This is a genomic window from Segatella albensis DSM 11370 = JCM 12258 (assembly GCF_000426565.1).
In the GTDB taxonomy this organism is placed as follows: domain Bacteria; phylum Bacteroidota; class Bacteroidia; order Bacteroidales; family Bacteroidaceae; genus Prevotella; species Prevotella albensis.
In genome coordinates this window covers 1-57,671 of sequence record NZ_AUFP01000009.1, presented here as the reverse complement: position 1 = coordinate 57,671, position 57,671 = coordinate 1, and the positions used below count along the sequence as shown (strand labels likewise).

Genomic DNA, 57,671 nt, shown 5'->3' with positions numbered 1-57,671 from the left:
GTAGAGGAGGTTTGTAATGAGGTTTCTTCAGAGGGTAACATCGTTGTTGCTGCTAATTACAACTGCCCTGGTCAGCTTGTTATTTCTGGTAATTCTGATGCTATCAATAAGGCTTGTGAGGCTTTGAAGGCTGCTGGCGCTAAGCGTGCTCTGCCTTTGAAGGTTGGTGGCGCTTTTCACTCTCCATTGATGCAGCCTGCAAAGGATGAACTTCAGGCAGCTATTGAAAAGACTACTTTCAATGCTCCTAAGTGCCCTGTATATCAGAATGTTGACGCTAAGGCTCATACTGATGCTGCTGAAATCAAGGCTAATTTGATCGCTCAGCTTACAAGCTCTGTTCGCTGGACTGCTAGTGTACAGAATATGATCGCTGCTGGTGCTGATGAGTTTGTAGAGTGTGGCCCAGGTAAGGCATTGCGCGGTATGATCGGTCGTATCGACAAGACCGTAAACGCACATGGTATTGATGAGTAATAAAATTACTATATATCAAGTACTTCCGAGACTTTTCGGCAATCGTGTTACTTCTTGTAAGAAGTTCGGAACGATTGCCGAAAATGGTTGTGGGAAGTTTGCTAATTTTGATGAACATACTCTGAAAGGTATCCATGATATGGGCTTTAGTCATATTTGGTATACGGGTGTGATTCGTCATGCGACGCAGACTGACTATTCTTCTTATGGTATTCCTTCACAACATAGTGAAATCGTGAAGGGAAAAGCTGGATCGCCTTATGCTATAACAGATTATTATGATGTTGATCCTGACTTAGCCCTATGCGTGGAGCATCGTATGGAAGAATGGCTTTCGCTGATAGAGCGTACTCATCGTGAAGGTATGAAAGTGATTATCGATTTTATTCCTAATCATGTGGCCCGTGAGTATCACTCTATTTGTAAACCTAAGAATGTGAGAGACTTAGGTGAGGATGATAATCCTAATATGAATTTCTCAACAGACAATAATTTTTATTATTGTTGGGGGCTGCCTTTGGATCTTTCGGATGTGAATGTAGATGGTGTGAGTTATCAAGAATCTCCTGCCAAGGCGACAGGTAATGATAGATTTACAAATCGTCCGGGACAGAATGATTGGTATGAGACTGTAAAACTCAACTATGGCATAGACTATTGTGATGCCGGAGGCAGAAGTGATCATTTTGACCCAATTCCTGATACTTGGAAAAAGATGACTGATATTCTTTTGTTCTGGGCAGGGAAAGGTGTTGATGGATTTCGATGCGATATGGCAGAGATGGTGCCATCGGCTTTTTGGAACTATGCTACAAAGAAAGTAAGAAAGGAATATCCTCATATCATCTTTATTGGTGAAGTTTATGATACGAACCAATATCGTACATATGTGTCTTCTGGTTTTGACTATTTGTATGACAAAGTGGGCATGTATGATTGCGTGAAAGATGTGATTTGCGGTAATCGTCCAGCATCAAGTATCACCAATGAATGGCAATCGACAGATGATATCCGTGACCATATGCTTTATTTTCTAGAGAATCACGATGAACTGCGTATAGCAAGTGATTTCTTTGCCGGTGATGGAGAAAAGGCTATTCCTGGTGTTTTGGTGAGTGCCCTTTTACGTGGTAATCCATTTATGCTTTACAGTGGACAGGAGTTTGGTGAGCGTGGAATGGATGAAGAAGGATTCAGCGGATGTGATGGGCGTACTACCATCTTTGATTATTGGTCACCGAAAACACTGACCAACGCATATCATGATAGTTGTGATATGACAGAGAAGGAGAGACGCTTGAATCTTGCATATCGTAAGATTTTGCATATTGCAACAACAGAAAAAGCAATAGGGCAGGGTGCGTGCTTTGATTTAATGTATGTCAATCCTTTAACAGAATACTTTAATCCCCGTTATCATTTTGCTTTTCTTAGGAAGAAGGATGACGAAGTTTTACTTATCGTTTCCAATTTTAGTGGAACTCCAGCAGATGTGAAAGTGTTGATTCCAAGTCATGCTTTTGATTATTTGGGTATTCCTGAAAGTTCGGTGAAGGCCGTTGATTTGCTTACAGAGGAGTCTATACTTGTTGAATTGAGGAAGGATGTTTTTTTCCCAATGCACTTAGAACCATATAGTGGATGTGTCTATAAATTCAGAGTAACAGATGGCAAATAACAATTTTGTGCTGAACGAGCATCATAAAGAAGAGTTTCCTCCGGCTCACACAGCGGAGCATCTGCTGAATCAGTTAATGATTCGTATGTTTGGTTGTGAGCGTAGTCGTAATGCGCATATTGAGCGTAAGAAAAGTAAAATAAGTTATATTATAGATCATAAACCTTCCCGACAAGAAGAAAAGCAAATCGAGGTAGAGATGAACCGCTTGATAGAATCTGATATGGAGGTGAAATATGAGTTTGTAGATCGTGACCATGTGCCTTCTGATGTCAGTTTAGATCGCTTGCCTGATGATGCCAGTGAGATGCTTCGGATTGTTCGGATAGGCGATTATGATGCTTGTCCATGTATAGGAAAACACGTACGTTCAACTTCCCAGATTGGAAAATTTGAACTTCTTGGTACAAATTGGGATGAGCAGGAACATAGTTTTAGAATTCGATTTAAAGTGATTCCTTAATCTTAGGAATATATATAATAAAAAACTGTATTAGCCTTTACGCTAATACAGTTTTTTTTCATTTTGTTTCCTGTTCTTCTTTCATGTCCATAAACTCTCCATTAGAATCATAGAATTCATATTGAAGGAAAGCTAATTTCTGTGAAGGAATGATGTGTACACCAAATCCATATTTCACTTGCCATTTTCTCTTTAAGGATACTACTCCTTGATTAATAAAGGCAGCGACATAAGGATGAACATGGAGACTGAATTTCTTGACGCCAATCTTATTGACAAGTCGGTCAATCTTTCGCTCTAACTGATCTGTAAATAATATACTGGACTTGATCTTTCCAGAACCATTACAGGTAGGACAAACTTCTTCTACATTAACGTCCATGGCAGGACGGACGCGCTGTCGAGTAATCTGCATGAGTCCAAATTTACTCAAAGGAAGAATGTTGTGTTTTGCTCTATCCTTTTGCATGTTCTTACACATGCGCTCATAAAGTAACTGGCGATCTTCGGCAAGATTCATATCGATGAAATCAACAACGATAATTCCTCCCATGTCTCGTAGGCGTAATTGTCTTGCTAACTCATCGGCAGCACCTAAGTTTACATCAAGTGCATTTGCTTCTTGTCCTTTCTCGCGAGTTCGGTTTCCACTATTTACATCAACTACATGTAAAGCCTCTGTATGTTCGATGATTAAGTAAGCACCATGTTGGTAGTTTACGGTTTTACCGAAACTGGATTTGATTTGCTTTGTGACATTGTAGTTGTCGAAAATAGGTACCTTACCAGTGTACATCTTCACTATGCCCGCCTTTTCAGGGGCTATTAGAGAAACATAGTGTTTAACCTCCTGTAAGACATCTTCGTCATTGACAAAGATATTTTCGTAAGAAGGGTTAAATAGGTCTCGCAATAAGGCAACAACTCTGCTTGTCTCTTCAAAAATCAGTTGTGGGCGTTGTTGTGTCTTCTGTACTGTGGTAATAGCCTTTTGCCATCGTTCGGTGAGAACTTTCATCTCGTTCTCTAACTCACCGATACGTTGACCTTCAGCAACAGTTCTTACGATAATACCACAGTTTTTAGGCTTGATATTTCTGATTAACTGTTTCAGGCGTGCCCTTTCTTCACCACTTTTAATTTTAGAAGATACAGAAACTTTATCCCCAAATGGGATAAGAACCAAGTATCGTCCTGCAAAGGATAATTCTCCTGTGAGGCGCGGTCCCTTGGTAGAAATCGGTTCTTTTACAATTTGCACCATTACTTCTTGTCCGACTTTCAGCACATTAGAAATGCTGCCTTCTTTGTCGAGATCAGCTTGGCGCGATGCTTTTGAGAAAGGATAAAGTTTTTTGCGATCACTCTGTACCTGTTTAAGATACTTTTGATACGAATTAAATTGACTTCCTAAGTCGAGATAGTGTAGAAAAGCGTCGCGTTCATAACCTAAATCCACGAAGCATGCATTAAGTCCTGGCATCAGTTTCTTAACTTTTGCGACGTAAATGTTGCCCACAGAGAAAGATGCTTGTCTTGGTTCGTTTTGGTATTCCACCAAACGCTTGTCTTCGAGCAAAGCTATTGAGATATCCTTCTTTTGGGCATCGATAATTAATTCGCTAGTCATTTCTTACCGTCTTTTTTAGAATGTGAATTTTAATTAAAAGGGGCATGTCAGCGAATCCAAGATTGGTTGACACACCCCGCAGTCTTAGAATAGACTGGAAACAAGTAAAAAATTACTTGCTCTTATGTCTGTTCTTGCGTAATCTTTTTTTACGCTTGTGAGTAGCCATCTTGTGGCCCTTCTTTTTCTTTCCGTTTGGCATGATTTTAAAATTTTAAAATATTATTGTTTTAATTCGTTAGTCTTCTTTCATCTCATCGATTAAACTCTTTGCAGGCTTGAAGCTTGGCAAATCGTGAGCGGCAATGGTGATAGTCGTATTCTTGGAAATATTTCTAGCCGTCTTTGCTGCTCTATGCTTAATGATGAAACTTCCAAAACCACGCAGGTAGATATTCTCCTTCTTAATCAAGTTACTTTTTACACTATCCATGAATGCTTCTACGACAGCGGTAACTTCTTTCTTTGACATTCCGGTAGCTGTTGATACCTCAGCTATAATATCTGCTTTCGTCATTTTTCCTCTTTTTGTATATTTTATCTTGATTCGGTTTGCAAAGATACAAGTTTTTATTGAGAAAAGAAAATGTTACTGGACTTTTTTTGATTATTTTTTGTTCTAACTATCTGAAAATCTTGAATTTATATATAATAAGGTGATTTTATCTATCTTTCTTTGGGGCTTTTCTCAAAATTTTATCCGTATTAGAAAACGAATTTCGACTATTTTTATTACCTTTGCAACATAAATAACTTTTGAGATGAAACAAACTAAGATTGTTGCTTCGATCAGCGACCGCCGCTGTGATCAGGATTTTATCCGTAAATTGTTTTTTGCTGGTATGAATGTCGTTCGTATGAATACGGCTCATGCTACAGAAGAGGGTATTAGAACGATTGTAAAAAACGTTAGAGCTGTGTCTTCTCATATTGGTATTATGATTGATACCAAAGGACCGGAAGTGCGCACCACTAATGTTGCTGAACCTATACATTATAAAATAGGTGATATAGTTAAAATCTTTGGTCGTCCTGAGATGGATACTTCTCACGACATCATCAATGTGAATTATCCAAATTTCTGTAGTGATGTTAAAGTTGGTGATGATATCCTCTTTGATGATGGTGAACTTGGTATGAAGGTCATTGAGAATAATGGTCCTATGATCGTTGCTCAAGTTCTGAACGAAGGAGTCTTAGGTGCTCATAAGAGTGTTAATGTTCCTGGAGAACACATATATCTTCCTGCTCTTACTGAAAAAGATAAAAGAAATATCCTGTTGGCTATTGAACTTGATATTGACTTCATAGCTCATTCGTTTGTTCGTTCTGCTGCAGATATCAAGGAAGTTCAGGATATTCTGGATGCTCATCATAGTGATATCAAGATTATCTCTAAGATTGAAAACCAGGAGGGTGTAGATAATATCGATGAGATTATTGATGCTTCTTATGGTATCATGGTTGCTCGTGGAGATTTAGGTATTGAGGTTCCTATTGAGAATATTCCTGGTATCCAGCGTCGTATTATCCGTAAGTGTATTCTTAAGAAGCGTCCTGTAATTGTTGCTACTCAGATGCTTCATACGATGATAAATAATCCTAGACCAACTCGTGCTGAGGTTACGGATATTGCTAATGCAATCTTCTATCGTACGGATGCTTTGATGCTTTCTGGAGAGACTGCAAGTGGTAAATATCCACTTGAGGCTGTACAGACAATGGCTCGCATCGCTGAGCAGGCAGAAAAAGATAAATTGCCTGAAAATGATTTTGACCCAACAGTTGGGCATGAATGTACGCAAAGAGAGTTCTTGGCACAGGCTGCCATAAATGCTACACGTCGCTTGGGCGTTGCTGGTATTATCACGGATAGTGAGACAGGACAAACTGCACGTGATTTGGCTAGTTTCCGTGGACCGATGCCTGTACTCGCAATTTGTTATAATGAGAAAACACAGCGTTGGCTGAATCTTTCTTATGGTGTGATCCCTATCTATCAGAAAGAACAAATTTCAAGTCAGGATATGTTCTTCGCTGCAGTTCGCATGTTGCGTCAGAAGGGATATCTGAAAGATGAAGATAAGATTGCTTATTTGAGTGGTAGCTTTGGTGAAGGTGGTGGAACTACTTTCGTAGAAATTAATAAGGTGGAGAAAGTCTTCGATAGAAGCTATCAGTTTAATTTGCCTGGTAACAATCGACAGAAATAAATATAAATAAGGTGAATTGAAAGAATAACCCCGAAAGTTGAATATCATACAACTTTCGGGGTTTATGTTTAAAATCCAATTTAATGTTTTACTTCTGAATAGGGATTTTCTTTACTCGACGTTCATGGCGACCTCCTTCGAAAGAAGCAGTAAAGAATTCATCCATGATTGCTTCTGCTGCCTTATTGTCTATGAATCGTCCAGGAAGGACTAATACATTGGCATCATTATGTTGACGAATGAGTTGAGCAACATCTTTGTTCCATACTAAGCCTGCTCTTACACCCTGGTGCTTATTGAGAGTGATAGCCATGCCTTCTCCACTTCCACAAATACCGATACCAGGATATACCTCACCGCTCTCGATAGCCTCTGCTAATGGATGAGCAAAGTCTGGATAGTCGACACTCTCATCACTATACGTACCAAAGTCCTTTACTGCATATCCTTTTTTCTCAAGATATTCCAGAACGAACTGTTTTAATGGGAAACCTGCGTGATCGCAAGCAACACCGACTGTCTTTACTTCCATAGTCATATATATTTAAAAGTTATACAGGGAAAAGATTTACTCTTCCCTGTTTATAATAGTGCTAATATTTACTTAGCAAGGAATTCCTTTACCTGCTTGTATACATTCTCACCAGTGTAACCTAGTTTTTCATCGAGAACTTTGTATGGAGCAGAGAAACCAAAACTTGGCATACCATAGATCTTGCTGTTAGGGCCGATACCAACAAGTCCTTCAAGAGTTACAGGAAGACCAGCTGTCATACCGAACTTCTTAACGTTATAAGGGAGAACGCTTTCCTGGTATTCTGCACTTTGAGAACGGAAAAGACCCTCAGAAGGTGCACTTACAACGCGAACTTTGATGCCATCCTTGCGTAAAGCCTCGCATCCAGCCTCGAGAGTAGAAACCTCAGAACCACTGGCTACCAAGATTACATCAGGATTCTCATCAGAACCAGCAACAATATAAGCACCCTTTGCAGCCTGCTCATAATCGTTTCCTGCTGGTAATTTAGCAATACCCTGACGAGAAAGTATCAAAGCAGTTGGAGTATCTGTGTTCTCCATAGCAAGTTTCCAGCATGTTGTAGTCTCGTCTGCATCTGCAGGACGGAATACACGAACACTGTCCTTGCCTGCGTGGTTCTTTAATTTCTCCATCAAGCGGATCTGTGCTTCCTGTTCTACTGGCTCGTGAGTTGGTCCATCTTCACCTACTCTAAATGCATCATGAGTCCAGATGAACTTAACAGGAACCTGCATCAAGGCTGCAATACGAACTGCTGGCTTCATATAATCTGAGAATACGAAGAATGTACCCATTGCAGCAATGACACCTCCATGAAGCATCATACCGATACACATGTCTGCCATTGTCAACTCAGCAACACCTGCCTGGAAGAATGCACCACTGAAGTCGCCACGTACCATTGACTTGGTCTGTTTCAAGAAACCATCAGTCTTGTCAGAGTTAGAAAGGTCTGCAGAAGCACAAATCATATTTGGAACTTGCTTTGCGAGTTCTGATAAACATGCTGCTGATGCTGCACGTGTAGCAGAGCCTTCCTTCTGCTGAACCTTACTCCAGTCAACCTTTGGAGCTTTACCGCTGAACCATACATCCATCTGTGCAGCCTTTTCAGCGTTAGCTTTGCGCCATTCAGCTTCAGCTTTCTTACGCTCTGCGACGATTTTCTTTAATTCTTCTTTGCGATTAGCATAGAGTTCCTTAACATCATCGAAGATAACGAAAGGATTGGTAGGGTCACCACCAAGATTCTTGATAGTATTGTTATATGCTTCACCGCCAAGAGGAGCACCGTGAGTCTTCAGGTTATGCTCATAGCTAGAACCATCTTCTTTCAAAGCACCTTTACCCATTACGGTCTTACCGATGATAAGGGTAGGGCGTTCCTGCTCTTTCTGAGCGGTAGTTAAAGCCTCGCGAATCTGCTCAACATCATTACCGTTGATTTTCAATACGTTCCAGCCCCATGCTTCATATTTCTTCTCTGTATCCTCGGTCATGACAACACCACATTCTGTAGAAAGTTGGATATCATTAGAATCATAGAACATGATAAGGTTGTTCAGTCCTAAGTTTCCGGCAATACGACCAACACCCTGAGAAATCTCTTCCTCTACAGCACCATCACTGATGTATGCATAGATCTTGTGTTGCATCATTGTTGAACCGAGACGTGCCTCCAAGAACTTCTCTGCAACAGCAGCACCGGCTGCAATAGCATGACCTTGACCAAGAGGACCTGATGAGTTCTCAATACCGCGGTTTACATCGAGTTCTGGATGTCCAGGAGTTACAGAACCCCACTGACGGAACTGCTGAAGATCTTCGAGTGAGAAATAACCGCGAAGAGCCAAGCCTGCATAAAGCATTGGGCTCATATGACCTGGATCCAGGAAGAAACGGTCACGACCTGTCCATGTTGGATCCTCTGGATCGTATACTAAGAATTCAGAGAAAAGAACATTGATGAAATCGGCACCGCCCATAGCACCACCTGGGTGACCAGAATTAGCTTTTTCTACCATAGAAGCAGCAAGTATTCTAATATTATCTGCTGCGTGGTTCATTACTTTAATATCGTTCATCTTTAGTTATTATTGATTTACAAATATACTATTTTAAATTTAAAACAACGATTGATTTTGCAGGAATCTTAACTTCTACCTTGTTTTTCTTGATCTTTGCGCCTTTGAAGTTTTCTTCCTTTATCTTTTCTGGATGTTTGAAATCGTTGTAGTCTTTAATATCCTTAGAGGTAAGAATACTACCAGAAACCGTATTTTTGTTCGCACCATCAATGTTTATTTCTAACTTTTGAGCCTTATCAAGACTTGGGTTAGCAATAGAAATGATGATAGATCCGTCTTTCTGCTTTGCAGCTGATGTAGATACTGCAGGAATCATGCGATCCTTACCATTATTAAAATGGTCACCCTTGGTTACCATAGAGTCGCATTTGACATCCATAGGGAGATATGTTGCGTCTTGGAAACCTTTATACATCTTGAATACATAGTATGTAGGTGTGAGGACCATATGTCCCTTATCCTTGGTATCTGTAAGGATCATAGACTGAAGCACGTTTACTACCTGTGCTATGTTGGCCATACGAATACGGTCGGTGTGGCGCTGGAAAATATTCAAGGTCATAGCTGCTACCATCGCATCACGCATGGTGTTCTGCTGATATAGATGACCTTTTATTGTTCCTGGTTCTTCGTCCCACCAAGTACCCCATTCGTCAACGAGAAGACCTATTTTCTTCTTAGGGTCTTTAGCATCCATGATGTCACTATGCTTCTTGATGATGTCTTCGATTTCCAAACATTTTCCGATAGTCCAATAATACTCATTATTGTCAAAGACGGTTGCGGAACCCTTGCTACCATCCCAGCCTTTTACTGTATAGTAATGTAAAGACAATCCATTCATGCGATCACCGACATTGTTCATAAGAACCTTTGTCCAGTTGTAATCGTAATCACTGGCTCCTGAGGCAATCTTGTATAACTGGTGATTATCGTAGTTTCTGCAATAAGTAGAATAGCGACGATATAAATCTCCGTAATATTCAGGACGCATACTTCCTCCGCATCCCCAACTCTCGTTGCCGACACCTAGAAATTTAACGTTCCATGATTTTTCACGTCCATTCTTACGACGCAATTTCGCCATTGGAGTGTCACCATCACTGGTCATATATTCCACCCATTTGGCAAGTTCCTCTACAGAGCCACTTCCTACGTTACCACTAATATAAGGTTCTGCTCCAAGGATTTCACATAAGTTCAGGAATTCATGTGTACCGAAAGAATTGTCCTCGATAGTTCCTCCCCAGTTGTTGTTTTGCATCTTAGGCCGTTGATTGCGTGGACCAATACCGTCCATCCAATGATATTCATCAGCGAAACAACCTCCAGGCCATCTTAATACAGGAACTTTTAAATCTTTTAGAGCCTGAAGTACATCATTTCTGTAACCATTGGTGTTTGGTATCTTAGATTCAGGACCAACCCATAGACCGCCATATATACATGATCCAAGGTGCTCAGCGAACTGGCCATAAATCTCTTTGTAGATTTTGTTGGTTCCCTTGTTCGCATGAATTGTTACTGTGGCATCTTGAGCACTTACTGATAGTGCTGCAGCAATAGATAGAATTGTTGTAGATACGATTCTTTTTCTCATGTTGTTATTGTTTAATTATAATACGAATGGATGGGGAGATTACCCCCATCTTTTTCGTATTTAGGTTAGTAGTTTATGATTCTTTCTTGTATTTTACAGCTGCGGCCTCAATTCCCAAACCTGTTTTGTAGTTTTCTATATATTTATTGAAGCCTTCAACATCTTCAGGAGTTGGAGCAATCTCGACACCTGTATTGCCTGCAAATACGTTTTTATCAAGGAAGTTAGCCAGACTGTCTTTTTGATTATTGTTTACGAGATAAGAGGCCAACAGTGCGATACCCCATGCACCACCTTCTCCTGCTGTCTCCATTACAGAAATAGGAGAGTTGAGCGCTGCTGCAAGAATACGCTGACCTACACCTTTGGTCTTGAAGAGTCCACCATGTCCAGTTATGCGATCTACGTTTACATTTTCTTCCTTGAACAAGATATCGTTACCAATCTTTAGAACACCCACTGAGGCATATAGATTGGCACGCATAAAATTGGCAAGGTTGAACTTATCATTTGCAGAGCGGACGAAGAGAGGACGACCTTCTTCCAATCCTGTCACTGGCTCACCAGAGAAATAGTTGTATGCAATAAGTCCACCACAGTCTGCATCACCTTCTAAAGCATGATTGTAGAGCTTTCCGAATACCTCATTCATGTCAACAGGGACACCTAATAGCTTTTGATATTCCTTAAAGATGTTGACCCATGCGTTCAAATCTGATGTACAGTTGTTACAGTGAACCATAGCGACAGGACTACCATCAGGGGTTGTAACCATGTCAATCATCTGATATGGTTTTGACAATTTCTTTTCGAGTACAATCATAGAGAATGAAGAAGTACCGGCGGAAACGTTACCTGTACGTTGCTTTACGGCATTCGTAGCAACCATTCCTGTTCCTGCATCTCCCTCAGGAGGACATACTGGTGCTCCTGACTTCAGATGACCAGAAACGTCCAACTTTTTAGCACCTTCTTCGGTTAGACGACCTGCATCTTCTCCTGCAAGCAGAACCTTAGGTAGTATATCTAGCAAAGTCCATTGATATCCTTTTGATGCAATGAGTTGGTTAAACTTGTTGACCATCTTTTGATCGTAGTTCATGGTCTTGGAGTCAATAGGGAGCATACCAGAAGCATCTCCAATACCTAAGACTTTTTCGCCAGTAATCTGCCAATGTATGTATCCAGCCAAAGTAGTCAGATATTTGATAGTATTTACATGCTCCTCGTTATCGAGAATACACTGATACAGATGAGAAATACTCCAGCGCAAAGGAATATTAAAGTTGAACAACTTAGAAAGTTCTGCGGCAGCCTCCCCTGTATTGGTATTTCTCCATGTACGGAAAGGAGTTAGTATTTCTTCTTTATCGTTAAAGGCCATATATCCATGCATCATGGCACTAATGCCGATAGCCGCGAGGTTTTCGATTTCTGTATCATATTCTTTCTTTACGTTATTACGCAAATCAGAATAACAATCTTGCAATCCTTCCCAGATAGCTTCAATGCTATAAGTCCAAAGGCCATTGACGAGTTTGTTTTCCCATTCGTGACTACCTTGTGCGATAGGTTTGTTTTCAGAATCAATCAATACAGCTTTGATACGGGTAGAGCCAAACTCGATACCGAGGATGGCTTTACCGTTTTGTATGGTTTCTTTTGCGTTCATGATTTTATTTGATAGGTTTTTAGGTTTATTGTTTAGCGTAATGCCTTATTCAACATATAATATACCTCATTGAATTTAAGTTCTTTTCGGAATTCTTCATAATCAGTATCTTTGTTGATGATACATGCCTCGATGTCTGCAATTTCAGCAAAGTCGCGCCAGTATTCGTCGGTTAGTCCAAAGCTGAAGCAAGAGTGATGAGTACCACCAGCATTAATCCAACAGCCTACACCTACTTCGAAGGTTGGTTCTGGAACCCAGAGGGCTGATGCTACCGGTAATTTAGGCAATGGCTTAGACTTGATGAGGTTTACATCATTTGCGATGAGGCGGAATCGGTTACCCATATCAACGATAGTTGCTGTTACGCCATGACCTTGTTTACTTGTGAATACCAAGCGTGCGGTTTGACTTTTGCGATAGCCAATGCCAAGGAAGTGAACTTCAAGACGAGGCTTCTCCTCTGCGATGTCTGGATTGATCTCGAGCATGTGGGCTTCAAGAATAGAAGTATTCTCGCCATCAAAATTCAGGGTGTAATCCTCAAGGAATGAAGTTCCTCCATTTTCTATTCCCTGACTCATGAACCAAGTTGTACGATAGAGAGCAGCAGACTTCCAGTCACCTTCAGCACCGAATCCGATACCTTCGTGCATCAGTCGCTGTGAAGCCAAACCTGGAATCTGATCGAAACCATGTCCTGTTTCTTCAACATTTACATCACCTAAGTCATCAAAGTTGGTTGTAAATCCTTTGGCTCCGTATGCTTTCAGAACAGCACGAAGTGTAAGTTCTGCCTTTGCAGAATTCCAGATCTTCTTATACTCTTCTGTATCTTTTTCTTCGAGTTTTGCATCGTGAGTATATTCTTTGAAGTAAACCTTGACAAGATCATCGACATCAGAATCCTTGATTTTATCAAAGTATGAAAGAACTTCAGAGAAAGGACAGTAATCTACGTGATATCCGAGTACCTGCTCGAAAGCTACTTTGTCACCATCTGTTACCGCCACATTATTCATTTGGTCACCGAAACGAAGGATCAAACAGTCTTGTGCATCTGCCCATCCAGCGCAGACACGCTCCCAAACAGCGATATGTTTCTGAGTCTTTTCGTCTTTCCAATAACCGATAACAGTCTTTCTGTTCTTGCGTAGACGAGAAAGAATATGACCAAACTCACGATCACCATGAGCACTCTGGTTAAGATTCATGAAATCCATATCCATGGTGTCCCAAGGAATTTGCTGATTATATTGTGTATGAAGGTGGAGTAATGGTTTATGGAGAATCTGCATACCTTTTATCCACATCTTTGCAGGAGAGAAAGTATGCATCCATGTGATGACACCGATACATTTCTTGTCGTTATTAGCACGAGACATGACATCTGCGACTTCGTTAGAAGAGTTTGCTGTACCAGCGTAAACCACCTTGATAGGTAATATTCCAGAATTGTTCAGACCGTCAACCATTTCTTTAGAATGACCGTCAACTTGTTTCACAGCATCACCTCCATAAAGAAGTTGTGCTCCTGTTACGAACCAGACCTCAAAGTTATCAAAAGCTTTTACCATTGTTATTATGTTTTTAGTTATATCTTATATATATGAGCAATTATTTCTTTTTCTGACCATAGTAGGCATTAGGACCATGTTTGCGGCTGAAATGCTTTTCTATAAGTAAAGGATTCATTGTGGTTGCTGGATTCACACTGAATGAAACGAAAGCCATCTTTGCAACCTGTTCAGCTACGACAGCATGATATACTGCTTCGTCAGCATCCTTACCCCATGTGAAAGGTCCGTGATTCTTGACCAGAACGCCAGGAGTATGTACTGGGTTGATATTGTCTTTCTTGAATTTATCTACGATAACAACACCCGTGTTATACTCATATTCTGCCATTTGATCTTTTGTCATGTCATCTGTGCAAGGAATAGAGTCGTGGAAATAATCAGCATGTGTAGTTCCTATGTTAGGAATGTCCTTTCCTGCCTGTGCCCATGCCGTGGCATATGTAGAATGAGTGTGTACCACGCCACCTACTTCTGGGAAGTTACGATATATCACAAGATGGGTAGGTGTGTCTGAAGAAGGATTCAAGTCACCCTCAACGACCTTACCAGTATTCAAATCTACCACTACCATATCGGATACTTTCATGGTGTCATAGCTTACACCTGAAGGTTTGATTACTACTAAACCTTTTTCTCTGTCAATACCTGAAACATTACCCCAGGTAAAGAGTACTAGGTTATGCTTTACTAAGTCAAGATTAGCCTTAAAGACCTTTTCTTTTAATTCTTCCAGCATATCTTTTATTTATTTTAGATTGATATATTTAGGTTTTATTCTTTTCTATGTTGATATGAGTTTGATGAACCTATGGTTCTCAATTTCCTAGCTAAGCCTGCTCGTTGGTTAACTCGCCTTATCAAAGTTTGAAGCTAGGATCTTCTGCGTATATTCGTTTGTTGAAACGATAAAGAGCAGCTCCGCGTTTCGAAGTAACCTTATCTATAAGTTCAGTTTTTTCGATAAAGTCGATTTGTTTGATTCTCTTACGGAAATTTCTTTTGTCGATTTCCTCACCCAATACAGCTTCATATACATGTTGAAGTTGAGTTAGAGTGAAAAGCTCGGGAAGTAGATTAAAGCTAAGTGGCTCGGTATTGATTCGGCGACGAAGAAGATGAATAGCCTTGCTTACCATATCATTATGGTCAGAGTATAGTTGTGGCATATCTTCTAGGTTTACCCATTCCAATCCGTGCTGTTCGCGTAGTTTGTCGTCGTAGTCTTTTACATTAATCAAAGCACAGTATGCGATAGAGATTACTCGTTCTCCGGGATCTCGGTCTATAGCACCAAATGCTCCAACTTGTTTCATATAGAGTTTCTTTAGTCCTGTAAGTTTAAAGAGTACGCGATTAGCAGCATCTGTCAAACTTTCTTCTGCCTCTACAAATCCTCCGTAGAGTGACCACTCACCGCGTCCAGGATCCATACTTCTTTTACCGATCAGCAGTTTAAGTTTTCCTCCTTCGAAACCGAAGATGATGCAGTCCACTGATACTAAGAGTTTGGAATGTTCTCCATAAAAAGTTGCCATGTTATAATGCTTTTTGTTTTTTGTAATATACAGGGGCATAGACTGTTGCTAATGCCCCTGTTGATAGTATATGTTTACCAGAGTAATATGTACAGCAGAAGTACGATGGTGCAAATACCGATTGAACCATAAGTATATCCGCGTGTTGTTGAGAATAATTTCAAGTTGATTGGTAGAGCCTTAGTATCTTTGACTTTGTCTTTTGCATTGCTGTATAGCCAGATTGCACATTGACCTACCAAGACACCAAAGAAGAAGAATGCCTGGAATCCAATGTCGTTAAGATAAGCAAAGATACTAGAATCTGGGTTTGCATCAGGAGTCATAGCACCACCGATAGTGACGATAGCTGCAGCGATGATCATGATAACTCCTGCACCACCAAGAATTTTAGCCCAGCGAAGCATTCTTTCTTTGTCTTCAGCAGATACTTCTTCAGCAGATACGCTATTCTTGTCGAAGATAGAAACAATGACAAAGAATGTGATTAGGATAATGAAAATGTAACCTGCTCGGAACTGGAATGCTACATCAGGCATTACGACTTTAAAGAGTACTCCCATAGGAATAGTCAGTATCGCTGTCCATACTGCAGCAAGAGAAGATGCACGCTTCCAGAGTAGACCAAGTCCGAATACAGTGATGATACCAGGATAGATGAAACCAGAGTATTCCTGAATATACTGGAAAGCTTGGTCAAGACCACCAAGTAGTGGCTTAACAGCGATGAGTGCAATAATCAAAGCTGAGATACTAACAAGTCGACCGCAGTTTACCAAGTTTTTATCTGATGCAGTTTTGTTGATATACTTCTTGTAGATATCCATGGTGAATAGGGTAGAAGTACTGTTGAACATAGAAGCAAGAGAAGAGATGATAGCAGCAGCAAGAGCAGCGAAAGAAAGTCCCTTGATACCTGTTGGGGTGAAGTTGCGAATCAACCAAGGATATGCATCGTCAGAAACGTTTACATGACCGTGCAAGTCCATAGAAGTGAATGATTCTGGGGAACCTTTCAAGATATAGTAAGCGCAGATACCTGGGATGACAACGATGAATGGGATTAAGATTTTGAGGAAACCAGCGAAGATCAGACCCTTCTTTGCTTCATCAATACTCTTTGCTGCCAAACCTTTCTGGATGATATACTGGTTGAATCCCCAATAACCTAAGTTGGTCAACCATACACCGCCAACGACAGCGGCTATACCAGGAACATTAGCGAATGCTGAAGCATTATGGCTCTCCTGAATAATAAGGTGGAAGTGCGTATCTGTAAGGTTTGCTCCTGTCGTAAGATCTGTAAACATCTTGTTGAATGCACCAAAAGCATCTGTTCCTAGAGATACACCCATTTCTTTCAGGGCAACATATGCTGTGATCAAACCACCACCTACGAGGAAGGTTACCTGCATAACGTCCGTCCATGCCACAGATGCCAAACCACCATAGATAGAATAGATTCCGGCAATGACAAAAAGGAAAAGGATGATGAGCATTCTCACAGAGACCGTAAAGCCGCAAATGTCAACAGCTAATCCTTGTAGACCAAGAATCTGCTCAATAGCGAGAGCTCCTAACCATGCTACTGACGTCAGGTTGACAAAGACATAGAGGAAAAGCCATAGGATAGAGAATGCTAATCCTACACCATCATTGTATCTTTCGCGAAGAAATTGTGGAATGGTGAAAATCTTGCGATCTAGCATGATAGGTAATAAGAACTTACCGATAACGATCAATGTCACAGCAGCCATAACTTCATAAGCTGCGATGGCGATACCGTCGGCAAAACCTGTACCAGACATTCCGATAAACTGCTCGGCAGAAATGTTTGCTGCAATAAGTGATGCACCTACAGCCCACCAAGTAAGAGTGTTACCTGCCAAGAAGTAGTCGTTGGCAGTTTTTTCTTTTCCATCTTTGTTTCGACTTAGGAATAATCCTAAACCTACTAACAGAATAAGATAGAAAACGAGAATAAGCATATCAATGGGTTTGAAGCCACTGTTGCTTATTGCTTGCATAATACTGTTCATTTGTTATTTAGGTTTTAAGTTATAATTATATCAATATAGTGGATAGTTTTATTTTACTACGCTGAATTTGTATGCTAAATGAGAATAATACTTTTCTCCTGGTTTAAGATATGGGTTAGAAACTTCCCAGCCTTTTGTCTTTGCTGTATATTTAGTAGGAGAGTCTGGATATTTCTGACTTTCAAAGCATACACTTACGTGTTTTGGATATTTTATGCCATGTTTACATGGGATGCCAGTGCCTTGGAAGTTACCAGTATAAACTTGCATACCAGGTTCGTTCGTGAATACCTCGAGTTTGATGCCAGTCTTAGGTGAGTATAGGCTACATGCTACAGTCTTATCGGCAAGATTTCCCAATTTATAGGTGTTCAAACACCAGTTGTGATCGTAACCAGTTGCATTCTTTATCTGATCATAGTTAGGATCATATTTCTTAGCAATCTCAGTAGGAGTACGGAAATCCATAGGAGTTCCTTCTACGCTTTTGATTTCTCCTGTAGGAATATAGAATCGATCGCTTGGAGTAAAACTGTCAGCAAAGATATACATGACTTGATCGTAACCTTCCTTTGAAGGATCACCATTCAGATTGAAATATGAATGATTGGTCATGTTTACAACGGTTTCCTTGTCAGTTGTTGCTTGGAATACAATGTCAAGCGTATTGTTGCTCTTTACAGTATATGTGGCGGTTGCCTTTACTGTGCCAGGGAATCCATTCTCTCCATCCTTAGCGGTGATAGCAAAAACGACACTAGTATCATTCTTTGCTTGAACATCATATATTTGGTTTAGCCATCCTGTGGTACCTCCGCCATGTAGGCAGTTCATCGCATCGTTCTTCTTTAGTTTATACTCCTTACCAGCTACTGTGATCTTAGCATCTTTGATACGGTTTGCATATCGACCTACAGAAGAACCATAGTCAGATGGTGTCCTAAGAGTATCTGCATATTGATGGATATTGTCGTAACCCAAGACAACGTCTGTAGGCTTATTGTTCTTATCTGGTACAGAGATAGAAACCACACGACCACCATAGTTCGTGAGGCAAACTTCCATTCCGTTAGCGTTTTTCAAGGTGATTAGTTCGGTCTTCTTACCATTTATAGTAGAATCGAAATCTGCAGGATTTAATCCTGATACGGTAATTTGTGATTGCTGTGAACCACATGCGGAGAGTAGAACGGTTGCCATTCCTGCTCCTAAAATTGAACTTTTAAAGTGTTTCATACTTAAGTGATTATTAAGTTATATTTGATTTTTGGGTGTAAAATTACCATTTTTTATTTAAACTTGTATCATTCTGTATGATGTTTTTTTGCGCGAAGGTGTAAAATTAACACTTTTAAGCAATCAAAAAGCCTGCAATCAGATATGTAATCCAATTGCAGGCTTAATATTATTTGTTGTAATCTACTTTAGCAAACTTTATGAGAACCCTCACTGATCACTACTGGGTAGATCTCTGGTTCGTGACCATATTTGGCATTGAACTTCTCTTTTACATTAGCGATGAACTTCTCATAGATATCATCTTTTACGAGGTTTATTGTACATCCGCCAAAGCCACCGCCCATGATTCTACTACCAGTTACGCCATTTTCTTTAGCGATATCGTTAAGGAAGTCGAGCTCTTCGCAGCTTACTTCATACTCTTTACTAAGTCCATAATGTGTTTCATACATCTTCTGACCTACAGTTTCGTAGTCACCTTTTTCCAATGCATCGCAAACAGCAAGTACTCGGTCTTTCTCTCCAAGTACAAAGTGAGCACGTGTGTAATCTTCTTCACCAACTTCTTGACGTACTTCTTCAAGTTGCTCCCATGTGCAATCACGTAGAGTCTCGAATTTAGCTTCCGGATGTTTGGCAGCAATATGTCTTACAACATTTTCACAAGAGTTGCGACGATCATTATATGGAGAGCCCTTCAATTCATGTTTAACTTTAGAGTTAACGAGAACTAATTTGTAACCTTTAGGCTCAAATGGGAAATACTCAAATTCGCGACTGCGACAATCGAGGCGCATCAGTTTACCTTCTTTGCCGAATACTGATGCAAATTGATCCATAATACCACAGTTCACACCAATATATTTATGCTCTGTGGTTTGGCCAGCAAGAGTTAAATCCCATTTTGAAACCTTGTTGTCTCCGAATAGATCATTCAAAGCAAATGCAAAGCAACTTTCCAATGCTGCAGAAGAACTCATTCCCGCACCCAATGGAACATCACCATAGAATGCTGCATTAAATCCTTTTACAGGGACTCCAAGACCTTTCATTTCCTGGATGATACCATAGATATATCGTGCCCATGTAGCTTTTGGGCCCTCCGGATCATCTATTTTGAATTCTACTTTGTCTTTAAGGTCAATAGAATAAAGTATTACAGTGTCAAGACCATTAGGTCGAATTTCAGCCATGATGCCTTTGTCTACTGCACCAGGGAATACAAATCCACCATTATAGTCTGTGTGCTCGCCAATAAGATTGATGCGACCTGGTGACATATAAATATTACCAGTTTTACCATCAAAGTGTTTAATAAAGCGACTTCTTACTTTTTCGATATCCATAATTATTGAGGTTTTATTAGGTTATAATAGTAATAATAGAAAACCAGTAGAGTTAATCTACTGGTATATCTTTGTTTACATTCTTTGATCCAACCAATGCGTAGAAGCAGAGGTATGCAAGTGCAATAAATGGTACGATGTATGAGAACATGTAACCAATGTTATCTGCGATATAGTTCTGAACCAATGGTAAGATACCACCACCGACAACCATCATCATGAAGATGCCTGAAGCCTGTGCTACATATTTACCAAGGCCTTCTGTTGCGAGGTTGAATATACTAGACCACATAACAGAGGTACAAAGACCGCAAAGGACCAAGAATAATGCAGCGATAGGAACGGTTACAGTCTGGAAAGAAGAACCTGTGAATACCGGCATTGATACATGTGAAGTTTTGCCTAAGAGCATTGCTAGAAGAATGAATAACATTCCTGCAATTGTTGTGACAGTCATCATTACCTTACTAGAAACTTTATCAGCGATAAATCCAGCAATGAATCTGCCTACCAACATAAGTAACCAGTATGTTCCTGCTACAAAGCCTCCGATTGCGGCTGCATTCATTAAGCCTTCGCCACCACCATTCGTTGTTGTGTCACTGATGTAGAAATTCAAAGTTCCAGGAATACCTACCTCAACGCCAACGTATACAAAGATACCGATAACGCCAAGTACACAGTGACGGAAAGACCATGGACTATGTTCAAACACAGTTTCAGAAGTTGTCTTACCCATCTCTGGGTCAGCAATAGGGATAAAGAGAAGGATAAAGAAAGCACATGCGAAGACACCCATAGCGATGTAAAGTACTAAGTTTACGTCGATCATCTTTGTCTGTGCTGTTACAGTACCAATTAAAGAACCTACGAGCATAGGGGTAAGTGTACCAGAAAGTGAGTTTAGAGTACCGCCAATCATATTCAACTGATTACCTCGGTTACCACCACCTCCAAGCAAGTTAAGCATTGGGTTTACTACGGTGTTGAGCATACAAACAGCAAAACCAGATACAAAGGCTCCCAAGAGATATACCGAGAAACCGCTTACGCCTGGATTAAATTTACCGCTTAAGAACTGTATGAACACACCTACGAAACCTGTTGCTATACCGACAAGAGTAGTCTTCTTATAACCGATCTTTGTCAGCATCTTTCCTGCAGGAATACCCATAAATAGGTATGCTAAAAAGTTCATTGCATTACCGAGCATACCAATCATGTTAGCACTACCGCTATCTGCAAATACATTTTTCCAGATAACACCAATAGGTGCTGCTAAATTGGTTACGAACGAAATCATTGCATAGATAAACATCATCGTGATAATCGTGATGATGTTACCTTGTTGTTTATTAGAATTTTCCATTTTAGAATAGTTCTGTTATTTCCTAGGTTAGTTTTTTATGTTTAATCAACTACACCAAATTTGTAGATTGTTTTCTGTGTGTAAGTTTGACCAGGATACAATACTACAGATGGGAAGTAAGGGTGATTAGGGGTGTCAGGGAAGTGCTGTGCTTCCAAGCAGATTGCAGAGCGACGTGGGAATGTTGCTCCGAACTGGCCTGAGATACCACTCAGGAAGTTGCCTGTGTAAATCTGCAAACCTGGTTCTGTGGTATATACTTCCATAGTACGACCGCTTACAGGTTCTGTCACACGTGCTGCGAAAGAAAGTTCACCCTCTTCGTTTTTATTCAACACATAATTATGATCATATCCTTGACCGTTCTTCAATTGCTCGTTATCGGCATTGATATCCTGACCGATAGTTTTTGGAGTACGGAAATCAAATGGAGTACCTTCTACGAATCTGATCTCTCCTGTTGGAATAGAAACTTTATCGATAGGAAGATAATAGTCTGCGTTAACTTCAAGAAGTTGACTCTCTACGGAAGGAGTAGGGTTTGCGATACCAGAAAGAGAGAAGAACCCATGATGTGTAAGGTTCACGATAGTCTCCTTGTTGGTCGTTGCCTGATACTTGATAACGAGTTCATTGTCATCGTTGAAGATATAAGCTACCCAGATTTCCATTTCACCGGTAAATCCTTCTTCGCCATAAGAACTTACATATTTCAGGATCAGAGAATGGTCATTCATCTGTTGAGCGTCCCATACTTTAGTATGGAAACCAGTAGGACCTCCATGTAAGTGGTTAGGGCCATCGTTTGTCGCTAACTGATATTTCTTACCATGTAACTGGAACTGACCTTTGCAGATACGGTTACCGTAGCGACCGATCAATACAGAAAGGAAAGGTTCTGGAGAATTGATAACATCCTGAATGTTGTCATGTCCCTGAATTACATTTGCCATTTTACCATTTTTGTCTGGTACCATGATAGCAACAACTGCGCCACCATAATTGGTTATTGCAACCTCATTTCCCTGACTGTTACGAAGGATGTATAAATCGGTTTTTTTGCCATTTACTGTAGTCTGAAAGTCCTCACGTTTCAGACCACTGATGTTTTCCGTTTCAGTTGTGTTCATAATATATTAAATATATTCCTAAGTTTTTAGTTACTATAATACTACTGCAAAGTAACTAAAAATAACTCACAACTGCAAATTTTTTCTCCTCTAAATTTCCTATTTTTATTTTTTTAATGCTAAAAGGTCAGCGACGATATAGCTTGAACCACCCACGAAAATGAAATCTTCTTCATCAGCATCTGCCAATGCAGCTTTGTATGCAGCTTCTACCGTAGGGTATTGTTTTCCTGTAAGTTGATGTTTATCAGCTTCTTCTGCGACTTTCTCTACAGGAAATGCTCGTTTGGTAGAAGGTTGCGTCCAATAGAAGATGCCATCTTCCGGCAATAATTCCATTACACTATCGATATCTTTATCATCAACCATGCCGAAAACGATTCTTCGATGCTTGCATGACTGTGAGGCGATCTGTTTGCTAAGATATTGCCATCCTCCGACGTTGTGGCCAGTGTCACAAATCACTGTAGGACGATCTTGTAATTTCTGCCAACGTCCCATCAACCCCGTAGATTCGCATACGTTTGCGAAACCTTTTACGACACTTTCTGCATCACGGATAATCTTCTTATTATATAATTGTGTGGCAGCGCAGAGAATGGTATTCGTATTCTTATCCTGGTAGATACCACCAAGCTCTCCTTCTATTTCTCCGAAATATCTGGTCTTGTAGGTCCTTCCTCCCTTAGCGTTAGGTTTAGATGATAATAGGGCAGGGATATCTTCGGCAAAGACAATGGTACTATTCATCTTCTGAGCTTTCGCCTCGAAGATAACGCGAGTATCATCATTAGCCTCACCAATAACCACTGGTCTGTTATCTTTGATGATACCAGCTTTCTCATAGGCGATCTTAGGTAGAGTGTCGCCTAAGAATTGTGTGTGGTCGAAAGAGATATTTGTGATGATGCTTAAGATAGGGTTGATGATATTGGTGCAATCCAACCTTCCACCAAGGCCAACTTCGATGACGGCGATGTCGACCTTCTGTTCGGCAAAATATTTGAAGGCCATTGCTGTTGTCAGTTCGAAGAAAGAAGGATGAAGAGGTTCAAAGAAGTCTTTTTCCTTCTCCACGAAATCGATGACATATTTCTCGCTGATACATTCTCCGTTGATTTTTATACGTTCACGGAAGTCCACCAGATGAGGTGATGTGTAAAGTCCCACTTTGTACCCATCGGCTTGTAAGATACTTGCAAGTGTATGTGAGCAAGAACCTTTGCCATTGGTACCAGCTACATGTATGGATAAGAACTTTGTGTGAGGATGATCAAAATGTTCATCCAGAGCCAATGTGTTTGACAGTCCTTCTTTATATGCAGAAGCACCCACATGTTCGAAAACAGGGGTGCTATTGAATAGATAATTAACAGTTTCTTGATAATTCATTTAACTGAATAAATTCTTGATGTGTTCAAAAATACTCTTTTTGTCAGCATTACTAGACTTGAAGTTGTCGCTTTCTTTGAAAACTTCAACGGCTTCCTTCTCTTCCTTGGTAAGGGTCTTAGGGATATAAACACTAATGTTTACGATAATGTCGCCCGTACCACGTCCGTATCCCTGAACAGCAGGTAAACCTTTTCCGCGCAATCTTACCTGTTTGCCTGGTTGAGTTCCTGGTTCAATCTTCAGGCTTATCTTTTTTCCGGAGATGGTTGGTATATCAACCTCTCCACCTAAAATAGCTGTAGGAAGATCCAATAGTAATGTATAATACAAGTCTTGACCATTGCGGATGAAAGTGTCATTAGGTTCCTCCTTGATGAGCACCTGGATGTCACCATTGACGCCATTATGTCGTCCTGCGTTACCTTTACCAGGAACATTTACGACCATGCCTTCAGAGACACCTGCAGGGATGTTGATCTCGATGACCTCTTCGCCTTTTACCACGCCTTCGCCATTACAATAAGGACATTTGTCTTTGATGACAGTACCCTCACCATGACAGTTAGGACAAGTGGTCTGTGTTTGCATCATACCCAACATGGTACGTACGGTCTTGTAGACCACACCACTACCATTACATTGAGAACAAGTTTCCGGTTGAGCACCATCCTTAGCACCTGTTCCATGGCAATGCTCACAAGTAATATCCTTTTTAACCTTGAACTTTTTGGTTACGCCTTCTGCAATTTCCTGTAAGGTAAGTTTTACGGTCAATCGCAAGTCGTTGCCGCGATATTGAGGGCGACCACCGCCGCCACCAAAGCCGCCGAAACCACCAAAGCCAGAATGTCCACCGAAGATATCTCCGAACATAGAGAAGATATCATCCATATTCATGCCAGCTCCACCGCCGAAACCACCTTGTGGTCCATCGAAGCCAAACTGATCATATTGCTGACGCTTTTGTGGGTCGTGCAATACATCATAAGCTTCGGCAGCCTCTTTGAATTTCTCCTCAGCTTCCTTATTGTCAGGATTACGGTCAGGATGATATTTGATAGCCAACTTTCTGTAGGCTTTCTTTATTTCTGCATCCGAGGCATTCTTGTCGACACCAAGAACCTCATAATAATCTCTTTTTTGTGCCATTTGATAATTTCTGAATATCTTAAGAAAAGTATAGATTACTGGCCGACAGCAACTTTTGCGTGTCTAATTACCTTATCATTAAGCGTATAGCCAGTCTGCACACAGTCAATAACCTTGCCCTTTTTGTCGTCACCCATACCAGGAACCATAGCGATGGCCTCCATTTGGTCGGTATCAAAGTCCTTGTCCTGTGTATCAATTTTCTTTACGCCAAGACCTTCCAAAGTCTTTTGGAACTTCTTGAAGATCAGTTCCATACCTTTCTTTATAGCCTGAGGATCCTCGTTGTTGTCTGCAAGTGCGCGCTCAAAGTCATCAAGCACAGGAAGTACTGCAGTAATTGTTTTCTCACCGCCGTTAAGGATCAACTCTGCTTTTTCCTTCATGGTTCGCTTGCGATAATTGTCGAACTCGGCTACTGAGCGCAGATATTGGTCTTTCAGTTTGCTGATTTGTTCCTGAGCAGCCTCCAGAGGATCTTTCTCCTCTTCTTTTTCATTCTGCTGTTCCTCAGCATTTTCCTGATCGTCCTTTTCGTCTGCCTTTTTGTCAGTATTCTCTGCCTGGCTATTTTTTGCGGTTTCCTCCTGAGGAGCATTCAACTCCTCAGCAGTACCGTTCTCCATGTTTTTATCTTTATTTTCTGTCATAATCTAATAGTTGTTCATTAGGCACTATACAAACTTTGTGCCAAAAACACCTTTGAGTTATGCCAAGTTATACATCTTAGCTCTCTGTTCCTTCAGTTTCTCGTCGTAGATGTACTCATCGTAACTCATCAACTTATCGATAGTTCCAGAAGGAGTAAGTTCTATGATACGGTTGGCAACGGTCTCGATAAACTCGTGGTCGTGAGAACTGAAGAGAATGTTTCCCTTGAAAGTTACCAGATTGTTGTTGAAAGCCTGGATAGACTCCAAGTCAAGGTGGTTGGTAGGAGTATCGAGGATTAGACAGTTAGCGTTCTGCAACTGCATACGTGCGATCATACATCTCATCTTCTCACCACCGGAGAGCACGTTCACCTTCTTTTCAACCTCTTCCTGACGGAAAAGCATACGACCGAGATAAGCCTTCATCTGTACCTCGTTTCCAGGACCATATTGACTAAGCCATTCTACGAGGTCCTTATCAGAGTCGAAGAATTTCGTGTTGTCGAGTGGTAAATATGCTGTTGTGATAGTAACTCCCCATTTGTATGTACCGGCAGCAGCTTCTCGATTACCATTGATAATTTCGAAGAGCGCAGTCATAGCCTTTGGGTTATGAGAGAGGAATACCACCTTTTCACCTTTTTCTATATTGAAGTTTACGTTATCGAAGAGTACGGTTCCGTCATCATCGATAGCCTTCAGACCCTCCACTTCGAGAATTTGGTTTCCTGGTTCACGTTCCATCTGGAAGATGATACCTGGATATTTACGGCTTGAAGGTTTGATTTCCTCAACGTTCAACTTTTCAAGCATCTTCTTACGAGAAGTCGTCTGACGGCTCTTTGCTACGTTAGCAGAGAAACGGCGGATGAACTCCTCCAACTGTTTCTTCTTCTCTTCTGCCTTGATACGCTGGTTCTGAGCCTGACGCAAAGCAAGCTGTGAACTCTCATACCAGAAAGAATAGTTACCGGCGAACATGGTAACCTTGCCGAAGTCGATGTCGACAGTCATTGTTGATACAGCATCCAAGAAGTGACGGTCGTGACTAACTACCAATACTGTCTGTTCTACCTCTCCGAGGTATTCCTCAAGCCATTCTACGGTGTCGAGGTCCAAGTCGTTGGTAGGCTCATCGAGCAATAAGTTATCTGGATTACCGAAAAGAGCTTTTGCCAGCATGACACGAACCTTCTCATTGTTAGAAAGTTCAGACATCTGCTTGTTGTGCAAGTCTTCTTTGATACCAAGATTCTGTAATAGTTGGGCAGCATCAGATTCAGCTTCCCAGCCATTCATCTCTGCGAATTTTTCTTCAAGTTCAGCTGCACGGTTTCCGTCCTCCTCAGTCATTTCCTCTTTAGAGTAAAGAGCCTCACGCTCTTTCATGTTCTTCCAAAGAGGTTCGTGTCCCATCAGTACGGTATCGAGTACGCGGAACTCATCATATTTAAAGTGGTCCTGCTCCAAGACAGAGAGACGCTCACCCGGACCGAGCTCTACGCTTCCTTTGTTAGGCTCTAGTTCGCCTGAGATTGCGCGTAAAAGTGTAGACTTACCAGCACCGTTAGCACCGATAACGCCATAAATATTACCATGAGTAAATTTAAGATTTACATCTTTGTAAAGTACTCTTTTTCCGAATTGGATTGCAAGATTGGTTACTGTAATCATTTCTTCTAATACCTTATTATATAATAAATTGGCTGCAAAGGTATTAAAAAAAACTGAGAAAACCTAATAGTTCGAGTAAATTCATAAAAAAAATCCCGTCATCATTGTTCTGTTGGTGTCGGGATTCTTTCGGGATGCCTTCGGGTCAAAATACGTAAACGAGACTTACATTTGTAATCGCACGGTCGTATTTGTTGATGCAATTATAATAGGTTTCTGCGTTCAGATGTAGATCGCTCATAATGTTGAACTGCAATCCGGCACCTATATTCACGCCCACCTTGTCGTCGCCTAACGAACCATCCTTGATATCTTGGTTGAAAGATGTGATACATAGACCACCGATAGGATATAGCTTGAATCTTTCCGTGACATGGAAGATATAATGCAAGTTGGCGTTGACGTCCCATTCTTCGAGCTTGTTTTCGTTCTTAGGGTAGTAATTGGCGGCACCTTCTACGCGGAAATGGTTATCGATGTTGTATCGTCCAACAAGGCCCATACCCCATGTAGGTTCGCTGAATCCATAATTCAATTTCGCTCCAAGTTCTAATTTCCCGCTCTGTGCAAAAGCACTAGAACAACTCAGCATGATGCCGAGAGATAATAAAAGTTTCTTCATCTTCATTTATGTATTGATTATTTAGAAATAGATGTTGCAAATATAGGAATAATTTGCCATAATGCCAGAATAAAAAGAATAAGGCTTTATAATTTAAGTTAAAAACATGACCAATGGCTTGTAATGTCAAAATGATATTACCCTTATTGAAGTAGAAGTAACTTTGAATGCGTCATTTTATGCAGTTAACTTCGTATGCCTATGCAGTTAACTTCGTAGGGTGATTCTGTTAATTTCGTAAGCAGACGCAGTTAACTTCGTAAACGTATGCAGTTAACTTCGTAAAATGATTTGTTTTAATTTGTTTTGATTTTTAATTCGGAATAGAAATATTTTTGTAATTTTGCAACCATGAGAATGACGCAAAACAAAGATTACCATAAGCAGGGTGAGTATGCCCATTATTTTGTGGAAAAGCCGGCTCCATTACTGGAGTGGTTGCTTGATAACGTAAAGGGAGAGTCTAAGTCAAAGATTAAGGCTACCCTTAAAGGGCGCGGTATCAAGGTGAATGGCAAGACGATAACACGTTTTGATTACGAATTGAAACCAGGAATGAAAGTTGCTGTGTCTAAGACAAAGCGTAACAACACTTTCAAAAGTAAATATGTGAAGATCGTATATGAAGACCAGTGGTTGGTCATCGTAGAAAAGAATATCGGAATCCTCTCAATGGCAGCCGGACATTCAACGCTGAACGTAAAGACGGTTCTTGATGATTACTTTAATCAAAGCAAGCAACATTGTCAGGCTCATGTTGTTCATCGCCTTGATCGTGATACCTCAGGACTGATGATTTATGCGAAGGATAAGCGTACTGCCTTGTCTCTCGAGGAAGACTGGCATCATACGGTTTATGACCGGAGATATGTAGCTTTGGTTTCCGGTGAGATGGAAGAAGATGATGGCACGATAGAAAACTGGTTGAAAGATAACAGAAACTACGTTACTTATTCGTCACCTGTAGATAATGGAGGAAAATATGCCATTACCCATTTCCATGTGCTCGGTCGAACCACGCGACACACCTTGGTAGAATATAAGTTGGAGACAGGACGTAAAAATCAGATACGTGTCCATTCTGCCGATATGGGTCATCCTGTATGTGGGGATATCAAATATGGCAATGGCGATGACCCTTGTCACCGTCTATGTCTGCATGCCTATGTGCTCTGTTTTGTTCATCCGGTAACTCATGAACGAATGGAATTTGAAACACCTATTCCTACATCCTTTAGAAAGATTATGAAAGATGGAAAATAATTTCATGTATTATATATTTGCTCTTATCGTATTGGTAGTGGGTATCTTATTAGTGAAGAAGGTTACTACATGTCTCGTCAAGACGATTATAGGTGCTGTCGTAATTTCAATACTCATATTCCTCTATTGCGTATTGTCTTAGATGAAAAGCGTAATTGCTATAGATAGTTTCAAAGGTTGTCTGAGTAGTGACGAAGCCAACGGGATAGTTGCTCAGGCAATGGAGGCTAAGGGCTGGGATACCAAGAAAATTATGGTAAGTGATGGAGGTGAAGGTATGCTTGATGCTTTTGCTCATGCCATTGGTGCCCAGAAGGTGAAGATACATACCAAAGATGCCTTGATGCGGTCGGTGGATGCCTGTTATGGTGTGAAAGATGACATTGCCATCATTGAAGTGGCACAGGCCATCGGTCTGCCGATGATTCCTGTAGACCAACGTAATCCCTTGCGTGCAACAAGTTATGGAGCCGGATTGTTAATAGCAGACGCTATCCGACGTGGATGCCGTCATTTGATTATCGGTATTGGAGGTACTGCCACGAGCGATTGTGGCATCGGTATGCTGAAGGCTATGATTGAAAAATTCTCATTTGGCCGAACAGACAAACGATTCGACGACATAGCCTCGATATTCCAAGAGCATGCCATAGATATCACGATTGCGAGTGATGTGGATAATCCTTTACTTGGTGAAAAGGGTGCCGCCCGTGTGTTTGCTCCTCAGAAAGGAGCAACTCTGCATATGGTAGAACAACTTGAGCGCAGAGCCAAAACTTTCGCAGATATGTCGGCCAGACATATGGGTAGAGATTGCTCAAGTTGTCCAGGAGCAGGGGCTGCCGGTGGTATCGGTTATGCTTTGATGCAATTTATGAATGCCAAAATGATGAGTGGCGCAGAACTGTTGATGCAACTCATGCATATCGATGAAGAAATAAAAGATGCAGATGTCGTGATTACGGGCGAGGGTAGCGCGGATCGCCAGACATTGATGGGTAAATTACCCGCTGTTGTCTTACAACATGCCCGTAAGGTAGGGGTAAAATGCTGGTTGCTTGCCGGGAGAATACAAGATGAAGCTCTCTTGCATCATGCAGGATATGATAGCGTTGTCAATATCAATGATATCGGAGAAGAAAAAGAAAATCCTCTTGAGCCGGAAGTAGCCAAGAGGAATCTATATCATACAATCTCTCATCTGATATAGTCAGATGAGAGATTTTTTTATTGTCGCAGTGACCTTTATTCTTTCATGAGGTAAGCCTTGAATTGCGCAAAATCATTTGGCATGGCAATACTCTGTTTAGTGCCCTTCATGAAAGCAGCCAATCGCTCAGGAATCTTCACGTTGTCATTGATAATATCATCTACTTTTTCCTTAAACTTGGCAGGATGAGCAGTCTCCAGGAATATTCCAGTCTCACCAGGTCTCAATCCTTCTTTCAAGGCCCGATAGCCACAAGTGCCATGAGGGTCCAAGATATACCCCGTGGAAGCATAACATTGCTTCATTGTCTCGCGAATTTGTTCATCACTATAAGTAGCACCTGAAATGAGCGCAGTAATCTTGCTGTGGTCACCGCCAAAGAGATCATAGATACGTGCGAAGTTAGAAGGATCGCCCACATCCATGGCATTGGCTAATGTCTGGCGCGAAGGTTTTGGCTCATATTTACCAGTCTGCAGATATTTAAAGAAAATATCATTAGCATTGTTGGCTGCAATAAAGCGATGGATAGGAAGTCCTGTGAAATAACCAAATATGCCAGCACAGATATTTCCAAAGTTGCCAGAAGGTACGCAGACAACAATTTTGTCGGTGACACCCAACTTCTTGAGCTGTGCATAGGCATAGAAGTAATAGAAAGCCTGTGGCAGGAATCGGGCAACATTAATAGAGTTGGCCGAGGTCAACTTCATGTGTTGATTCAACTCTTCGTCCATAAAAGCATTCTTTACGAGTGCCTGACAATCATCAAAAACGCCATCCACCTCAAGAGCTGTGATATTGTTTCCCAGAGTAGTGAACTGACTTTCTTGGATTTTGCTGACCTTTCCCTTAGGATACAGCACGTAAACATGTATTCCGTCAACTCCAAGAAAACCATTGGCTACAGCAGAACCTGTGTCACCTGAAGTAGCGACCAAAACGTTGATCTTGTTGAGCCCCTCTTTTTTGACAAAATATTGTAATAGTCGAGCCATGAAACGTGCCCCTACATCCTTGAAAGCCAAAGTAGGACCGTGGAATAATTCCAGAGAATAGATATTTTCTTCTACCTTGACAGCGGGGACATCGAATGCAAGCGTGTCGTAGACGATCTTTTTCAGAGACTCTGCGTCAACATCTTCGCCAAAGAAGCAGTCGGCCACGCGATAAGCAATTTCCTGAAAGCTCATATTCTCGATGTTATCAAAAAAATCCTGAGGGAGTTTCTTGATCTGTTCAGGCATATAGAGACCTTTGTCTGGTGCAAGTCCTTTTACGACAGCTTCGTGGAGAGATGCCAAAGGAGCCTTCTTGTTGGTACTGTAATATTTCATATTAATCGATTTTCATAAAAGTGTTCATAAACTCCTGTAATTGCAAAAGGCCATAAGCCCCTCTTACACAACTAACTTCATTATAGCTTTCTACGCTGTCGGCTTCGATACCCGGATACCAGATAAGAAAAGGAACAGCCTCCTTTACGTGAGTACGAATCTCTACGGGAGTAGGGTGGTCGGGTAAGATGGCGATGCAGACCGGTTCATCCCATGTTGACACCTCTTTATATATAGGTTCTACAATACGATGATCCAGATACTGGATGGCCTTGACTTTCAATTCGAGATCTCCATCATGCCCAGCTTCGTCTGTAGCTTCGAGGTGCAGATAAACGAAATCCTGATGTCGAAGAGCCTCGATAGCAGCTTGTGCTTTACCCTCATAGTTGGTATCGGCAAGTCCGGTGGCTCCAGGAACCTTGATGATATCGAGTCCGGCATAGTGCCCAATGCCTCTGATCAAATCAACTGCAGAGATGCAAGAGCCCGACTTTACCTGCGGATACAACTGCATCAGTGTTTGCATGTTCGGGCGATAACCTCCGCTCCATGGCCATATACTGTTGGCTGGTCGCTCACCATGAGCAATCTTTTTCTGATTGAATGGATGCTCAGAGAGTAATTCTTGAGATTTCAGAATAAGATAATTGAGAATATCAGCAGTCTCCTGAGCAGTCATGCGTAATTTCCCCGTAGGTTGACCGTTACGACCAATGACAGGTTCGTGCACATTCTCCCATCCCTCTTCAGGTTTTACGAGTAAAGGTTTCCATTCCTCATTAGGGTGATCATGAGGAGGAGCACATACCACATGTTTGCTGGCATATTTGATAACCAACAGATGACGATATTGGATACCGGTAATAAAACGGATTTGATCGTCACCGAGTTTCTCATTAAGATACTTGATGAGAATGTCGCCATTTTCCGTACTTAAGTTTCCTCCATTATGGGTAAGAATCTTTCCATCTTCCAGTGTGATGATATTGCATCGGATGGCCATATCTTCGGGTGCCATCTCGTAACCGATAGACGCAGCTTCAAGAGGACCTCGTCCTTCGTATACCTGATTCAGATCGTAACCCATGATGGCCGTGTTTGCCACCTCAGATCCAGGTAAGAAGCCATCTGGAACAGTGATGAGTCGTCCCGTCTTTCCTTGGCGTGCCAACATATCCATATAAGGAGTATTGGCATATTGCAACAAAGTCTTGCCCCCCAGTTTCTCTATTGGGTGGTCGGCCATGCCATCACCTAAAATAATAATATGTTTCATACGCTCTGATTATATATTAGCAATGCTCATAATGTTGGCAAATACACCAGCTGCGGTAACGCTGGCACCAGCGCCATATCCTTGTATGAGCATCGGATATTCTTTATAACGTTCTGTGGTGAGCAACACGATATTGTTGCTTCCCTCAAGATTATAGAAAGGATGGTTCCTGTCTACCGCCTTTAGAGCGACAGAGGTTTTGCCTCCCTCTAAGGTGGCAACGAAGCGCCACCGTTTTCCTTCTGCTTCTATCTGTTTGCGGCGCACCTCGAAATCTGCATCGAGAGCAGGTAAATTCTTCCAGAAATCATCTACAGTACCATTGAAATACTCCTGAGGTACAAATAGACGCTTCTCTACGTCTTCCTGTTCTACTTTGTAGCCAGCCTCGCGTGAGAGGATGACAAGTTTGCGAACCACATCTGTACCACTCAGGTCGATGCGAGGGTCTGGTTCTGAATAGCCTTGCTCTTTGGCACGATGTACAGTCTCAGAGAACGGGACATCAGAAGAGATCTCGTTGAAAATGAAGTTGAGTGTACCACTGAGCACAGCCTCGATTTTGAGAATCTTGTCACCAGAGTTGCGTAGGTCGTTGATGGTACCAATGATAGGAAGACCAGCACCAACATTTGTTTCAAATCTGAACTTTACACCTCTGGCAAGTGCCGTTCTCTTTAATTTAGCATAACTATCGTAATTGCTTGAAGCAGCAATCTTGTTGGCTGCAATTACAGAAATGTTATTCTCTAGGAAACGCTGATAAAGAGCTGCAATATCCTTGCTGGCAGTACAATCTACGAATACACTATTAAAAATATTCATAGCGATGACGTTGTCTCGTAGTTTGTCTGGAGTACTTGGCTCTGATGTTTTCAAATCATCTCGGAAAGTATCGAGGTCTAGTCCGTCTCTGTTGAATATAGCATTATGTGATGATGCTATTCCCACAACGTTGAGTTTCAAGCCGTTGCGTACCATCAGTTCATGATATTGGTTCTTGATCTGTTCTATTAGTTTTCCTCCAACTGTGCCGACACCACAGATGAAGAGGTTAAGGACCTTATATTCAGACAAGAAGAAACTGTCGTGGAGAACATTGAGGGATTTGCGGAGAAATTCACTCTTCACAACGAAAGAGATGTTCGTCTCTGATGCACCCTGAGCACAGGCTATGACAGAGATACCACTTCTACCGAGAGTTCCGAATAGTTTACCTGCGATACCGGCAGCATGCTTCATATTCTCACCGACAATGGCTATAGTGGCCAGACCACATTCTGCATGCATTGGGAACATTGCGCCATCTTCGATTTCGGCAGCAAACTCCTCATTGAGTGCTGATACAGCAGCTTCGACATCCTCTTCACGTACACCAATAGAAGTAGAGTTCTCAGAAGAAGCCTGAGACACCATGAATACAGAAATGCCCTCGTCGGCTAATCGAGTAAAGATACGACGGTTCACACCAATCACACCTACCATAGAAAGACCGGTCACAGTAATGAGTGCTGTACCATTTATCGAAGAGATACCCTTGATCGGTTTCTTGTCATCATCTATCTTTTGCTTGATGATAGTGCCGGGATTCTCCGGGTTGAAGGTGTTCTTGACCTTGATAGGTATGTTCTTGATGCATACAGGATATATCGTAGGAGGATAGATGACCTTTGCACCGAAGTTGCAAAGTTCCATAGCCTCTATATAACTTAATTGATTTATGGTATAGGCCGACTTGATGACGCGAGGGTCTGCAGTCATGAATCCGTCAACGTCAGTCCAGATCTCAAGTACCTCAGCATTAAGAGCGGCAGCAATAATAGCAGCCGTATAGTCGCTTCCGCCACGTCCTAAGTTGGTTATTTCATCAGTATCGCGATCGCGAGAGATAAAACCAGGAACTAGAGAAACTCGAGGCAGGTCGCAGAAAGTATCCCTCACCAGTTTGTTTGTAAGTTCACTATCTAGCGTGTTTTTATTATTCTTGCGCTCTGTCTTGATGAAATTGAAAGCATCAAACCATTTCGCACCACGGATAAGAGTAGCGACGATACGACTCGAAAGACGCTCACCATAACTAACAATAGCATTTTGAGTCTTCTCGCTCAAGTCATGAATCAGGAATACACCATAATATATACTCTTTAACTGCTCAAAGAGTACATCTACTTGATTGAATAAGTCCTCACGTGATTTGGTATCGGTGATAATGGTATCTATCATCTTATGATGACGGTCTACCATCGCATTGAATTCATCTTTCCAACGTTCCTCATGTCGGAGAGCCATCTGGGATGTAGAAAGTAATTGGTCTGTTATACCTCCCAAGGCACTTACTACGATGACTACAGGCTGATGCTTAGCCTCGTTTTCTACAATTTTCTTTAAGCTGAGAATGCTTTTTACGGAACCTACAGATGTTCCGCCGAATTTTAATACTTTCATGTGCATGATTAATTTTAGTATTGTAATGCCACCCCCGCAACTACCGAGGCCGAAGCAAAACTTGGTTGCAAATGTAATAAGAAAGTTAAGAAGAACAAAATAAATCGTTCATTAATTGTGCTTTTTAGCTACAATTTGTTATTCTTCGGGGTGTAGATAGTTAATATATGAAGAAAAATACGGGTTAGTTGCATTTCCCTTGTCATGAGAAGATGTAGATACATCATTCTTTTGCTTGATTTTATGAATAAGAATTTGTAACTTTGCAGCATGATTCAAGAATATCAACTTCGCGTTCTTCCTCAGGTAGCATATAATGAGGAGAATATTAAGCAATATCTCGCAAAAGAGAAAGGTCTCGATGCTCGCACAATCAATCAGATTCGAGTGTTGAAGAAAAGTATTGATGCCCGTCAGCGTACAATCTATATGAATTTGAAAGTGCGTTGCTATATCAATGAATTTCCTCAGGATGATGCTTATGTTCATACAGATTATCCTGATGTGACAGGAAAGCCAGATGTTATCGTAGTGGGAGAGGGCCCTGGTGGACTTTTTGCTGCACTTCGATTGATAGAACATGGCTTGCGTCCTGTGATACTGGAACGCGGTAAAGATGTGAGAAGTCGCAAAGTGGATATGGCAAATATCACTAAAACTCAGAAAGTTGATAGTGAGAGTAATTATAGTTTTGGCGAAGGTGGTGCGGGCGCATATTCTGATGGTAAGCTATATACCAGAAGCAAGAAGCGTGGTTCGGTAGATAAGATACTGAATGTATTCTGTCAGCATGGTGCATCAACATCTATTCTTGCGGATGCTCATCCTCATATTGGTACGGATAAACTGCCTCGTGTCATCGAAAATATGCGCAATACAATTCTGAAATGTGGTGGTGAAGTGCATTTCCAAACAAAGATGACTTCTCTGATTCTTGAAAAGGATAAAGTTGTAGGTGTTGAGGCTATCAATCAGAAAGACGGTAGCGAGTTGACATTCCATGGACCTGTTATTTTGGCGACAGGTCATTCGGCTCGTGATGTATATCGTTATCTCTTTAAGGCCAAGATAGAGATTGAATCAAAGGGTATCGCTGTGGGTGTTCGTCTGGAGCATCCAAGTGAGTTGATCGATCAAATACAATATCATAACAAGAACGGACGTGGTAAATACTTGCCGGCAGCAGAATATAGTTTTGTAACTCAAGTAGATGGCAGGGGAGTGTATTCGTTCTGTATGTGTCCGGGAGGCTTCGTGATTCCGGCCGCAACGGGAGACGAGCAAATCGTGGTTAATGGTATGAGTCCAAGTAATCGTGGAACGGCATGGTCGAATTCGGGTATGGTTGTCGAATTACATCCGGAAGATGTAGAAGGAGATGATGTATTGAATGTCATGAGGTTTCAGGAACAGTTGGAAAAGAATTGCTGGCAACAGGGAAATATGAAGCAGACCGCTCCAGCGCAACGAATGGCAGACTTTGTAAATGGAAAGTTGTCTTATGATTTACCGAAATCGAGTTATGCTCCAGGTCTGATTTCCAGTCCTTTGCATTTCTGGTTGCCCGAAATGATTAGTAGTAGACTGCGAGAAGGTTTTAAGACTTTTGGCAAGCATGCCCATGGATTTCTGACCAATGAAGCTGTTTGTATCGCTACGGAAACAAGAACCTCGAGTCCTGTAAGAATCCTTCGCGACAGAGAAACGTTACAGCATGTCAGAATACAAGGATTGTTCCCTTGTGGCGAAGGCGCAGGATATGCTGGTGGTATCGTAAGTGCCGGTGTTGATGGTGAAAGATGCGCAGACGCAATGGCCGAGTATATCAACCAATTAGGATAAATTATTAAATTTATAGGAAAGTCTGGTAAGAAAGTGATACTTTATGCCAGACTTTTTGGATTATATATATTTATATGTCAGATTCTTTAAAAAAGTTTTGTAAATAAAAAACATTGTACAACAGTAAAGGTTACTATTTATACCGATGGTACGTCAGCAAAATGTATGTTGACCTGTAAAATAAAGCATACACTAATTTAATTCATCCAACAGATTGTGTTGTATGTTTTGTATTAGAAATTTCCTGTTGTTTAGCCCCTTTTAAATTCAACAGGTAAGTGCAAACTCATGATATCTTTCGTAAAGGCTTTAGTCGGTATACAGAAGTTCAACATTATGGCAAGAAATAATACTTCGATTCTGAAGATGTGAATTTTCGGCTTATTCTTTTTGCTATATGCCCGAAAATTAGTATTTTTGCAAAGTTTTGAGAATATATAAAAATCATTATAATGAAAGTTTCTTACAAATGGCTTAAAGAATACGTCGATTTCGATTTGACTCCACAGGAGACAGCGGACGCGCTGACCTCAACAGGTCTCGAAGTAGACGCACTAGAAGAAGTACAATCAATCAAAGGTGGATTGAAAGGTCTCTTTGTAGGCAAGGTACTTACATGTGAACCTCATCCTAATTCAGATCATCTCCATATCACTACTGTTGATCTCGGTAAGGGAGAACCACAGCAAATCGTTTGCGGTGCCCCGAATGTTGCTGCAGGTCAGAAAGTTATTGTAGCAGATTTAGGCTGTGTGCTTTATGATGGTGATGAAGAATTTACTATCAAAAAGTCAAAGCTTCGTGGTGTAGAGAGCTTTGGAATGATTTGTGCTGAAGACGAAATAGGTGTAGGTACAGATCATGCTGGTATCATCGTTTTGCCAGAAGATGCTCCTATTGGTCAGCCTGCTGCAGAATATTATCATTTGGAAAGTGATTGGGTAATCGAAATAGATATTACAGCTAATCGCGCTGATGCTTTGTCTCATTATGGCGTGGCTCGTGATCTCTATGCTTGGTTGACTCAGAACGGATATAAGACTAGTCTTCATCGCCCTGATTGTTCAGAATTTAAGGTCGATAATGAAGAACTTCCTATTGAAGTAGAAATCGAAAATACAGAGGCTTGCAAGCGTTATGCATGTTTGAGCATTACTGATTGTGAAGTAAAAGAAAGTCCTGAGTGGCTTCAGAATAAACTTCGTGTTATTGGCTTGCGTCCAATCAATAATATTGTTGATATCACAAACTATGTGATGATGGCTTATGGTCAGCCAATGCATTGTTTTGATGCTGATATGGTGAAAGGCCATAAAATAGTAGTTCGCACTCAGCCTGAAGGTACTGAGTTTGTAACTCTCGATGGTGAGAAGCATGAACTCGGAGAACATGATTTGAGTATCTGTAATGCTGAGGAACCTATGTGTATTGCAGGTATCTTTGGTGGTAAGGGTAGTGGTACTTATGAGACTACAAAGAATGTTGTCTTGGAAAGTGCATATTTCCATCCTACATGGATTCGTAAGAGCGCTCGCCGTCATGGATTGAGTACTGATGCCAGCTATCGTTTTGAACGTGGTATAGATCCTAATGGTCAGATCTATGCTTTGAAACAGGCTGCTATACTTTGCAAACAGCTTGCTGGTGGAAAAGTTAGCATGCAGATTAAGGATGTATATCCTAATCCAATCAACGACTTCGATGTTCGCTTGAATTATGAATATTGTGATCGTCTGATAGGAAAACAATTAGGTCACGATACAATCAAGAGTATTGTTACAAGTCTTGAAATGAAGATTAATAAGGAAGATGAAGAAGGTCTGGATCTTTCTGTTCCTGCATATCGTGTGGATGTTCAGCGTCCTTGCGATGTCGTAGAGGATATTCTTCGTATATATGGATATAATAATGTAGAAATTCCAACAACTCTTAAGTCTTCTTTGAATGTTCAAGGAGAGGCAGATAAGAACTATCATCTAGAGAATCTTGTTGGTGAACAACTTGTTGGTGCAGGTTTCAATGAGATTCTTAACAATTCATTGACCAAGTCGGCATATTATGAATCAAATGAACTTAATGCATATCCTTGGGATAAGACCGTTAAAATCATGAATCCATTGAGCGCTGATCTTGGTGTAATGCGTCAGACTCTTTTGTTTGGAGGTATGGAGAGCATTGTTCGTAATGTGAATCGTAAAAGTGCCAATCTGAAGTTCTTTGAGGTAGGAAATTGCTATCACTTCTCTCAGGATAAATGGACTGCAGAATCTCCAATCAAAGCATATGTTCAAGAATATCACATCGGTTTATGGCTTACAGGTAAGCGCGTAGAAGGTTCTTGGGCTCATGCCGATGAAAAAACAAGTTTCTATGAGTTGAAGGCAAACGTGGAGAATATTTTCCGCCGTTGTGGCCTTATGAACTTCGTAGTTAAGAAGAGTGATAACAATATCTTCTCTAAGGGTTTGAACTTTGAAACTCATCAGGGAAAAGTTCTAGCGGAACTTGGTATTGTTGATTTGAAATTGAAGAAGATGTTTGGTATAGAGCAGGATGTGTTCTATGCTGATATCCACTGGACAGATGTCATGAAGGCTATCCGTAAGAATAAACTCCAGTTCTCTGAAATTTCTAAATATCCAGCAGTAAGCCGAGATTTAGCGTTGTTACTTGATAAAGATATTGAATTTGGACAGGTAGAACAAATCGCACGTCAGACAGAAAAGAAACTTTTGAAGAAGGTTGAACTCTTTGATGTCTATGAGGGTAAGAATCTTCCAGCAGGAAAGAAGAGTTATGCAGTAAACTTCATCTTGCAGGATGAAACCAAGACCTTGAACGATAAGGCTATCGAAGCCATCATGAATAAATTGATTCATCAGCTCACAACAAAGCTTAATGCGGAGTTGCGTTAATACGAGAATAATAATAATAAATATTAAAAAATTACTCCAATGGGAAGAGCATTTGAATATCGTAAAGCTACAAAGCTCAAGAGATGGGGTCATATGGCCCGTACATTTACAAAGTTAGGTAAGGAGATTGCTATTGCTGTTAAGGCTGGTGGTCCTGAACCTGAGAATAATCCTCGTTTACGTGCTATTATCGCTACTTGTAAGCGTGAGAATATGCCTAAGGATAATATCCAGCGTGCAATCAAGAACGCAATGGGTAAGGATACTAGCGATTACAAGGAGGTACCTTACGAGGGATATGGTCCTCACGGAATCGCAATCTTTGTTGATACATTGACTGATAATACTACTCGTACCGTAGCAGACGTTCGTTCAATCTTCAATAAGTTTAATGGTAACTTGGGTACACAGGGGTCTTTGAGTTTCCTATTTGACCATAAGTGTGTGTTCACATTTAAGAAGAAGGATGGTCTTGATATGGATGAACTAATCCTTGAGTTGATCGATTATGGAGTAGAAGACGAGTTTGATGAGGATGCTGAAGAAGGCGAGATCACAATCTATGGTCAGCCTACAAGTTTCGGAGAAATCCAGAAGTATCTTGAGGATAAAGGCTTTGAGATTACTAGTGCTGAGTTCACTCGTATTCCAACAGATTTGAAGGATGTTACTCCTGAGCAGCGTGAGACCATTGATAAGATGGTTGAGAAACTTGAGGATTTCGATGACGTCCAGAATGTTTATACAAATATGAAACCTCTTGAGGGTGAGGACAATGCAGAATAATAATTTGGGTATTACGGACCTATAATGTTGTTTCCGTAGTATTTGAAAAATAAAATATAAAGGCTGTGTAGAGATATATTCTTACACAGCCTTTTTCGTGTTTGTATAAATGTTGTTTTGTTTGGTGTGCGACGGCCGTGATATACTTGTGCGACGGCCGTCGCACAGTTGTATCACGGCCGACGTACAGTTGTACCACGGCCGTGGTACATGTAATGAACTCACGAGTGTATCACAATGTTATAGGAATCGTGCGGTTACATTTATGCAGATACATCACCAATACCTACAAAGGAAGTAGGTCCTCTAAAGACGCGACAGTTGCAAAAAATGCAACTGTCGTAAATCGAGATATTCGAGATGAAATGTTTTTCTGTTAGTTATAATTTTAAGAGCACATGTAGGTGATGCTTAAATTTTAACGAGGTACTAATAAATTATTCTCTACTATAGACCAGCTTTATAATCCTTTTGAGTATATGTATGATCGAATAATACAATTTTGGGATTACTAGCAGAACGATATTCAAATCTGAACTTAATACCTTTTTGTTTATATGCTTTCGTACTAGGATCGTTGGTGACACTTTCACGAATCACATTGATTAATTTCTGTTTGTTTGCATTGATGACCTGAATATTGTCAGCCTTTCCTCTTAGCATTCTATAATAGGTGAATGTCATAGTAGCAAGGTCGAAAGATAAACTGTCAGTACGCTCATCGTTTTGATATGGTGTAGGACAGAATTTCTCTGTATATTCTTTTGCGTCACGTTGTGCTTTCTCTTCGAGAGTTTCAGAACAAGATGTGGCAAATAAAATAGAACAAACTGCTAAAAACAATATTTTTTTCATGATTTTATTTATTTTATTTCTTGCAAAGATACTAACTTTTTATTAAAATTATGAATTCTGAATGATGAAATATAAATTAATCTTTGTATATTTGCAAATTAAAGAAAAAGATTTTCATGAACAATATTAATAAAATAAGAAACTTCTGTATAATAGCCCATATCGATCATGGAAAGTCAACTTTGGCCGATCGTCTTCTTGAAAAGACTCAGACGATTAAGATTACTGAAGGTCAGATGTTGGATGATATGGATTTAGAGCGCGAACGTGGTATCACCATTAAGAGTCATGCTATTCAGATGGCTTATAAAGCTGAGGATGGCAAGGACTATACTTTGAATCTGATAGATACTCCGGGACACGTCGATTTCTCTTACGAAGTTTCTAGAAGTATTGCTGCATGTGAAGGTGCTTTGCTTGTTGTTGATGCAACTCAAGGTGTTCAGGCTCAGACAATTTCCAATCTATATATGGCTATTGATCATGACTTGGAGATTATTCCTGTCATCAATAAGATAGATATGCCTAATGCTATGCCTGATGAGGTAGAGGATGAAATCGTAGACCTTATTGGATGTGATAGAAAAGATATAATCCGTGCATCTGGTAAGACTGGTGAAGGTGTGGAGGATATCCTTGAGGCTGTAGTGACTCGTATTCCTCATCCGGAGGGTGATCCAAAGGCTCCTGCACAAGCTCTGATTTTTGATTCTATCTTCAATTCTTTCCGCGGAATCATCGTGCTTTGTAAAGTTGAGAATGGTGTTATTCGCAAGGGAGAAAAAGTGAAATTCTTCAATACAGGGCAGGAATATATCGCAGATGAGGTAGGAACTCTGAAAATGGATATGGTTCCATGTAATGAGTTGGCAACAGGTGAAGTTGGTTACATCATTTCTGGTATCAAGAATGCTACAGAAGTAAAAGTGGGTGACACAGTTACTTCTATTGCAAATCCTTGTGATAAGGCCATTGCAGGTTTCCAAGAAGTGAAGCCTATGGTCTTCGCTGGTGTATATCCTATAGATCCAAATGATTATGAGAATCTTCGTGCTTCTTTGGAAAAGCTTCAGTTGAATGATGCTTCGCTGACATTCTCTCCTGAGAGTTCTATTGCCTTAGGATTCGGATTCCGTTGCGGATTCTTAGGACTACTTCATATGGAGATTGTTCAGGAACGTCTCGACCGTGAATTTAATATGGATGTGATTACAACGGTACCTAATGTATCGTATATGGTATATGATAAGCAGGGAAATTGTAAGGAGGTACACAATCCATCAGGTCTCCCTGACCAGACTTTGATAGATCATATAGAAGAGCCATACATTCGTTCTAGTATTATTACCTCTACAGATTATATTGGTCCTATCATGACTTTATGTCTTGATAAGCGAGGTGAACTGATCAATCAGGAATACGTAAGCGGTAATCGTGTAGAACTTCATTTCTATATGCCATTAGGTGAAATAGTAATCGACTTCTATGATAAATTGAAGAGTATTTCGAAGGGTTATGCTTCCTTTGATTATCATATCGATTCTTTCCGTCCTTCAAAGTTGGCAAAACTTGATATCTTGTTGAATGGAGAACCTGTTGATGCTTTGTCTACACTTACCCATGAAAGTAATGCTGTGACATTCGGCAGAAGAATGTGTGAAAAGTTGAAGGAACTTATACCACGTCAGCAATTTGATATCGCTATTCAAGCTGCAATTGGTGCAAAGATCATAGCCCGTGAAACCGTTAAGCAGGTTAGAAAAGATGTAACTGCCAAATGTTATGGTGGTGATGTTAGTAGAAAGCGTAAATTGTTGGAAAAGCAGAAAAAAGGAAAGAAACGTATGAAGCAGGTTGGTAATGTTCAAGTACCGCAGAAGGCTTTCTTAGCTGTATTGAAGCTTGATTAAAGAGAGATACAAAGAGAGATAAAAACTTTAACTAAATAATTTCTTTTAGCAAATATAAGGAGGAATGCAAAATGAAAGAGGCTGCCACTACAACACGTGATATTGCTCGCGAACTTGCGAGAAAATATAGTACGATGACTTATGAGGAACTAGATACTTTGGAGAGTATTCTAGTACCTATGAAGTTTGCTAAGGGGGAGATGATCCTTAAAGAGGGGGATGTCTGTGATTGTATTTATTATGTAGAACGTGGACTTGTTCGCCAATTCTACTATAAAAATAATAAGGAGTTAACAGAGCATCTTGGTGAAGATCATACTATCTTTATGTGTATTGAAAGCCTCTTTAAGGAGGAACCTACCAGATTGCAGGTGGAGGCGTTGGAACCAACCTTAGTGTTTGCTCTGCCTAAAAAGCGTTTGGAGGAAGAGGCCATGCGTAATATCAATATTCAGATGCTGTATCGAAAGATCTTGGAAGAGAGTTTGATTATTTCTCAGGTGCATGCGGATCTTGTGAGATTCGAGAGCGCACAGAATCGTTATAAAAAGATGTGTGAACTTAATCCTCAGGTTGTCTTGCGAGCACCTCTTAATTATATCGCTAATTATTTACAGATGTCGCCTGAGACTTTAAGTAGAGTTAGAGCTGCAGTTTTAAATGAATAATAAAAATCCCGATTCCTAAAAAGAATCGGGATTTTATATTTCTCTTTTATATAACTTCTATGGAAGTTGCTTAATTTCAGTGCATCCGGATGAGTTAGTTTACGTTAGTTTGATAAAGGTAACGCTTAATACTCTTCTTTGGGGTCTTCTCGAATTCTTCTTCTTGAATTCTGATTTCACTTACCTTACTATAACCGGGAATCATAGAATTTAGGGCTACACGGTTCTGCTCCATCACGTTGGCTAAATCCTCTGTGCTTAGTCCTAATACTTTCACCTCGTCATAGTCTGGGTGAACAAGACCAATTAATTTCTGGCCTTCCTGAATCACAATGCTCTCATTGACCATTGCCAAAGAGTTTAGTTTGTCTTCGATTTCTTCAGGATAGATATTTTGTCCGTTAGCCCCTAAAAGCATTGTTTTGGAACGTCCTTTAATGAATACATTTCCATCGCCATCCATTGTACCAAGGTCTCCAGTATGCAACCATCCATCCTTATCTATGCTCTTAGCTGTTGCTTCCTCATTCTTGTAATAACCTAACATAACATTTGGTCCCTTACAAAGAATCTCTCCTGGTATATTTTCAGGATCCTGACTGTCGATACGTACTTTCATATGGAGAGCAGCACGGCCACAAGAGCCTGGTACGAAATCATGATAATCTGCATAACATATGATAGGACCACATTCCGTAGCACCATAACCTACCGTGTAAGGAAATTCTATACGATGCATAAAATGTTCTACCTCCTGATTGAAAGCAGCACCTCCAATGATTACTTCGTACACGTTACCGCCAAATGCCTTGTACATCTGCTCTCCGATTTTTTCTCTTACCTTTTTAGCAATTACTGGCATATGAAGAAGCATACGCATACGATTGTTTTGAATCTTTGGGAAAATCTTCTTACGTACAATCTTCTCAATAACCAGTGGTACTGCAATGATGATAACAGGTTTGATGTCTGCAAAAGCCTGTGCTATAATAGCTGGACTTGGTACGCGGGTGAGATAGTAGATATGGCAACCTTTGATAAACTCATAGAGGAATTCAAAAGCCATACCATACATGTGAGCCATAGGCAGAATGCTCAGTGTGTTGTCTCCTTTGTGAATACGCTTAGATAATACGCTATCCGCAAAGTCTGCGTTGCTCCACAAAGAACGGTAAGGGAGCATTACACCCTTAGAAAATCCTGTTGTTCCACTTGTGTAATTGATGAGTGCTAACTCATCAGGGTTCTCTTCATGGTAATAGTTTACATGCTCTTTACGGAAATATTTTGGATATTTCTTTCCGAACATTTCGTTGAGGTGCTCACGAGCATAAGTTAATTTATCAGTACGACTTACAACCAAAGAATAGTCTGGAATGTAGATGATACCTTCCAAGCCTGGCATCTTTGTTGCATCTACTTGTGTCGCTACTACATCTCCCACGAATAGTAACTTAGCATCACTATGGTTTACGATGTTGTGAATCTGATCGGGAAGGAACTCATGTAGTATAGGTACAGCTATTGCACCATAAGTAAGTGTAGCAAGAAATGCACATGCCCATGCAGCACTATTGCGACCACAAAGAGCAATCTTGTCGCCTTTCTTTACACCTGCATCCTCGAACATAATATGTAACTTCTCAATCTTTCGGGCTACATCATGATATTGAAGTGTAGTTCCCTTGTAGTCAGTCAAAGCATCAAGGTCCCAATGCTCTTTAATGCTTTTTTCTATTAATGCGTTAAAACTAGGAATTTCCATATTAAACTGCACTTTGGTATAAATATCTCTTAATAGATTTTTTCGGAGTCTTTTCGAATTCTTTATCGTGAAGGACTATCTTTGAAATCTTACAGAAAGAAGGTAACTGAGTGTTTAACTCGTTGCGGTTCTGTTCCATAATACTTTCCAAGTCATCATCTGTAAAACCTAATGATTCTGCTTCTTCTTTGTCTGGATGCACTAAACCTACCAGCTTGTCATCTTTCTGGATGATGATACATTCGTTTACCATAGCCATGGAATTGAGTTTGTCTTCGATCTCTTCAGGGAATACATTCTGACCGTTAGCTCCTAAGAGCATGTTCTTAATACGACCATTAATAAACACATGACCATCTTTGCTCATGGTACCTAAGTCACCAGTATGGAACCATCCATTTTCGTCGATTACAGCCTTGGTAGCTTGCTCGTTCTTGTAATAGCCATCCATCACGTTTATGCCACGTGTGACAATTTCTCCAGGAATATTTTCTGGGTCATTGCTCAAAATCTTTACGTCCATGTGTTTGATAGCTGTTCCACAAGATCCTGGTACAAAATCTTTCCAATCGCTATATGTAATCATAGGTCCTGTCTCTGTGGTACCGTAACCAATAGTAATAGGGAAACCGATGCTCACAAAGAAGGCTTCTATCTCCTTGTTTAGTCCTGCTCCACCCACTAAGATCTCGTAAGCATTACCTCCGAATTCCTTCTTTACTAATTCGCATATTCTTTCCTTGATTTTCTCCTTGATTATAGGCATGTTCATCAAGAGTTTTACGCGATTGTTCTGAATGATAGGGAATATTTTCTTACGAACAATTTTCTCAATGATGAGTGGTACTGATACGATGATGGCAGGATGAATCTCTGAGAAAGCCTGCTGTATTAATGTTGGACTAGGAAGGCGTGTGAGGAAGAAAATATGATTACCTGCACAGAATTCAATGATGAATTCTACCTGAAGTCCATACATATGTGCCATAGGCAAAATACTTAGTACATTGCTTCCTGATTTTATATGGCGCATGATAGCATCGTTCAGTCCATCTAAGTTACCCCATAATACGCGATAGGGTAGCATTACTCCCTTTGAGAATCCTGTTGTTCCACTGGTGTAGTTTATCATAGCTAAATCATCGCTCTTGTCTTTGAAGTAGCTAACGTGCTCTTTGCGGAAATATTTTGGATATTTTTTTCCAAATATTTCGTTGAGATGTTCACGAGCATATGTCAACTTCTCAGTACGTGAAATAACCAAACTGTTATCTGGAATATAGATGATGCCTTCAAGATTAGGCATTTCATCAGGGTTAATCTGAGTAGCTACGACATCTCCGACAAAGAGTAACTTTGCTTCGCTATGATTTACGATGTTATGTATTTGTTCTGGTGTGAACTCATTTTGGATAGGCACTACCACCGCACCCCATGTTAGGGTTGCGAGAAAGGCTACTGCCCAATTTGAACTGTTTCGTCCACAGAGTGCTATTTTGTCACCCTGCTGAACTCCTGAGTTCTCGAACATAATATGAAGCTTCTCGATCTTGCGAGCAACATCATGATATTGTAAGGTACTCCCTTTATAATCCGTAAGGGCATCTTTGTCCCAATTCTTTATGATGCTTTGTTCGATAAATGAGTTAAAGCTTGGTATATTATCCATTGCACAATATTTCAAATTTTGCGCAAAGGTACAATGAATTTTGCACATTTCAAAATCTTTTGTGCAGTTTTTTGCTTCAAGTGGTAACTTTTTTATAATTCTTACTTTCTACGCAGAGGAAGAATGGTATGAATTGTTCTAAAAAGAAATTTTTAAGTTCAGAATCTTACATTAAATATCCGAGTATTTCATTTATTCGTATCTCATACTTTTTGAAGGATGAATATGAGAAATCAAATAGCTTGGAGCTATCAGCATGAGAACACTGATGACTAGTGTTGTAATATTTAATGCTAAGATGAAATACCAATTGAACTCTACTGGTACTGTACTTACATAATAAGTCTGTGCGTCCAATTTAATGATACCTGTATATTTCTGTAGCATCAGTAATGCTATGGCTAAGATGTCGCCGATAATCATTCCACGACCTATTATGAATACGGCAAACCAGAGAAATGTCTTGCGGATGGTCTTATTTCTAGCTCCTAGTGCTTTCAATATACCGATCATATTTGTACGCTCTAGGATGATAATAAGTAATCCTGAGATCATTGTCACTCCGGCTACTGCCAACATAAGTCCTAAGATAATCCACACATTCAAATCTAAAAGGTTCAACCATGAAAATATACTAGGATTTATTTCTTTTATGGTAGCACTTGAGTATGTTTCTCCATAATGATCTGTCTGCCTGTTTATCTTGTTTGTAAAATATTGGGCGGTTTCATTGAGTCGATTGAAATCTTTCACCGTGACTTCAGCACCGCTTGTCTGATCTTCGTACCATCCATTCAACTTTATAGTAGAATATAGATCGGTAAAACAGATAATTTCATCATATTTCTTCAGATTGGTCTGATAGATACCTTGTATGGAAAATCTGCGGGTACGAATACCATTATTATCGTCGATAAAATATCCAAAAACTTTATCACCTGTCTTCAGATGTAGTTTGTCAGCCATTAACTGGGATATGAGAATCTTGTTATGGCTCGCTTTATCATCGAAATGAGGAATACTGCCGGTTACCATATTCTGGTGAATGAAAGTAGAGTCCCATTCTGGGCCTACACCCTTGAATACAATACCAAGGAAGTCACTATCAGTCTTCAGAATTCCCTGTTTTATAGCATATCTTTGGACATGTTTTACACCAGGAATCTTCTTGATCTCGCCTGTCATAGAATCGTTCATTACTATTGGATAGTTAGCATTCGACTGAATAGTCATAAAATCGCCAACAACAATATGCGATCCAAATCCTACGACTTTGTCTCTGATAGTGTGCTTAAATCCCAATACTACGCAAACAGAGATTATCATTACGGCTAGTCCGATAGCTACACCTATTGTGGCTATTTGAATGGCTGGTCGAGCAACACGTTTCTTGTCACTCTTATCAGAATATATTCTATTTGCTATAAAGTATGGGAGATTCATTCTTTATTCCTCATCAATTCTTCCTGGATAGGTCTCTAGTGCTTTACGAAGCACAAATAGAGCTCTTTCCAAATCAGCTTTCTTTAATACATAAGCGATGCGCACTTGATTGATTCCTGCACCTGGTGTCGTATAGAAACCAGCGGCTGGAGCCATCATGACGGTTTCGTTCTCATAGTTGAAATCCTGTAAGCACCAGCGGCAGAATTTCTCGGCGTCATCTACTGGTAACTTCGCTACGGTATAGAACGCACCCATAGGAATAGGAGAGTACACTCCTGGAATGCGATTCAATCCGTCGATAAGGCATTTACGTCTTTCTACATATTCATCGTATACATCGCGATAATATTCCTCTGGTGCATCAAGCGAAGCCTCTGCTACTATTTGTCCAATAAGAGGAGGGCTTAAACGTGCCTGACAGAATTTCATTACGGCTTTGCGGATCTGTTCGTTTTTGGTAATCAGTGCGCCCACACGAATACCGCATTCTGAATAGCGCTTTGATACAGAGTCGATGAGTACGACATTCTCTTCGATTCCTTTTAGGTGCATGGCACTAATATAAGGAGAACCTGTGTAGATATACTCTCTATACACTTCATCAGAGAATAGATAAAGGTCATATTTCTTTACCAAATCACGAATTTGATTCATCTCTCTTCGTGTGTATAGATAGCCTGTTGGGTTGTTAGGGTTACAAATCATAATAGCTCGAGTACGCTCATTGATGAGTTCCTCAAACTTTTCAACTTTTGGCAGAGAAAACCCTTCGTCTATAGTTGTCGCTATTGTACGTATTTTTGCACCGGCTGAGATGGCAAAGGCCATGTAGTTGGCATAAGCTGGTTCTGGCACGATGATTTCATCGCCAGGATTCAAACAACTCATAAATGCAAAAAGTACAGCCTCACTACCTCCGGCCGTAATAATAATATCGTCGGGAGTAACGTCGATGTTAAATTTCTTGTAGTAGTCAACGAGTTTTGTGCGATAGCTCAAATATCCTTGACTAGGAGAATACTCCAGTACTGTGCGGTCGATATGTTTTAGCGCATCAAGACCACATTGTGGAGTGGGGAGGTCTGGCTGACCAATATTTAAGTGATAAACTTTAATGCCACGATTTTTAGCTGCTGTAGCCAAAGGAGCCAATTTCCTAATAGGTGACTCTGGCATTTCAAGTCCACGAACTGATATTTCAGGCATGATTCTGTATCATTTGTTAATTATCAAGGTGCAAAGATAAACAAATATATCGAGAATTGGTAAATGAAAAGGAGAAATATTTAAAAAACGCTCTTTTTTGATATTTATCACTCTTGTGATATTTCTATTTCATTTTATTTTGTTATTTTTGCATGGCAAGAATTTTAGTGGAAATATAAACCTATATATAAAATGAGAAGTAGAACAAGTACTTGGTTTGAGACCAAAGTAAAATATCAGAAGATGATGGAAGACGGCATGGAGAAACCTGTCGTTGAGCAGTATGTTGTCGATGCTTTTACTTTCACAGATGCAGAAAGTGCTATTACCGAAGAAATGATGTCGTATATTAGTGGAGATATGAAGATTACCAGTATCTCTCCTGCTGCATATGGTGAGATCTTCTTCAGTGACATGGATAAAGATGATAAATGGTATAAGGCTAAACTGCAGTTTATCACTATCGATGAGAAAACAGAGAAGGAAAAGCGTTCTACTGTTACTTATCTGGTACAGGCCGGAAGTTTCGCCAGCGCGGTAAATCATGTCGATGAAGCTATGAAGGGATCTATCGTTGACTATGTGATTTCTAGTATCAACGAAACCAAAATTATGGATGTCTTCGAACATCATGCTTCTAAGAAAGAGGAAAAGAATGATGTTCCTGAATATGAGGAGCAACCTAAGGGAGAATAAATATACAGGTTATGTTTGATGTAGCAAAGAATTTACACGAGGTGCTGGATAACTTGCCAAACAACGTACAATTGGTTGCTATCAGCAAATTTCACCCTAAAGAGTATATTGAGGCGGCTTACGCAGAGGGTCAAAGGGTCTTCGGCGAAAGTCGCGAACAAGAGTTGCAGCAGAAGGTCGCAGTGTTGCCAGATGATATTGAGTGGCATTTTATTGGCCATTTGCAAACTAATAAGGTGAAGTATATTGCACCTTATATATCTATGATAGAGGCTTGCGACAGTATGAAGCTGATGCGCGAAATCGAAAAACAGGCCGCAAAATGCGATCGCGTAATCAAAGTGCTTCTAGAACTTCATATTGCTGCCGAGGTTACAAAATACGGCTTGTCGCTGGATGATTGTCGCCAATTGCTTGCTAGTGGTGAATGGCGAGAACTAAAGCATGTTCAGATTTGTGGAATCATGATGATGGCCTCTAACACTGACGATACTGCCCGTATAGAGAGCGATTTTGAAACTGCCGCTTGCTTCTTTGATGAAATCAAGCATGACTATTTTGCCGATGATGATCATTTCTCCGTGCGTTCGTATGGTATGAGTCACGATTATCAGTTGGCTGTAAAGCATCGTTCTACTATGGTACGTGTGGGCACTACAATATTTGGTCCTAGGGTCTATTAAAATATTTAGGTCATGAAGAAAATCAGTTGGGGATTTATTGGTTGTGGTGAGGTGACGGAAAAGAAATCTGGTCCAGCCTTCAATGAGGTGCCAGGCTCGCATGTCGAGGCTGTGATGAGTCGTAGTGAGGATAAGGCACGTCGATATGCCGAGCGTCATCATATACGTAAGTGGTACACGGATGCATCCCGATTAATTGAGGATCCTGATATTAATGCAATTTATATTGCTACTCCGCCTTCTAGTCATGCTACGTTTGCTATTATGGCGATGCGTGCTGGCAAACCTTGTTACATAGAGAAGCCGCTGGCTGCCAGTTATGCCGACTGTATCCGCATTAATCGTATTAGTGAGGAGACGGGCGTACCCTGCTTCGTGGCTTATTATAGGCGATATCTACCTTATTTCCAAAAAGTCAAGGAAATCATAAAAAACGGTACTGTTGGAGATGTCGTGAATGTTCAAGTACGTTTCTCAGTACCTCCTCGTGATTTGGATTATAGTCGTGGTGATACATTACCTTGGCGCCTTCAACCGGATATCTCTGGTGGTGGCTATTTTTACGATTTGGCTCCTCATCAGTTGGATTTGCTTCAGGATATCTTTGGAGTGATAACTCGTGCCCATGGCTATCCGGCCAATCGTGCTCATTTATATCAGGCTGAGGATACAATTTCTGCGTGTTTCTATTTTGAAAGTGGTATTCCTGGTAGTGGAAGTTGGTGTTTTGTTGGGCACGAAAGTGCCAAGGAAGATCGCATAGAGGTGATAGGAACGCGAGGTACGGTGAGTTTCTCTGTATTTAATTATGATCCTATACGTTTGGTTACTAGTGAGGGTGATATGAATATAGAGGTTCCTAATCCACCTTATGTACAGTTACCTATCATCAAAAGTGTTATTGAGGATATGCAAGGTATTGGCACTTGTGAGTGTACAAGTATTTCTGCAACACCAACCAATTGGGTTCTTGATCGTATCTTGTGGAAAGATTGATATGTTCGATATTGTTTCTTCTGTTTCTTGGCAATCATGTTAAGGCAGATTCGTTCAGGGAAACTATTTGCACCAATCCTTCTCTGATTGATGTTTCGTCTGTCGTAAATTCTTCAGAAAATGTTGATCGGTCATGTAATGTTTCTGATACTCTGACCTGTATACGTCATAAGAAAACATTTTTTCGTCGCATCGGAAAAAGTTTTATCCGGCTCTTTCAGGAGTTTAATAATATTGATACAAATTATATTGAACCACAACGATATAATTATACTGTCATGCTCCAGAGTACGAATACATATGAGATGTATAGACTGTCTGAGAAAGATGGAAATAGTATTACCTTTGCACCGGAAGTGTCGTATAAGTTGGGTCCTTATGTGGGGTGGAGATGGATCTTTCTAGGCTATACGATAGATTTGAAACATATCAGTATGAATTCAGAGAAATCAAATCGTAAAGAATTTGGTTTGAGTTTATATAGCAGTTTGGTAGGCGTAGATTTGTTTTGGCGTGAGACTGGTAATAATTATCGTATTTGCAGTCTTGACTTAGAGAAAAATATAAATACCGATGCAATCAAAGATGTAGATTTTGAAGGATTGAATTCTAGCATCAAGGGGGTTAATTTGTATTACATATTCAATCATAGACGTTTTTCTTATCCTGCTGCTTATAGTCAGAGTACCGTGCAGCGTCATAGTGCAGGAAGTTGGTTGGCTGGTATTGGTTACACCAATCAAAAGTTGTCTATGGATTGGAATAAACTGGATAAGTTAACTCGCGAGCGTCTTAACCTTTCTTCTTTAGAAATAGGATTGGATAGTAGTAGACTTTTTGGGAAAATAGAATATACTGATATTTCTTTTAGTTGCGGTTATAGCTATAACTGGGTCTTTGCTCCGCATTGGCTTTTTAATGCAAGTCTGTCGGCAGCTTTGGCTTATAAGCATACCCTTTCGGATACCAATCATGGTCGATTCACACTTCGTGATTTTAATTTGAAAAACATTAATGTTGATGGAATCGGACGTTTCGGATTGGTCTATAATAATATGAAATGGTATGCGGGTGCTAGTGCTATTCTGCATAGCTATAACTATACCAAGAAACAATTCTCGACAAATAATTTCTTTGGCTATTTAAATTTCTATATAGGTTTTAATTTCGGTAAACGATGAAGAAATATTTTTTATTGTTGTTGATGGTATGGACGTCGCAAATTCGTGCACAGGTATTGTGTAGCTCCGAAGGCCGTTGTAGAATAGAACAATTGCTCCGAGAAGCTTCTCGGATGAAGGCGCGTAAGGCAGGTAGTTGGATGTTGTATTTCGGTCGGAAGTTTGTTGGAGTTCCATATGTTGGAGGTACACTTGATCGAACGAAAGAAGAACAATTAATTGTAAATCTTTCTGAGTTGGATTGTACTACCTATGTTGAGCAGGTCGCAGCCCTTACACGATGTGCGGAACAGCGAAAGACTACGTTTGCTGCCTTTTGTGATGCTCTTCGGCATATCAGATATATTGGAGGTAAGGTAGATTATGTATGTCGCCAGCATTATTTTACGGTATGGATGGATGATAATGAGCGTGAGAAAATTGTCGAGAAAATAGATTCTCCTAACCCTCCTTTCTGTGGAATACAGATTGTAAGGGTCAATTATATGTCAACTCATGTAGGTAATTATAAAATGCTCGATTCGCATCCCCAATGGTTGACTGGTATTCGTGCTTTGGAACAAAGTGTTACTGGAAAGCGTTATCGCTATATCCCTAAGAATCAGATTGGTAATAGTTGCGTAAGAAAATCGATACAAGATGGGGATATCCTTGTTATCCTCACTAAAAAGAAAGGACTCGATACCTCTCATATTGGTATTGCTGTGTGGGGAAAGGATGGGAAACTTCATCTTCTTAACGCTTCTAGCATTCATCATCAAGTAATCGAGGAGCCTATGTCGCTTTGGCAGTATATGCAGAAACATCCATCGCAATTGGGTATTCGTGTCTGTCGAGTGAAGTGATTATTAGTTTTTATGCAGTTAACTTCATCACTTTACATAGTTAACTTCGTGAGTTTATACAGTTAACTTCGTGAGTCGATGTAGTTAACTTCGTAAATCAACGCAGTTATTCGCGTAATTTAGTCTGCTGGAAAGAAAATAGTATTCTATATCGTAGTTTTTATTGATGAAAATGAAAAATGACAATTTTGTAAAATTATTGGAATGCCATGGGGTAAAGCCGACGGCGAATCGCATTGTTATTGCTAAGACACTGGCAGTACAAGAGCGACCTGTTTCCATGAAAGAACTGGAATATAAGATACTTTCGATAGACAAGTCGAATATTTTCCGTACCCTTACGCTGTTTCGTGAACATCACGTGGTACATATAGTTGAAGATGGTGAAGGTGGAATAAAATATGAATTATGTCATAGTCATGATGCGGAATATGATGATGATGAGCATGTTCATTTTTATTGTGAATGTTGTCATAGGACGTTTTGCCTTTATGACACTCCGATGCCTGCTGTTGATATTCCGGAAGGTTATGAAGTTACGAGTGCCAATTATATTCTAAGGGGTGTGTGCTTTGAGTGTAAGAAGAAAAAGAAATAGGGCTATCTTTATATGCTGATAGCCCTTGATTTATTAGCATTTTTGAGCAAATAGCTTTCCGTATTCTCGACATGCTTTTTCTCCATCACGGTCTGGTGCCCAAAGAAGTTTAAAAGGTTCTGTTGCTTGTTTCCAACCTGCTTCTGTCATTCGGTCGGCTATACGTTTCTCTGCGCCGCCGCCCCATCCGGAGGAACCAAATGCTCCAAAGGTCTTGTTCTTGAACTTCATACCGTGAATCATTTCTATGATGCCTGCAATAGCGAAAGTAATTCCCATATTTACCGTGGGACTCCCGATGAGGATGCCACGAGAGCGGAATACCTCAACGATGATATCATTTTTATCATCTTTTACAGCATTCATAAGTTTCACCTTGATGGTAGGGTCTTGTTGCCGAATGCCATCGGCTATCGCTTCTGCCATACGGCGTGTACTTTGCCACATTGTGTCGTAAATAATAGTTATTTGATTCTCTTGATAATTGTTGCTCCATGAAAGATAACAATCGATGACATCTTTAATGTGATTGGTCCAAATTATACCATGACTTGGACATATCATGCGTAAGGGTAAATTCATAGCGACAATCTCTTTTATCTTTTTCTGTACCATTGGGTTATAAAGATTCAAAATGTTGGCATAGTACTTTTCTGTTTCGTAAAAGAGATCTGACTTACTGACAGTGTCGTCATAGAGACTTTCTGTGGCGAAATGTTGTCCAAATACGTCATTGGAAAAGAGTATTTGTTCGTTGCTTGCATAGGTTACCATCGTATCGGGCCAATGACACATCGGTGCTTCTATGAAGGTCAGAGTGTTGTCTCCAATATTGAGGGCATCACCAGTCTTTACGTTAACATAATTCCAGTTCTGATGGTAGAGTCCACGGAGTATCTTTTCGCCTTTGGCGGTGCAATAGATTGGTGTGTCTGGAATCTCGCGCATTAGTGCTGGAAGTGCACCGGAGTGGTCACTCTCATTATGGTTCATGATGATATAGTTTATGTCGTGTAGGTCGATTTCTTCACACAGGTGAGTTACAAATTCTTCATCATATGGTCCCCAAACCGTATCTATAAGTGCGGTCTTTTTATCGCGGATAAGATATGAATTGTAGCTTGATCCCTTTCCTGTGGATAGTTCGTCACCGTGGAAATGTTTTAGTTCCCAGTCTATTTTTCCAACCCAAGTCACTTTATCTGTAATTTTCTTTGCCATGATTGATAATGTTAAGTTTAAGATGTGTAATACTTATTGATGCAAATATAGAGTATTTGTCAGAAAGTTGTATATCTGTTCGTTGTTAATATTTACTAAAAGATATTGGATATATTGCAGATGATAAGAGCCGGCTTCACAGCTGGCTCTTATTTGGTATACAAAAACATTATGAATTTTATCCTTAGCGAATATTATCTATTATGGCTTATTTATTTGTTTCGGTGCAAAGTTAGATGTTTTGGTGAAATGGTGCAATACCTAAAATGCATGAAATGTAAGGAAGATATTAATCATAACTTTTAGGTATTCTATGTAGGCTTGTCTTATATAATTTATTGTGTTCATATATAATAAGGTATAAATTCCATATTCTATTTTTTTTATTTGTCAAATATTACGAAAACTTTGCAAAAATCTCGAATTTTTCTCATGAAAGTTTTGGCAGTTTGGCAATAAAGTTATACCTTTGCACTCGCTTTCAGGAACAAGGCAACAACCTAACAATTGAAGCTCGAATCCTAAGAGTAAGGCAAGAGTCTTACAAGGCTTTTTGCCGCATGAAGAAAGAGTTCTTTGAAAAGATTTACATAAACAGAGAAGTAGTACAAGAAGCGAGTTTGCATAATTAAAAATGTAAAACTTGGGTAATAAAACGAACCGTTCAATTAATTGAAGGTGCTTTTAGACTTGGTAACTATAAAGGATAATCGTTCTGAACAGACAATTAGACTTCGAAAGAAGTAAAAGATATTTTACAATG

44 protein-coding genes and 1 pseudogene (1 of these 45 running past the window's edge) are annotated in these 57,671 nt (G+C 40.3%); 17 read left to right on the top strand and 28 right to left on the bottom strand.

Translation table 11 applies throughout. From position 1 onward, the window contains the following. Together fabD and K333_RS0106740 are read left to right on the top strand one after the other, a co-directional pair. Positions 1-477, top strand: the 3' portion of a protein-coding gene (gene fabD / locus K333_RS0106745; protein ID WP_024989898.1) for an ACP S-malonyltransferase. 414 nt of this gene lie to the left of the window's left edge; 477 of the gene's 891 nt are visible here — the last part of the coding sequence; its start codon lies off the left edge, out of view; it ends in the stop codon at positions 475-477. Further along, positions 470-2,618, top strand: a pseudogene (locus K333_RS0106740) (alpha-amylase family glycosyl hydrolase). The gene fabD and the pseudogene K333_RS0106740 overlap by 8 nt, the downstream one beginning before the upstream one ends. Positions 2,619-2,676: 58 nt before the next feature. On the opposite strand, the gene K333_RS0106730 reads toward K333_RS0106740, so the two are convergent. Both K333_RS0106730 and K333_RS0106725 read right to left on the bottom strand, forming a co-directional pair. Beyond that, positions 2,677-4,248: an Rne/Rng family ribonuclease gene (locus K333_RS0106730; RefSeq protein ID WP_024989901.1), complete on the bottom strand. Its 1,572-nt coding sequence runs from the start codon at positions 4,246-4,248 to the stop codon at positions 2,677-2,679. 238 nt (positions 4,249-4,486) lie between these two features. Then, entirely contained in the window at positions 4,487-4,789 is a 303-nt protein-coding gene (locus K333_RS0106725; RefSeq protein WP_262498687.1) for an HU family DNA-binding protein, read from the bottom strand. 220 nt (positions 4,790-5,009) lie between these two features. Between K333_RS0106725 and pyk the strand changes: the two genes are divergently transcribed. Then, positions 5,010-6,461, top strand: coding sequence for a pyruvate kinase (gene pyk, locus K333_RS0106720; protein ID WP_024989903.1), 1,452 nt, complete (start codon positions 5,010-5,012; stop codon positions 6,459-6,461). An 88-nt stretch (positions 6,462-6,549) separates the two neighbouring features. On the opposite strand, the gene rpiB is transcribed toward pyk, so the two are convergent. From rpiB to K333_RS0106635, 17 genes are all read right to left on the bottom strand, one after another. Beyond that, positions 6,550-6,993 carry a ribose 5-phosphate isomerase B gene (rpiB, locus tag K333_RS0106715; protein ID WP_024989904.1) on the bottom strand — a complete coding sequence of 148 codons (444 nt, stop codon included), beginning with the start codon at positions 6,991-6,993 and terminating at the stop codon, positions 6,550-6,552. A gap of 68 nt (positions 6,994-7,061) precedes the next feature. Continuing rightward, positions 7,062-9,086, bottom strand: a complete 2,025-nt coding sequence (locus tag K333_RS0106710) for a transketolase family protein (protein ID WP_027452484.1) — start codon at positions 9,084-9,086, stop codon at positions 7,062-7,064. A gap of 28 nt (positions 9,087-9,114) precedes the next feature. Continuing rightward, entirely contained in the window at positions 9,115-10,689 is a 1,575-nt protein-coding gene (locus K333_RS0106705; protein WP_024989905.1) for an alpha-N-arabinofuranosidase, read from the bottom strand. Positions 10,690-10,762: 73 nt separating this feature from the next. Beyond that, on the bottom strand, positions 10,763-12,361 hold the full coding sequence (locus tag K333_RS0106700; RefSeq protein WP_036886197.1) for a xylulokinase: 1,599 nt from the start codon (positions 12,359-12,361) through the stop codon (positions 10,763-10,765). A gap of 32 nt (positions 12,362-12,393) precedes the next feature. Further along, positions 12,394-13,938 carry an L-arabinose isomerase gene (gene araA, locus K333_RS0106695; protein WP_027452483.1) on the bottom strand — a complete coding sequence of 515 codons (1,545 nt, stop codon included), beginning with the start codon at positions 13,936-13,938 and terminating at the stop codon, positions 12,394-12,396. Positions 13,939-13,978: 40 nt separating this feature from the next. Then, positions 13,979-14,677 (bottom strand): L-ribulose-5-phosphate 4-epimerase, encoded by a 699-nt coding sequence (locus K333_RS0106690; RefSeq protein WP_024989907.1) that lies wholly within the window; start codon positions 14,675-14,677, stop codon positions 13,979-13,981. Between the two features lie 121 nt (positions 14,678-14,798). After that, positions 14,799-15,476: an NUDIX hydrolase gene (locus K333_RS0106685; protein WP_024989908.1), complete on the bottom strand. Its 678-nt coding sequence runs from the start codon at positions 15,474-15,476 to the stop codon at positions 14,799-14,801. Between the two features lie 74 nt (positions 15,477-15,550). Next, positions 15,551-17,515 carry a sodium:solute symporter family transporter gene (locus K333_RS0106680; protein ID WP_024989909.1) on the bottom strand — a complete coding sequence of 655 codons (1,965 nt, stop codon included), beginning with the start codon at positions 17,513-17,515 and terminating at the stop codon, positions 15,551-15,553. Between the two features lie 48 nt (positions 17,516-17,563). After that, positions 17,564-18,751: an aldose epimerase family protein gene (locus K333_RS0106675; protein WP_024989910.1), complete on the bottom strand. Its 1,188-nt coding sequence runs from the start codon at positions 18,749-18,751 to the stop codon at positions 17,564-17,566. A 188-nt stretch (positions 18,752-18,939) separates the two neighbouring features. Then, positions 18,940-20,100: a galactokinase gene (gene galK / locus K333_RS0106670; RefSeq protein ID WP_024989911.1), complete on the bottom strand. Its 1,161-nt coding sequence runs from the start codon at positions 20,098-20,100 to the stop codon at positions 18,940-18,942. Positions 20,101-20,152: 52 nt separating this feature from the next. Beyond that, entirely contained in the window at positions 20,153-21,469 is a 1,317-nt protein-coding gene (locus tag K333_RS0106665) for an MFS transporter (RefSeq protein WP_027452482.1), read from the bottom strand. 41 nt (positions 21,470-21,510) lie between these two features. Continuing rightward, on the bottom strand, positions 21,511-22,599 hold the full coding sequence (locus K333_RS0106660; RefSeq protein ID WP_373276999.1) for an aldose epimerase family protein: 1,089 nt from the start codon (positions 22,597-22,599) through the stop codon (positions 21,511-21,513). 105 nt (positions 22,600-22,704) lie between these two features. Continuing rightward, positions 22,705-23,991, bottom strand: coding sequence for a bifunctional folylpolyglutamate synthase/dihydrofolate synthase (locus tag K333_RS0106655; protein WP_024989914.1), 1,287 nt, complete (start codon positions 23,989-23,991; stop codon positions 22,705-22,707). Next, positions 23,992-25,143, bottom strand: a complete 1,152-nt coding sequence (gene dnaJ / locus K333_RS0106650) for a molecular chaperone DnaJ (RefSeq protein ID WP_024989915.1) — start codon at positions 25,141-25,143, stop codon at positions 23,992-23,994. It lies immediately after the preceding gene. 35 nt (positions 25,144-25,178) lie between these two features. Next, the gene (locus K333_RS0106645; RefSeq protein WP_024989916.1) at positions 25,179-25,793 is read right to left on the bottom strand and encodes a nucleotide exchange factor GrpE; all 615 of its coding nucleotides are present in this window, start codon (positions 25,791-25,793) and stop codon (positions 25,179-25,181) included. A 57-nt stretch (positions 25,794-25,850) separates the two neighbouring features. After that, positions 25,851-27,470 (bottom strand): ABC-F family ATP-binding cassette domain-containing protein, encoded by a 1,620-nt coding sequence (locus K333_RS0106640; protein WP_027452481.1) that lies wholly within the window; start codon positions 27,468-27,470, stop codon positions 25,851-25,853. Between the two features lie 145 nt (positions 27,471-27,615). Next, entirely contained in the window at positions 27,616-28,092 is a 477-nt protein-coding gene (locus K333_RS0106635; RefSeq protein WP_024989917.1) for a porin family protein, read from the bottom strand. Positions 28,093-28,449: 357 nt separating this feature from the next. Here K333_RS0106635 and K333_RS0106630 point away from each other — a divergent pair, with 357 nt between their 5' ends. Genes K333_RS0106630 through K333_RS12050 form a run of 3 tightly spaced genes read left to right on the top strand, consistent with a single transcriptional unit; the run spans position 28,450 to position 30,565 of the window. Next, positions 28,450-29,355, top strand: coding sequence for an RluA family pseudouridine synthase (locus K333_RS0106630; protein ID WP_024989918.1), 906 nt, complete (start codon positions 28,450-28,452; stop codon positions 29,353-29,355). Between the two features lie 4 nt (positions 29,356-29,359). Next, on the top strand, positions 29,360-29,497 hold the full coding sequence (locus tag K333_RS0106625; RefSeq protein WP_244870415.1) for a sulfate transporter: 138 nt from the start codon (positions 29,360-29,362) through the stop codon (positions 29,495-29,497). Next, positions 29,498-30,565, top strand: a complete 1,068-nt coding sequence (locus K333_RS12050; protein ID WP_024989920.1) for a glycerate kinase family protein — start codon at positions 29,498-29,500, stop codon at positions 30,563-30,565. 35 nt (positions 30,566-30,600) lie between these two features. Here the strand turns inward: K333_RS12050 and thrC are convergent, their stop codons facing one another. From thrC to thrA, 3 genes are read right to left on the bottom strand one after another with little or no spacing between them, the layout of a single operon-like run. Further along, positions 30,601-31,902, bottom strand: coding sequence for a threonine synthase (gene thrC / locus K333_RS0106615; protein WP_024989921.1), 1,302 nt, complete (start codon positions 31,900-31,902; stop codon positions 30,601-30,603). A gap of 1 nt (position 31,903) precedes the next feature. Continuing rightward, positions 31,904-33,181, bottom strand: a complete 1,278-nt coding sequence (locus K333_RS0106610) for a cofactor-independent phosphoglycerate mutase (RefSeq protein ID WP_024989922.1) — start codon at positions 33,179-33,181, stop codon at positions 31,904-31,906. A gap of 9 nt (positions 33,182-33,190) precedes the next feature. Next, positions 33,191-35,626 (bottom strand): bifunctional aspartate kinase/homoserine dehydrogenase I, encoded by a 2,436-nt coding sequence (gene thrA, locus K333_RS0106605; protein WP_024989923.1) that lies wholly within the window; start codon positions 35,624-35,626, stop codon positions 33,191-33,193. A 270-nt stretch (positions 35,627-35,896) separates the two neighbouring features. On the opposite strand from thrA, the gene K333_RS0106600 reads away from it, so the two are divergent. The 3 genes from K333_RS0106600 to K333_RS0106590 all read left to right on the top strand — a co-directional run bounded on the left by K333_RS0106600 (position 35,897) and on the right by K333_RS0106590 (position 41,169). Next, on the top strand, positions 35,897-37,468 hold the full coding sequence (locus K333_RS0106600; RefSeq protein WP_024989924.1) for an NAD(P)/FAD-dependent oxidoreductase: 1,572 nt from the start codon (positions 35,897-35,899) through the stop codon (positions 37,466-37,468). A gap of 452 nt (positions 37,469-37,920) precedes the next feature. Next, complete coding sequence (pheT, locus tag K333_RS0106595) at positions 37,921-40,383, top strand: phenylalanine--tRNA ligase subunit beta (RefSeq protein ID WP_027452480.1); 2,463 nt, start codon at positions 37,921-37,923, stop codon at positions 40,381-40,383. A gap of 39 nt (positions 40,384-40,422) precedes the next feature. After that, on the top strand, positions 40,423-41,169 hold the full coding sequence (locus K333_RS0106590; protein WP_024989925.1) for a YebC/PmpR family DNA-binding transcriptional regulator: 747 nt from the start codon (positions 40,423-40,425) through the stop codon (positions 41,167-41,169). A 447-nt stretch (positions 41,170-41,616) separates the two neighbouring features. On the opposite strand, the gene K333_RS0106585 is transcribed toward K333_RS0106590, so the two are convergent. Further along, complete coding sequence (locus K333_RS0106585; protein ID WP_024989926.1) at positions 41,617-42,024, bottom strand: hypothetical protein; 408 nt, start codon at positions 42,022-42,024, stop codon at positions 41,617-41,619. A gap of 116 nt (positions 42,025-42,140) precedes the next feature. On the opposite strand from K333_RS0106585, the gene lepA reads away from it, so the two are divergent. Then, positions 42,141-43,934 carry a translation elongation factor 4 gene (gene lepA, locus K333_RS0106580; protein ID WP_024989927.1) on the top strand — a complete coding sequence of 598 codons (1,794 nt, stop codon included), beginning with the start codon at positions 42,141-42,143 and terminating at the stop codon, positions 43,932-43,934. 71 nt (positions 43,935-44,005) lie between these two features. Further along, complete coding sequence (locus tag K333_RS0106575) at positions 44,006-44,602, top strand: Crp/Fnr family transcriptional regulator (protein WP_024989928.1); 597 nt, start codon at positions 44,006-44,008, stop codon at positions 44,600-44,602. Positions 44,603-44,696: 94 nt separating this feature from the next. Here K333_RS0106575 and K333_RS0106570 read toward each other — a convergent pair whose 3' ends face one another. The 4 genes from K333_RS0106570 to K333_RS0106555 all read right to left on the bottom strand — a co-directional run bounded on the left by K333_RS0106570 (position 44,697) and on the right by K333_RS0106555 (position 50,688). Further along, positions 44,697-46,367: an AMP-binding protein gene (locus K333_RS0106570; RefSeq protein ID WP_024989929.1), complete on the bottom strand. Its 1,671-nt coding sequence runs from the start codon at positions 46,365-46,367 to the stop codon at positions 44,697-44,699. A 1-nt stretch (position 46,368) separates the two neighbouring features. Further along, positions 46,369-48,036, bottom strand: a complete 1,668-nt coding sequence (locus K333_RS0106565) for an AMP-binding protein (RefSeq protein WP_024989930.1) — start codon at positions 48,034-48,036, stop codon at positions 46,369-46,371. A gap of 192 nt (positions 48,037-48,228) precedes the next feature. After that, entirely contained in the window at positions 48,229-49,479 is a 1,251-nt protein-coding gene (locus tag K333_RS0106560) for an ABC transporter permease (RefSeq protein WP_024989931.1), read from the bottom strand. 3 nt (positions 49,480-49,482) lie between these two features. Further along, positions 49,483-50,688, bottom strand: a complete 1,206-nt coding sequence (locus K333_RS0106555) for a pyridoxal phosphate-dependent aminotransferase (RefSeq protein WP_024989932.1) — start codon at positions 50,686-50,688, stop codon at positions 49,483-49,485. A gap of 192 nt (positions 50,689-50,880) precedes the next feature. On the opposite strand from K333_RS0106555, the gene K333_RS0106550 reads away from it, so the two are divergent. The 6 genes from K333_RS0106550 (at position 50,881) to K333_RS0106525 (ending at position 55,687) form a co-directional block, all read left to right on the top strand. After that, entirely contained in the window at positions 50,881-51,384 is a 504-nt protein-coding gene (locus K333_RS0106550) for a DUF4494 domain-containing protein (RefSeq protein ID WP_024989933.1), read from the top strand. A gap of 11 nt (positions 51,385-51,395) precedes the next feature. Then, positions 51,396-52,067, top strand: coding sequence for a YggS family pyridoxal phosphate-dependent enzyme (locus K333_RS0106545; RefSeq protein WP_024989934.1), 672 nt, complete (start codon positions 51,396-51,398; stop codon positions 52,065-52,067). A 12-nt stretch (positions 52,068-52,079) separates the two neighbouring features. Then, a complete protein-coding gene (locus K333_RS0106540; protein ID WP_024989935.1) occupies positions 52,080-53,063 on the top strand; it encodes a Gfo/Idh/MocA family protein in 984 nt (327 codons plus the stop codon). Positions 53,064-53,146: 83 nt separating this feature from the next. Beyond that, positions 53,147-54,244: a DUF4421 domain-containing protein gene (locus tag K333_RS0106535; RefSeq protein WP_404828009.1), complete on the top strand. Its 1,098-nt coding sequence runs from the start codon at positions 53,147-53,149 to the stop codon at positions 54,242-54,244. Beyond that, positions 54,241-55,089, top strand: a complete 849-nt coding sequence (locus K333_RS12045; RefSeq protein ID WP_036886214.1) for an N-acetylmuramoyl-L-alanine amidase-like domain-containing protein — start codon at positions 54,241-54,243, stop codon at positions 55,087-55,089. The genes K333_RS0106535 and K333_RS12045 overlap by 4 nt, the downstream gene beginning before the upstream one ends. A 172-nt stretch (positions 55,090-55,261) precedes the next feature. Continuing rightward, a complete protein-coding gene (locus K333_RS0106525; RefSeq protein WP_024989938.1) occupies positions 55,262-55,687 on the top strand; it encodes a Fur family transcriptional regulator in 426 nt (141 codons plus the stop codon). A 33-nt stretch (positions 55,688-55,720) separates the two neighbouring features. Here the strand turns inward: K333_RS0106525 and K333_RS0106520 are convergent, their stop codons facing one another. Further along, positions 55,721-56,908: an oxygen-binding di-iron domain-containing protein gene (locus K333_RS0106520; protein WP_024989939.1), complete on the bottom strand. Its 1,188-nt coding sequence runs from the start codon at positions 56,906-56,908 to the stop codon at positions 55,721-55,723. Positions 56,909-57,671 lie beyond the last annotated feature (763 nt).

Coding starts and splice junctions, on each gene's coding strand:
- K333_RS0106645 (WP_024989916.1), bottom strand. CDS start 25,793: ATGACAGAAAATAAAGATAAAAACATGGAGAACGGTACTGCTGAGGAG.
- K333_RS0106675 (WP_024989910.1), bottom strand. CDS start 18,751: ATGAAACACTTTAAAAGTTCAATTTTAGGAGCAGGAATGGCAACCGTT.
- thrC (WP_024989921.1), bottom strand. CDS start 31,902: ATGAAATATTACAGTACCAACAAGAAGGCTCCTTTGGCATCTCTCCAC.
- K333_RS0106545 (WP_024989934.1), top strand. CDS start 51,396: ATGTTTGATGTAGCAAAGAATTTACACGAGGTGCTGGATAACTTGCCA.
- K333_RS0106560 (WP_024989931.1), bottom strand. CDS start 49,479: ATGAATCTCCCATACTTTATAGCAAATAGAATATATTCTGATAAGAGT.
- rpiB (WP_024989904.1), bottom strand. CDS start 6,993: ATGGAAGTAAAGACAGTCGGTGTTGCTTGCGATCACGCAGGTTTCCCA.
- K333_RS0106655 (WP_024989914.1), bottom strand. CDS start 23,991: ATGAATTATCAAGAAACTGTTAATTATCTATTCAATAGCACCCCTGTT.
- pheT (WP_027452480.1), top strand. CDS start 37,921: ATGAAAGTTTCTTACAAATGGCTTAAAGAATACGTCGATTTCGATTTG.
- K333_RS12050 (WP_024989920.1), top strand. CDS start 29,498: ATGAAAAGCGTAATTGCTATAGATAGTTTCAAAGGTTGTCTGAGTAGT.
- K333_RS0106690 (WP_024989907.1), bottom strand. CDS start 14,677: ATGCTGGAAGAATTAAAAGAAAAGGTCTTTAAGGCTAATCTTGACTTA.
- K333_RS0106520 (WP_024989939.1), bottom strand. CDS start 56,908: ATGGCAAAGAAAATTACAGATAAAGTGACTTGGGTTGGAAAAATAGAC.
- K333_RS0106585 (WP_024989926.1), bottom strand. CDS start 42,024: ATGAAAAAAATATTGTTTTTAGCAGTTTGTTCTATTTTATTTGCCACA.
- K333_RS0106625 (WP_244870415.1), top strand. CDS start 29,360: ATGTATTATATATTTGCTCTTATCGTATTGGTAGTGGGTATCTTATTA.
- K333_RS0106710 (WP_027452484.1), bottom strand. CDS start 9,086: ATGAACGATATTAAAGTAATGAACCACGCAGCAGATAATATTAGAATA.
- K333_RS0106540 (WP_024989935.1), top strand. CDS start 52,080: ATGAAGAAAATCAGTTGGGGATTTATTGGTTGTGGTGAGGTGACGGAA.
- K333_RS0106700 (WP_036886197.1), bottom strand. CDS start 12,361: ATGAACGCAAAAGAAACCATACAAAACGGTAAAGCCATCCTCGGTATC.
- K333_RS0106705 (WP_024989905.1), bottom strand. CDS start 10,689: ATGAGAAAAAGAATCGTATCTACAACAATTCTATCTATTGCTGCAGCA.
- K333_RS0106565 (WP_024989930.1), bottom strand. CDS start 48,036: ATGGATAATATACCAAGCTTTAACTCATTTATCGAACAAAGCATCATA.
- galK (WP_024989911.1), bottom strand. CDS start 20,100: ATGGATATCGAAAAAGTAAGAAGTCGCTTTATTAAACACTTTGATGGT.
- lepA (WP_024989927.1), top strand. CDS start 42,141: ATGAACAATATTAATAAAATAAGAAACTTCTGTATAATAGCCCATATC.
- thrA (WP_024989923.1), bottom strand. CDS start 35,626: ATGAAAGTATTAAAATTCGGCGGAACATCTGTAGGTTCCGTAAAAAGC.
- K333_RS0106660 (WP_373276999.1), bottom strand. CDS start 22,599: ATGAACACAACTGAAACGGAAAACATCAGTGGTCTGAAACGTGAGGAC.
- K333_RS0106640 (WP_027452481.1), bottom strand. CDS start 27,470: ATGATTACAGTAACCAATCTTGCAATCCAATTCGGAAAAAGAGTACTT.
- K333_RS0106590 (WP_024989925.1), top strand. CDS start 40,423: ATGGGAAGAGCATTTGAATATCGTAAAGCTACAAAGCTCAAGAGATGG.
- K333_RS0106630 (WP_024989918.1), top strand. CDS start 28,450: ATGACGCAAAACAAAGATTACCATAAGCAGGGTGAGTATGCCCATTAT.
- K333_RS0106575 (WP_024989928.1), top strand. CDS start 44,006: ATGAAAGAGGCTGCCACTACAACACGTGATATTGCTCGCGAACTTGCG.
- K333_RS0106610 (WP_024989922.1), bottom strand. CDS start 33,181: ATGAAACATATTATTATTTTAGGTGATGGCATGGCCGACCACCCAATA.
- K333_RS0106555 (WP_024989932.1), bottom strand. CDS start 50,688: ATGCCTGAAATATCAGTTCGTGGACTTGAAATGCCAGAGTCACCTATT.
- K333_RS0106730 (WP_024989901.1), bottom strand. CDS start 4,248: ATGACTAGCGAATTAATTATCGATGCCCAAAAGAAGGATATCTCAATA.
- K333_RS0106600 (WP_024989924.1), top strand. CDS start 35,897: ATGATTCAAGAATATCAACTTCGCGTTCTTCCTCAGGTAGCATATAAT.
- K333_RS0106525 (WP_024989938.1), top strand. CDS start 55,262: ATGAAAAATGACAATTTTGTAAAATTATTGGAATGCCATGGGGTAAAG.
- K333_RS0106680 (WP_024989909.1), bottom strand. CDS start 17,515: ATGAACAGTATTATGCAAGCAATAAGCAACAGTGGCTTCAAACCCATT.
- dnaJ (WP_024989915.1), bottom strand. CDS start 25,143: ATGGCACAAAAAAGAGATTATTATGAGGTTCTTGGTGTCGACAAGAAT.
- pyk (WP_024989903.1), top strand. CDS start 5,010: ATGAAACAAACTAAGATTGTTGCTTCGATCAGCGACCGCCGCTGTGAT.
- K333_RS0106685 (WP_024989908.1), bottom strand. CDS start 15,476: ATGGCAACTTTTTATGGAGAACATTCCAAACTCTTAGTATCAGTGGAC.
- K333_RS0106665 (WP_027452482.1), bottom strand. CDS start 21,469: ATGGAAAATTCTAATAAACAACAAGGTAACATCATCACGATTATCACG.
- K333_RS12045 (WP_036886214.1), top strand. CDS start 54,241: ATGAAGAAATATTTTTTATTGTTGTTGATGGTATGGACGTCGCAAATT.
- K333_RS0106550 (WP_024989933.1), top strand. CDS start 50,881: ATGAGAAGTAGAACAAGTACTTGGTTTGAGACCAAAGTAAAATATCAG.
- K333_RS0106570 (WP_024989929.1), bottom strand. CDS start 46,367: ATGGAAATTCCTAGTTTTAACGCATTAATAGAAAAAAGCATTAAAGAG.
- araA (WP_027452483.1), bottom strand. CDS start 13,938: ATGGTAAAAGCTTTTGATAACTTTGAGGTCTGGTTCGTAACAGGAGCA.
- K333_RS0106635 (WP_024989917.1), bottom strand. CDS start 28,092: ATGAAGAAACTTTTATTATCTCTCGGCATCATGCTGAGTTGTTCTAGT.